Origin of the sequence: Halalkalicoccus tibetensis (assembly GCF_037996645.1) — an archaeon.
Taxonomy (GTDB): Archaea; Halobacteriota; Halobacteria; order Halobacteriales; family Halalkalicoccaceae; genus Halalkalicoccus; species Halalkalicoccus tibetensis.
In genome coordinates this window covers 54278-106322 of the sequence record NZ_JBBMXV010000001.1, presented here as the reverse complement: position 1 = coordinate 106322, position 52045 = coordinate 54278, and the positions used below count along the sequence as shown (strand labels likewise).

At 66.8% G+C, this 52045-nt stretch carries 64 protein-coding genes, 2 tRNA genes and 1 pseudogene (2 of these 67 cut by a window edge); 28 read left to right on the top strand and 39 right to left on the bottom strand.

Features of this window, described 5'->3' with window-relative positions:
- On the bottom strand, positions 1–322 hold the 5' portion of the coding sequence (gene trmY, locus WOA58_RS00625) for a tRNA (pseudouridine(54)-N(1))-methyltransferase TrmY (protein WP_340602189.1). The gene continues 275 nt to the left of window position 1, outside the view; the window shows 322 of its 597 coding nt (coding positions 1–322); its start codon is at positions 320–322; its stop codon lies beyond the left edge, outside the window.
- 171 nt (positions 323–493) lie between these two features.
- Between trmY and WOA58_RS00620 the strand changes: the two genes are divergently transcribed.
- Positions 494–1825, top strand: coding sequence for a tRNA pseudouridine(54/55) synthase Pus10 (locus WOA58_RS00620; RefSeq protein WP_340602188.1), 1332 nt, complete (start codon positions 494–496; stop codon positions 1823–1825).
- On the opposite strand, the gene WOA58_RS00615 is transcribed toward WOA58_RS00620, so the two are convergent.
- The gene (locus WOA58_RS00615; RefSeq protein ID WP_340602187.1) at positions 1806–2903 is read right to left on the bottom strand and encodes an NAD(P)/FAD-dependent oxidoreductase; all 1098 of its coding nucleotides are present in this window, start codon (positions 2901–2903) and stop codon (positions 1806–1808) included. The genes WOA58_RS00620 and WOA58_RS00615 overlap by 20 nt on opposite strands.
- Positions 2904–2954: 51 nt before the next feature.
- On the opposite strand from WOA58_RS00615, the gene rnhB reads away from it, so the two are divergent.
- Positions 2955–3593 (top strand): ribonuclease HII, encoded by a 639-nt coding sequence (gene rnhB, locus WOA58_RS00610; protein ID WP_340602186.1) that lies wholly within the window; start codon positions 2955–2957, stop codon positions 3591–3593.
- Between the two features lie 9 nt (positions 3594–3602).
- Here rnhB and WOA58_RS00605 read toward each other — a convergent pair whose 3' ends face one another.
- From WOA58_RS00605 to secF, 3 genes are read right to left on the bottom strand one after another with little or no spacing between them, the layout of a single operon-like run.
- Positions 3603–4595: an AI-2E family transporter gene (locus WOA58_RS00605; protein ID WP_340602185.1), complete on the bottom strand. Its 993-nt coding sequence runs from the start codon at positions 4593–4595 to the stop codon at positions 3603–3605.
- Positions 4592–6184 carry a preprotein translocase subunit SecD gene (locus WOA58_RS00600; protein ID WP_340602184.1) on the bottom strand — a complete coding sequence of 531 codons (1593 nt, stop codon included), beginning with the start codon at positions 6182–6184 and terminating at the stop codon, positions 4592–4594. The genes WOA58_RS00605 and WOA58_RS00600 overlap by 4 nt, the downstream gene beginning before the upstream one ends.
- A complete protein-coding gene (gene secF / locus WOA58_RS00595; RefSeq protein ID WP_340602183.1) occupies positions 6181–7041 on the bottom strand; it encodes a protein translocase subunit SecF in 861 nt (286 codons plus the stop codon). The genes WOA58_RS00600 and secF overlap by 4 nt, the downstream gene beginning before the upstream one ends.
- Positions 7042–7122: 81 nt before the next feature.
- Between secF and WOA58_RS00590 the strand changes: the two genes are divergently transcribed.
- Entirely contained in the window at positions 7123–7437 is a 315-nt protein-coding gene (locus WOA58_RS00590) for a hypothetical protein (protein WP_340602182.1), read from the top strand.
- 6 nt (positions 7438–7443) lie between these two features.
- On the opposite strand, the gene WOA58_RS00585 is transcribed toward WOA58_RS00590, so the two are convergent.
- From WOA58_RS00585 to WOA58_RS00575, 3 genes are read right to left on the bottom strand one after another with little or no spacing between them, the layout of a single operon-like run.
- Positions 7444–7656 (bottom strand): hypothetical protein, encoded by a 213-nt coding sequence (locus tag WOA58_RS00585; protein WP_340602181.1) that lies wholly within the window; start codon positions 7654–7656, stop codon positions 7444–7446.
- Between the two features lie 55 nt (positions 7657–7711).
- A complete protein-coding gene (locus WOA58_RS00580; RefSeq protein WP_340602180.1) occupies positions 7712–8176 on the bottom strand; it encodes a DUF5812 family protein in 465 nt (154 codons plus the stop codon).
- 37 nt (positions 8177–8213) lie between these two features.
- A complete protein-coding gene (locus tag WOA58_RS00575; protein WP_340602179.1) occupies positions 8214–8729 on the bottom strand; it encodes a hypothetical protein in 516 nt (171 codons plus the stop codon).
- Between the two features lie 90 nt (positions 8730–8819).
- Between WOA58_RS00575 and WOA58_RS00570 the strand changes: the two genes are divergently transcribed.
- Together WOA58_RS00570 and WOA58_RS00565 are read left to right on the top strand one after the other, a co-directional pair.
- A complete protein-coding gene (locus WOA58_RS00570) occupies positions 8820–10109 on the top strand; it encodes a glucose-6-phosphate isomerase (RefSeq protein ID WP_340602178.1) in 1290 nt (429 codons plus the stop codon).
- 84 nt (positions 10110–10193) lie between these two features.
- The gene (locus WOA58_RS00565) at positions 10194–10340 is read left to right on the top strand and encodes a CopG family transcriptional regulator (protein WP_340602177.1); all 147 of its coding nucleotides are present in this window, start codon (positions 10194–10196) and stop codon (positions 10338–10340) included.
- On the opposite strand, the gene WOA58_RS00560 is transcribed toward WOA58_RS00565, so the two are convergent.
- Together WOA58_RS00560 and WOA58_RS00555 are read right to left on the bottom strand one after the other, a co-directional pair.
- Positions 10337–10795, bottom strand: a complete 459-nt coding sequence (locus tag WOA58_RS00560; RefSeq protein WP_340602176.1) for an NOB1 family endonuclease — start codon at positions 10793–10795, stop codon at positions 10337–10339. The genes WOA58_RS00565 and WOA58_RS00560 overlap by 4 nt on opposite strands.
- Entirely contained in the window at positions 10796–11041 is a 246-nt protein-coding gene (locus WOA58_RS00555; protein ID WP_340602175.1) for a PRC-barrel domain-containing protein, read from the bottom strand.
- Between the two features lie 124 nt (positions 11042–11165).
- Here WOA58_RS00555 and infB point away from each other — a divergent pair, with 124 nt between their 5' ends.
- A complete protein-coding gene (gene infB, locus WOA58_RS00550; protein ID WP_340602174.1) occupies positions 11166–12971 on the top strand; it encodes a translation initiation factor IF-2 in 1806 nt (601 codons plus the stop codon).
- A 1-nt stretch (position 12972) separates the two neighbouring features.
- Here infB and WOA58_RS00545 read toward each other — a convergent pair whose 3' ends face one another.
- The 6 genes from WOA58_RS00545 to pepF all read right to left on the bottom strand — a co-directional run bounded on the left by WOA58_RS00545 (position 12973) and on the right by pepF (position 18196).
- Positions 12973–13371, bottom strand: a complete 399-nt coding sequence (locus WOA58_RS00545) for a desampylase (protein WP_340602173.1) — start codon at positions 13369–13371, stop codon at positions 12973–12975.
- 2 nt (positions 13372–13373) lie between these two features.
- On the bottom strand, positions 13374–13760 hold the full coding sequence (locus WOA58_RS00540) for a DUF5811 family protein (RefSeq protein ID WP_340602172.1): 387 nt from the start codon (positions 13758–13760) through the stop codon (positions 13374–13376).
- Positions 13761–13812: 52 nt separating this feature from the next.
- A complete protein-coding gene (locus WOA58_RS00535; RefSeq protein WP_340602171.1) occupies positions 13813–14562 on the bottom strand; it encodes a hypothetical protein in 750 nt (249 codons plus the stop codon).
- Positions 14563–14602: 40 nt separating this feature from the next.
- Positions 14603–15070: a pyruvoyl-dependent arginine decarboxylase gene (locus tag WOA58_RS00530; RefSeq protein ID WP_340602170.1), complete on the bottom strand. Its 468-nt coding sequence runs from the start codon at positions 15068–15070 to the stop codon at positions 14603–14605.
- 62 nt (positions 15071–15132) lie between these two features.
- The gene (gene pan2, locus WOA58_RS00525) at positions 15133–16350 is read right to left on the bottom strand and encodes a proteasome-activating nucleotidase Pan2 (protein WP_340602169.1); all 1218 of its coding nucleotides are present in this window, start codon (positions 16348–16350) and stop codon (positions 15133–15135) included.
- Between the two features lie 55 nt (positions 16351–16405).
- Positions 16406–18196 carry an oligoendopeptidase F gene (gene pepF, locus WOA58_RS00520; RefSeq protein ID WP_340602168.1) on the bottom strand — a complete coding sequence of 597 codons (1791 nt, stop codon included), beginning with the start codon at positions 18194–18196 and terminating at the stop codon, positions 16406–16408.
- Positions 18197–18287: 91 nt separating this feature from the next.
- On the opposite strand from pepF, the gene WOA58_RS00515 reads away from it, so the two are divergent.
- The gene (locus WOA58_RS00515) at positions 18288–19616 is read left to right on the top strand and encodes a M28 family metallopeptidase (RefSeq protein ID WP_340602167.1); all 1329 of its coding nucleotides are present in this window, start codon (positions 18288–18290) and stop codon (positions 19614–19616) included.
- On the opposite strand, the gene WOA58_RS00510 is transcribed toward WOA58_RS00515, so the two are convergent.
- The 9 genes from WOA58_RS00510 to WOA58_RS00470 form a co-directional block, all read right to left on the bottom strand.
- Positions 19617–19838, bottom strand: a complete 222-nt coding sequence (locus tag WOA58_RS00510; protein ID WP_340602166.1) for a hypothetical protein — start codon at positions 19836–19838, stop codon at positions 19617–19619. It lies immediately after the preceding gene.
- Between the two features lie 43 nt (positions 19839–19881).
- The gene (truA, locus tag WOA58_RS00505) at positions 19882–20685 is read right to left on the bottom strand and encodes a tRNA pseudouridine(38-40) synthase TruA (protein ID WP_340602165.1); all 804 of its coding nucleotides are present in this window, start codon (positions 20683–20685) and stop codon (positions 19882–19884) included.
- Positions 20686–20691: 6 nt separating this feature from the next.
- Entirely contained in the window at positions 20692–22029 is a 1338-nt protein-coding gene (locus tag WOA58_RS00500) for a sulfatase family protein (protein WP_340602164.1), read from the bottom strand.
- Between the two features lie 54 nt (positions 22030–22083).
- Positions 22084–23382 carry a histidine--tRNA ligase gene (gene hisS, locus WOA58_RS00495; protein WP_340602163.1) on the bottom strand — a complete coding sequence of 433 codons (1299 nt, stop codon included), beginning with the start codon at positions 23380–23382 and terminating at the stop codon, positions 22084–22086.
- Positions 23383–23448: 66 nt separating this feature from the next.
- On the bottom strand, positions 23449–23601 hold the full coding sequence (locus tag WOA58_RS00490; protein ID WP_340602162.1) for a hypothetical protein: 153 nt from the start codon (positions 23599–23601) through the stop codon (positions 23449–23451).
- 39 nt (positions 23602–23640) lie between these two features.
- On the bottom strand, positions 23641–24501 hold the full coding sequence (locus WOA58_RS00485) for a DMT family transporter (RefSeq protein WP_340602161.1): 861 nt from the start codon (positions 24499–24501) through the stop codon (positions 23641–23643).
- Positions 24502–24543: 42 nt separating this feature from the next.
- The gene (locus tag WOA58_RS00480) at positions 24544–25134 is read right to left on the bottom strand and encodes a DUF7411 family protein (protein ID WP_340602160.1); all 591 of its coding nucleotides are present in this window, start codon (positions 25132–25134) and stop codon (positions 24544–24546) included.
- A 7-nt stretch (positions 25135–25141) separates the two neighbouring features.
- On the bottom strand, positions 25142–25501 hold the full coding sequence (locus WOA58_RS00475) for a DNA-binding protein (protein WP_340602159.1): 360 nt from the start codon (positions 25499–25501) through the stop codon (positions 25142–25144).
- A gap of 43 nt (positions 25502–25544) precedes the next feature.
- Positions 25545–26006 carry a 30S ribosomal protein S19e gene (locus WOA58_RS00470; RefSeq protein ID WP_340602158.1) on the bottom strand — a complete coding sequence of 154 codons (462 nt, stop codon included), beginning with the start codon at positions 26004–26006 and terminating at the stop codon, positions 25545–25547.
- Between the two features lie 88 nt (positions 26007–26094).
- Here WOA58_RS00470 and thiL point away from each other — a divergent pair, with 88 nt between their 5' ends.
- Positions 26095–26967: a thiamine-phosphate kinase gene (gene thiL, locus WOA58_RS00465; RefSeq protein ID WP_340602157.1), complete on the top strand. Its 873-nt coding sequence runs from the start codon at positions 26095–26097 to the stop codon at positions 26965–26967.
- A gap of 2 nt (positions 26968–26969) precedes the next feature.
- Here the strand turns inward: thiL and WOA58_RS00460 are convergent, their stop codons facing one another.
- The 3 genes from WOA58_RS00460 to WOA58_RS00450 form a co-directional block, all read right to left on the bottom strand.
- Positions 26970–28076, bottom strand: coding sequence for a site-2 protease family protein (locus tag WOA58_RS00460; RefSeq protein ID WP_340602156.1), 1107 nt, complete (start codon positions 28074–28076; stop codon positions 26970–26972).
- A gap of 55 nt (positions 28077–28131) precedes the next feature.
- On the bottom strand, positions 28132–28377 hold the full coding sequence (locus tag WOA58_RS00455; protein ID WP_340602155.1) for a DUF7123 family protein: 246 nt from the start codon (positions 28375–28377) through the stop codon (positions 28132–28134).
- A gap of 242 nt (positions 28378–28619) precedes the next feature.
- Positions 28620–29447, bottom strand: coding sequence for a molybdopterin synthase (locus tag WOA58_RS00450; protein WP_340602154.1), 828 nt, complete (start codon positions 29445–29447; stop codon positions 28620–28622).
- A 90-nt stretch (positions 29448–29537) separates the two neighbouring features.
- Here WOA58_RS00450 and pyrH point away from each other — a divergent pair, with 90 nt between their 5' ends.
- Genes pyrH through WOA58_RS00430 form a run of 4 tightly spaced genes read left to right on the top strand, consistent with a single transcriptional unit; the run spans position 29538 to position 33971 of the window.
- Entirely contained in the window at positions 29538–30263 is a 726-nt protein-coding gene (gene pyrH / locus WOA58_RS00445; RefSeq protein ID WP_340602153.1) for a UMP kinase, read from the top strand.
- Complete coding sequence (gene lysS / locus WOA58_RS00440) at positions 30253–31950, top strand: lysine--tRNA ligase (RefSeq protein WP_340602152.1); 1698 nt, start codon at positions 30253–30255, stop codon at positions 31948–31950. Before pyrH ends, lysS begins: the two co-directional genes overlap by 11 nt.
- Before the next feature lie 41 nt (positions 31951–31991).
- A complete protein-coding gene (locus WOA58_RS00435; protein WP_340602151.1) occupies positions 31992–32171 on the top strand; it encodes a DUF7836 family putative zinc-binding protein in 180 nt (59 codons plus the stop codon).
- A 45-nt stretch (positions 32172–32216) separates the two neighbouring features.
- The gene (locus WOA58_RS00430) at positions 32217–33971 is read left to right on the top strand and encodes a site-2 protease family protein (RefSeq protein ID WP_340602150.1); all 1755 of its coding nucleotides are present in this window, start codon (positions 32217–32219) and stop codon (positions 33969–33971) included.
- On the opposite strand, the gene WOA58_RS00425 is transcribed toward WOA58_RS00430, so the two are convergent.
- Positions 33960–34475: a PadR family transcriptional regulator gene (locus WOA58_RS00425; RefSeq protein WP_340602149.1), complete on the bottom strand. Its 516-nt coding sequence runs from the start codon at positions 34473–34475 to the stop codon at positions 33960–33962. The genes WOA58_RS00430 and WOA58_RS00425 overlap by 12 nt on opposite strands.
- A gap of 78 nt (positions 34476–34553) precedes the next feature.
- Here WOA58_RS00425 and WOA58_RS00420 point away from each other — a divergent pair, with 78 nt between their 5' ends.
- The 3 genes from WOA58_RS00420 to WOA58_RS00410 are packed head-to-tail and all read left to right on the top strand — an operon-like array spanning position 34554 to position 36792.
- Positions 34554–34829 carry a hypothetical protein gene (locus tag WOA58_RS00420; RefSeq protein ID WP_340602148.1) on the top strand — a complete coding sequence of 92 codons (276 nt, stop codon included), beginning with the start codon at positions 34554–34556 and terminating at the stop codon, positions 34827–34829.
- A 35-nt stretch (positions 34830–34864) separates the two neighbouring features.
- The gene (locus tag WOA58_RS00415; protein ID WP_340602147.1) at positions 34865–36604 is read left to right on the top strand and encodes a heme-binding protein; all 1740 of its coding nucleotides are present in this window, start codon (positions 34865–34867) and stop codon (positions 36602–36604) included.
- The gene (locus WOA58_RS00410) at positions 36601–36792 is read left to right on the top strand and encodes a hypothetical protein (protein WP_340602146.1); all 192 of its coding nucleotides are present in this window, start codon (positions 36601–36603) and stop codon (positions 36790–36792) included. The genes WOA58_RS00415 and WOA58_RS00410 overlap by 4 nt, the downstream gene beginning before the upstream one ends.
- Before the next feature lie 6 nt (positions 36793–36798).
- Here WOA58_RS00410 and WOA58_RS00405 read toward each other — a convergent pair whose 3' ends face one another.
- The 5 genes from WOA58_RS00405 to WOA58_RS19040 all read right to left on the bottom strand — a co-directional run bounded on the left by WOA58_RS00405 (position 36799) and on the right by WOA58_RS19040 (position 39305).
- Positions 36799–36960 carry a hypothetical protein gene (locus WOA58_RS00405; RefSeq protein WP_340602145.1) on the bottom strand — a complete coding sequence of 54 codons (162 nt, stop codon included), beginning with the start codon at positions 36958–36960 and terminating at the stop codon, positions 36799–36801.
- Position 36961: 1 nt separating this feature from the next.
- Positions 36962–38017: an aldo/keto reductase gene (locus WOA58_RS00400; RefSeq protein WP_340602144.1), complete on the bottom strand. Its 1056-nt coding sequence runs from the start codon at positions 38015–38017 to the stop codon at positions 36962–36964.
- A gap of 73 nt (positions 38018–38090) precedes the next feature.
- Entirely contained in the window at positions 38091–38423 is a 333-nt protein-coding gene (locus WOA58_RS00395) for a hypothetical protein (protein ID WP_340602143.1), read from the bottom strand.
- Positions 38424–38460: 37 nt separating this feature from the next.
- Complete coding sequence (locus tag WOA58_RS00390; protein ID WP_340602142.1) at positions 38461–38826, bottom strand: hypothetical protein; 366 nt, start codon at positions 38824–38826, stop codon at positions 38461–38463.
- The gene (locus tag WOA58_RS19040; RefSeq protein WP_390220154.1) at positions 38823–39305 is read right to left on the bottom strand and encodes a winged helix-turn-helix domain-containing protein; all 483 of its coding nucleotides are present in this window, start codon (positions 39303–39305) and stop codon (positions 38823–38825) included. Before WOA58_RS19040 ends, WOA58_RS00390 begins: the two co-directional genes overlap by 4 nt.
- Before the next feature lie 179 nt (positions 39306–39484).
- On the opposite strand from WOA58_RS19040, the gene WOA58_RS00385 reads away from it, so the two are divergent.
- Both WOA58_RS00385 and WOA58_RS00380 read left to right on the top strand, forming a co-directional pair.
- Positions 39485–40393 (top strand): acyltransferase, encoded by a 909-nt coding sequence (locus tag WOA58_RS00385; protein ID WP_340602141.1) that lies wholly within the window; start codon positions 39485–39487, stop codon positions 40391–40393.
- 70 nt (positions 40394–40463) lie between these two features.
- On the top strand, positions 40464–41093 hold the full coding sequence (locus WOA58_RS00380) for a hypothetical protein (protein WP_340602140.1): 630 nt from the start codon (positions 40464–40466) through the stop codon (positions 41091–41093).
- Between the two features lie 217 nt (positions 41094–41310).
- Here WOA58_RS00380 and WOA58_RS00375 read toward each other — a convergent pair whose 3' ends face one another.
- Both WOA58_RS00375 and WOA58_RS00370 read right to left on the bottom strand, forming a co-directional pair.
- On the bottom strand, positions 41311–41622 hold the full coding sequence (locus WOA58_RS00375; protein WP_340602139.1) for a hypothetical protein: 312 nt from the start codon (positions 41620–41622) through the stop codon (positions 41311–41313).
- Positions 41623–41865: 243 nt separating this feature from the next.
- Positions 41866–41936, bottom strand: a tRNA-Gly gene (locus WOA58_RS00370).
- A 231-nt stretch (positions 41937–42167) separates the two neighbouring features.
- Between WOA58_RS00370 and WOA58_RS00365 the strand changes: the two genes are divergently transcribed.
- A complete protein-coding gene (locus WOA58_RS00365) occupies positions 42168–42956 on the top strand; it encodes an NAD+ synthase (RefSeq protein ID WP_340602138.1) in 789 nt (262 codons plus the stop codon).
- A 13-nt stretch (positions 42957–42969) separates the two neighbouring features.
- Here the strand turns inward: WOA58_RS00365 and WOA58_RS00360 are convergent, their stop codons facing one another.
- Both WOA58_RS00360 and WOA58_RS00355 read right to left on the bottom strand, forming a co-directional pair.
- Complete coding sequence (locus WOA58_RS00360) at positions 42970–43506, bottom strand: GNAT family N-acetyltransferase (RefSeq protein WP_340602137.1); 537 nt, start codon at positions 43504–43506, stop codon at positions 42970–42972.
- Positions 43507–43541: 35 nt separating this feature from the next.
- On the bottom strand, positions 43542–43805 hold the full coding sequence (locus WOA58_RS00355) for a Clp protease/crotonase-like domain-containing protein (RefSeq protein ID WP_340602136.1): 264 nt from the start codon (positions 43803–43805) through the stop codon (positions 43542–43544).
- A gap of 15 nt (positions 43806–43820) precedes the next feature.
- Between WOA58_RS00355 and WOA58_RS00350 the strand changes: the two genes are divergently transcribed.
- The 4 genes and pseudogenes from WOA58_RS00350 to WOA58_RS00335 all read left to right on the top strand — a co-directional run bounded on the left by WOA58_RS00350 (position 43821) and on the right by WOA58_RS00335 (position 47129).
- Positions 43821–44462, top strand: coding sequence for a DUF7114 family protein (locus WOA58_RS00350; protein WP_340602135.1), 642 nt, complete (start codon positions 43821–43823; stop codon positions 44460–44462).
- Between the two features lie 67 nt (positions 44463–44529).
- A tRNA-Thr gene (locus WOA58_RS00345) sits at positions 44530–44601 on the top strand.
- Positions 44602–44943: 342 nt separating this feature from the next.
- A pseudogene (locus WOA58_RS00340) lies at positions 44944–45723 on the top strand (KAP family P-loop NTPase fold protein).
- A gap of 275 nt (positions 45724–45998) precedes the next feature.
- A complete protein-coding gene (locus WOA58_RS00335; RefSeq protein WP_340602134.1) occupies positions 45999–47129 on the top strand; it encodes a hypothetical protein in 1131 nt (376 codons plus the stop codon).
- 250 nt (positions 47130–47379) lie between these two features.
- On the opposite strand, the gene WOA58_RS00330 is transcribed toward WOA58_RS00335, so the two are convergent.
- Positions 47380–47733 carry a 4a-hydroxytetrahydrobiopterin dehydratase gene (locus tag WOA58_RS00330; RefSeq protein WP_340602133.1) on the bottom strand — a complete coding sequence of 118 codons (354 nt, stop codon included), beginning with the start codon at positions 47731–47733 and terminating at the stop codon, positions 47380–47382.
- Positions 47734–47838: 105 nt separating this feature from the next.
- Here WOA58_RS00330 and WOA58_RS00325 point away from each other — a divergent pair, with 105 nt between their 5' ends.
- From WOA58_RS00325 to WOA58_RS00300, 6 genes are all read left to right on the top strand, one after another.
- Positions 47839–48117 carry a hypothetical protein gene (locus WOA58_RS00325; protein WP_340602132.1) on the top strand — a complete coding sequence of 93 codons (279 nt, stop codon included), beginning with the start codon at positions 47839–47841 and terminating at the stop codon, positions 48115–48117.
- Positions 48118–48175: 58 nt separating this feature from the next.
- A complete protein-coding gene (locus WOA58_RS00320) occupies positions 48176–49483 on the top strand; it encodes a M28 family metallopeptidase (RefSeq protein WP_340602131.1) in 1308 nt (435 codons plus the stop codon).
- Positions 49484–49533: 50 nt separating this feature from the next.
- A complete protein-coding gene (locus WOA58_RS00315; protein WP_340602130.1) occupies positions 49534–50583 on the top strand; it encodes a DNA-methyltransferase in 1050 nt (349 codons plus the stop codon).
- Between the two features lie 31 nt (positions 50584–50614).
- The gene (locus tag WOA58_RS00310) at positions 50615–51289 is read left to right on the top strand and encodes a potassium channel family protein (RefSeq protein WP_340602129.1); all 675 of its coding nucleotides are present in this window, start codon (positions 50615–50617) and stop codon (positions 51287–51289) included.
- Between the two features lie 167 nt (positions 51290–51456).
- Positions 51457–51927: a DUF7384 family protein gene (locus WOA58_RS00305; RefSeq protein WP_340602128.1), complete on the top strand. Its 471-nt coding sequence runs from the start codon at positions 51457–51459 to the stop codon at positions 51925–51927.
- Positions 51928–51968: 41 nt separating this feature from the next.
- Positions 51969–52045: the 5' end (the start) of a hypothetical protein gene (locus WOA58_RS00300; RefSeq protein ID WP_340602127.1), read on the top strand. The gene runs 115 nt beyond the window's last position; the window shows 77 of its 192 coding nt (coding positions 1–77); the start codon lies at positions 51969–51971; its stop codon lies off the right edge, out of view.

Below are 52045 nucleotides of genomic sequence, written 5' to 3'. Positions count from 1 at the left end.
AGAGGTACACTCCTGGGGAGGTCTCGACCTCCATGTGGCCGATGGCCTCCTCGCGCTCCTCGAGGGCCTTGCGGATCAGCGCCGCCGTGGAGCGCTCGTCGGGGTTCAATCGTCTGAGCTCGCTCCCCTCGAACCGGACCGTGAACTCGTCGCCGAGCACCAGGTGGGTCCGGACGTCCTCGCGGATCGCGTGCGAGAGGAAGAAGGCCGAGGAGACGCACCGACAGAGCACGTCCAGACGGCCCGCGCCGCCCGCGAGGTCGTCGAGCGAGAAGTCCGAGGTGAGAGGAACGTCGTGGCCCGAGACGATGAACTGGCGCATAGCCGCACTCGCCGCCCGCGGGCCATATACCCCCCGCTCTCGCGACGCCGGCGGGCGAAAACGTCAGGCCCTTACCCTCACGTCGCCAGAATTCGGTATGTTCGGAGCCGAGCAACGGCGACACCTCCACTCGAACGGTGTCGCGATACCGACGAGCGCGGAGGCGACGCGATGAACGTCCTCGAGAGCGCGCGGGAAGTCGTCGCACAGGACCCCGTCTGTAACGCCTGTCTCGGGCGGGTCTTCGCCGACCGGAGCTTCGGGTTGACCAACGACGAGCGCGGCACCGCCCTGCGCATGACGCTGGCCCTCGAGGACGACGAGCCCTACGAGGCGCCCGAAGTCGAGGACTGCTGGGTCTGTGAGGGCTACAGCGGTGCGTTCGACGAGCTGGCCGAACAGGTCGTCGGGAAGACCGAGGGCGTCGGCTTCGCGACCTACCAGGTCGGCACGCGCGTCCCGCCGCTGATCGAGGAGAACGAACGGCTCCTCCGGGAGTCGGCGGAGCTGCCCGTCGACGCGGGGGAGGCGTTCAAGTCCGAGTGCAACCGCGAGGTCGGAAAGCGCGTGGGGCGGGAGACGGGCACCGAGGTCGACTTCGAGCGCCCGGACGTGCTCGCGCTCTGTGCCCTCGGCGACGAGGGCCCCGAGTCGATCTCGGCGCACACGGTCGACCTCCAGATCAACCCCGCGTTCGTCTACGGCCGGTATCGGAAGCTCGAACGCGACATCCCCCAGACGGAGTGGCCCTGCCGGGAATGTGGCGGGTCGGGCAAGCAGCTCGCCTCCGACGGGGGCGAGGAGCCCTGCGATCACTGCGGGGGCTCGGGCTACCTCTACGACGACAGCGTCGAGGAGTTCACTGCCCCCGCCGTGGTCGAGGCGATGGACGGCGATGAGGGCGTCTTCCACGGTGCAGGGCGGGAGGACGTCGACGCGCTCATGCTCGAGTCGGGCCGCCCGTTCGTCCTCGAGGTCAAGCGCCCCCGCGAGCGCGAGCCGGATCTGGAGGCGCTCGAACGCGAGATCAACGAGGGCGCCGGGGACTCGATCGAGGTCGAGGGACTCAGGCTCGCGACCCACGAGATGGTCGAGCGGGTGAAGGGCCTCGAGGCGAGCAAAACGTACAGAATGGACGTCGAGTTCGCCGAGCCGGTCGATCCCGAGGCCTTCGGGAAGGCTCTCGAAGAGCTCGACGGCGCGACGATCGAGCAGGACACCCCCCAGCGGGTCTCCCATCGGCGGGCCGATCTCACCCGGGTCCGGGAGGTCTACTCGATCGAGGGCGAGCTCCACGATCCCGAGCACGCCGAACTGACGGTCCACGGCGCGGGCGGGCTCTACGTCAAGGAGCTGGTCAGCGGCGACGAGGGCCGGACGGACCCCAGCTTCGCCGGGCTCGTGGGGATCGACTGCGAGGTGACCGCGCTGGACGTGATCGACGTCCGGGGCGAGGAGGAGCCGTTCGCCGACCCCGACTACCTCAGAACCGATCGGGGGTGAACGGCTCGAGCTCCGCGGGCGTTTCACCCAGAACCGACTCCGCGATCAGCCGCCCGCTGTAGGGGCCCAGCTGGAGGCCCGTCGCGCCGTGACCGGTAGCGAGGACGACGCCGTCAGCGACGCGTCCGAGGACGGGCAGACCGTCGGGCGAGGTGGGGCGGAGCCCGACGCGGACCTCCGCGAGCGTGGCGTCGGCGAGCCCGGGGGCGACACGCAGCGCCTCCTCCAACACCTCGTTGACCCCGCCGGCGGTCGCCCGGGGGTCGAACCCCGAGCCCGACTCGCGGGTCGCCCCGACGGCGAGACGCCCGCCGGGCCACGGGACGATGTAGTGGCCACGGAACCCCTTCACGACCGGCCAATCGCCCGTCTCGTGGTCGGTTTCGAGGTGGACGATCTGGCCCCGCTGTGGCTCGACGGGCACCCCGACTCCCAGCTGGTCGGCGAACTCGCCGGACCACGCGCCCCCGGCGACGATCACCGCGTCGGCCTCGTAGCGCTCGCCCGCGGCCGTCTCGACGGAGACCGGTCTTCCGGACTCGATCCGCTCGGCGCTCGCGGCCTCGACGGTCAGGCCGTGATCCCGGCCGGTTTCGCGCATCGCGCGCGCGAGCTGCCGGCCGTCGACGCGCGCGCCGTCGGAATAGGCGAGCGCGCGGTGGGTCTCGGCGAGCGGCGGGAACCGCCGTCCGGCCTCCACGGGGTCGAGCCGCTCGATCGAGTCGGGAGCGGGGGCCCCGAGGCTCCCCTGGCGGTCCTCGATCTCGGCCGTGGCCTCGTCGAAGGGGTCGATCTCATCGGCCGAGACGGCGACACTGAGGGTGCCCGACCGGGCATAGCCCGTCTCGCCGTCGAGTTCGGCGACGAGTTCGGGGTAGTAGTCGACCGCGCGGGTCGCGAACTCGACCCAGCGCCCGTCGGTGCGGCTGCTCGTCGCCGGCGAGAGAATCCCCGCGCCGGCGTCGGTCGCCCGCCCCGGGTCCCCGCGATCGAGCAACAGCGTCTCCGCGCCCTCGCGCGCGAGGTGGTAAGCGGCCGAGGCGCCGACGATCCCGCCGCCGATCACGATGGCGTCCATGCGACCGATCGACGCGCCACGTATTTACGCCCAGCGCGCGAGCGATCGGCCGTGTTCGGGATCGACGAAGCGGGAAAGGGCCCCGCCCTGGGACCGATGATCGCCGCCTGCGTGAGCGTCCCCGACGGCTCGGTCCTCCCCGAGGGGATCGACGACTCGAAACGGCTCGCGCCCGCGAAACGCGAGGCGCTCGCCGAGGCCCTCCACGGTGACGACCGGATCGCCGTCGGCCTCGCCGCCATCGAACCGGCGCGGATCGACGACCCGGGAACCGACATGAACTCCCTGACGGTGGCGGCCCACGCCGAGGCCGCCCGGCAGGTGGTCGAGGCGGGGATGGAGGGGGTCTGTGACGCCGGCGACGTCGACGCCGCGCGGTTCGTCCGCCGGGTGAGCGAGGGGCTTCCCGAGGGCGTCTCGCTGTCGGGCGAGCACGGCGCCGACGAAACCCATCGAGTCGTCGGCGCGGCCAGCGTCGTCGCGAAGGTCGAGCGCGACCGACGGATCCGGGAGCTCGAAGCGGAGTACGGCGAGGTGGGAAGCGGCTATCCGAGCGATCCCCGTACCAGAGAGTTCCTCGAGGAGTACGTGGGCGAGTACGGCGAGCTGCCCGCCTGTGCGCGGTCGTCGTGGAAGACCTGTACGGACGCGCTCGCGGCCGCGGAACAGGGGACGCTCGCGGAGTTCTGAACCCCCGGCTCAGAGTCGGTCGTACTCCTCGGCGAAGGTGACCAGCGACGCCGCGAGCACGCCGAGCACGATCGGGCCGACGAACAGGCCGACGAAGCCCAGCGCGTAGACGCCGCCGAAGACGCCGACGAGGATCACGCCTGGGTTCAACTGGGCCTCGCGGTCGATGAGGATCGGCCGGACGTAGTTGTCGATCATGCTCACGACGAGCACGCCGTAGACGAGCAGGATCGTCCCCATCGTCGCCTCGCCGATCAGGAACAGGTAGCCCGCTGCGGGCGCCCAGATCATGAACGCGCCGATCAGCGGGAGCAGGGCGAGCACGAGCATCACGAACGTCCAGAAGACGTAGTTGGGGATGCCGACGAACCAGAGTCCGGCCCCGCCGACGATCGCCTGCAGCACCGCGACGAAGACGTGGCCGACGACGACCCCCCAGGTGGTCGCGTCGATCTGCGAGAAGAGGTTCTCGGTGACGTCCGCGGGAAGCGGCGTCGACTCCTTCATCCAGGCGACGAACCGGGGGCCGTCCTTGAGCAGGTAGTAGACCAGAAAGAGCACGAGCGCGACCCCGAGTGACCCTTTCAACGCGGTCGTGATGACGCTGGGAATCGATCCGAACAGCACGTCGATCAGGTCGCCGGTAAGCGCCGCGAGCTCGGCGTCGAGGTCGATCGCCATCCCGGTCGCCTCTTCGAACTCGTCCTCGATCTCGGCGGTGTCGAGGCCCGTCTGGCCGCGCGCGAGGTCGGTGACGTCCCGGAGGAAGACGACCCCGAGGTAGAACAGCGGGGCGATCACGACCACGAGCGCGGCGGGGATCAGCGCCAGGGCGGCGAGGCGCTCGCCGAGGTGAGGGGTGAGCCGACGGTGGAAGGGCAGCAGGATGTACGCGAGCACGAGCGCTCCAAGGACATAGGCGAGAAAGGGCCGGATGACGACGAAGGAGACGACCGTCGAGAGGGCAATGACCACCAGGAGAAAGCCGCGTTGGCGGTTCATCGCTCGATCGTCAGGAGGATCCTGAGGATGTCGCCGTAGGCGGGTCGGGTGACCAGCACCCCGATCAATACGCCGACGATGGTAAAGAGCGCGAAGCCGGTGAGGTCGCCGAGGCTCATGAACGCCAGCGGCGACATGGCGATGATCGTCGTCGCCGCCGCGGCACCGATCACCCAGAACGCCTTCCTGAACCGGGACTCGAACACCCTGTTCGTGGAGACGTCGCCCTCCTGGAGGATCTCGTCGGCGATGATGATCAGGTCGTCGACCCCCGTCCCGACCACGGCGATGAAGCCCGCGATCGCCGCCAGGTCCAGCGGATAGCCGACCATCGCGGCGAAGCCGAGCAGCAGGAAGACCTCGGCGCTCGCGGTGAGGATCATCGGGCCGGCGACCCGGGGGCGGCCGTAGCGGGCCGCGACCACGCCCGAGACGGCGAGCATCGAGATCAGGCCCGTCACCAACGAGTAGAGCTTGAAGTCCTCCGCGAGGCTGGGTTCGAGGTAGTACTGCGTGCCCGCCTCGACGTCCAGCGGCGCGGGCGTCTCGCCGGCCAGCAGGTTGACCCGGAGGTTGCGCACGTCCTCGATCGACTGGCCGGTCATGACGAACGAGCGGTCGTTGAGGTAGGCGCCCGACTCCATGCCCGCCGCGAGGTCCTCGCCGAGGCTCGCCGCGTAGACCACCTCGCCGTCGACGGTGGTCACCAGACAGTAGCCCGGATCGTCGGGCTCCTGTTCGGGGGCGCCGTCCTCGTCGCTCGGCCACTGACAGGTGCCGTAGCCCTCCTGGGTGAAGCCCGTCTCCTGCATCGTCTCGGTGAACGACTGTGCGCCCTCCTCGCTCAGCGCGATGCGCACATGCGGTCCGTGGGGCGGCTCGTCCTCGGGCTGGCCGACCGACTGGATGTCCTCGGGCTGGATCGCGGTGGCCGACTCGTAGCCGTCGTCGGTCGGATGGTGGGCGTTGACCTCGACGAACCCGCGGTCCTCGATCAGGTCGATCACCGTCTCTCGGTCCTGGCCGGGCACCTCGACGACGACGAAGTGCTCGCCGGTCGAGGAGGTCGACTTCTGGACGTCGCCCGTCGCGAACGGCGACTCCTGAAGCTTGTCCTCCAAGACCTCGACGGCGTCGTCGACGGTCTGCTCGGTCACGCCCTGGCTGATCCCGCCCTCGTCGGGCTCATGGCCGACGGCCCGCAGCGCCGCGAGGAACTCCTCCTCGCTCACGGTGTCGGTCGTGAGCTCGATGATCCCGTCGTCGTCGACGTCGGGCTCGCCCGGATAGGCGTTGACGTCGCGGGCGTTGATGTCGAGCTCCTCGGCGACCTGGGTCTCGATCTCGGCCTCCTGGCCGGCCTCGACGGCGAGGCCGTCGGCGGTCAGGCCGGCAAGCGGGGCGCGCACGCGCGTCCCGCCCGAGAGTTCGAGGCCGAACTGGAGGTTCGTCGCGCCCGTGTCGACGGCCGCCGCGTCGCCCTCGACGTCGTCGTCGGCGAACCCCGGAGCGAACAGGATCCCCGCGCTGATCACCACCAGCACCACCATCAGGGTGATCCGCCAGTGTTTGCGGGCCTTTCCGATCATCGCGCGACGCCCTCGTACTTGTACCAGCGAAGCAGGCTCACGTTGAGGAGATAGGTGTTCATCAGGTCCGCGAGCAGCCCGAAGACGAGCACGAGCCCGACCGCGGGCAACAGCGGGATCGCGAACAGCGTCGCGACGGCGGTCATCACGAGCATCGCGATGATCGCCGTGGTCGTCATCGTCACCCCCGTGCGCATCGCCCGGGCGGTGCTCTCGTAGAAGTCGCCGTGGCGGCGCAACACGTGGTTGTTCAACAGGAGATCCGAGTCGACGCTGTAGCCGATCAGCATCAGGAGGGCAGCGACGGTGCCAAGCGAGAGCTGGATGTCGAAGAGGTTCATCAGCGCGACGGGGATCGCGATGTCCGAAAAGGCCGAGAGCACGACCGCGACCGAGGGGACGAACGTCCGGAACATGAGCGCGACCAGGACGCTCATCCCGACGAAGGCGATCGCGACGCCGACCACCGCCTGGAGCTGGGTCTCGGCGCCGAAGGCGGCCGAGGTGCTGGAGATGGAGGTGACCGAGAAGCCGGCGTCGGTCGCCTGCTGTTCTATCGCGGCGGTGTCGGTCGACTGGAAGGTGACGATGTACTCGTTCTCCTGGGCGGCGATGGGCTGGATCGACTCGGGCTCGGTCTCGAAGGTCGCCTCGATCTCGGCCTCGGAGGCGTCGGTCTGGAGCTGGAGTTCGGTTCCGCCCGTGAAGTCGATCCCGGGGTTGACCGGCGTCCCCGTCGTGGCCCACATGCCAGCGATGACGAGAAGCGAGAGCGCGAGAACCGCGAGGGGAACCGCCGCGAGCTGGCGGTCCGAGTACCGGGAGTAGGAGATCTCCGGTACCATCGAATCGAGCATACGCCCGCTGGGGTATGGCTCAAAATAAACTTTCTTATCCTTCCGGTATGGGTTTTTGGCCCCTCGGCCCGTAGCGGGGGTATGACATCGCATGCAACGCGCGTCGTCGTCTCCTACCCGGCGGACCTGAGCGACTGGGGACGGTTCCAGGTCGAGAAACCCTCCTTCCGGGCGTACCTGACGAAGACCCTCGGCGAGGTCCGGGAGGGCGACGAACGCGAGGAGTTCGTCGGCGTCGGCTGCTGTGGGGACTCCCTCGACGTCCCGCTGCGGATCGAGGCGGTCGAGGGCGGTCCCGAGGTGACCCGCGACACCGAGGTCGAGTACAGCGTTCGAGAAGCATGCGGGATCGAAGGGGGCTGGCGCGTCCAGAGCGCGGGCGGCCCAACGGCGTAAGCGGGGCTACTCGTCGATCCGGACCCGGGCCTCGCGGTCGTCCGTCCCGTCCCGGTCGACGGCGGCGACGATCCGACGTCGCTTGTGCTCCTGAACGAGGAGCCCGATCAGCTCGTCGTAGCTCCGGTTCTCTCCCTTCAGCTCCCGGAGCTGTCGTCGCCGCTCCTCTGTCACCGGAATCCGCTCCGCCGCCTCGACCCTGCTCTCGTTCCCCCTCATGTCGTGGTCGTACGTTCTCGCCCCGGGAAAAATAGTTACCGATAGTTCGTGACGTTTAGGGCAGGTATCGGACGCTGACGATCCCCTCCTCCGCGCGGATCTCGACGCGGTTCACCCCGTAGCGGGCCGCCCGCGCGAGGGTCTCCTCGTCGTCGAGCACGTCCGCGACCGCCTCGTCGGTCCGTTCGGGCGGGACGGTGAGCACGTGGATCTCGCCGATCCCCGCCCGCTCTTCCCGCGTGACCTCGCCGACGCCCTGGGCGACGGCGATCTCGCGCTCCTGGCTGGTGGGCGGCTCCTCGCTCTCCTCGACGGGGATCGCCCGGCGCTCGTCGATCCCCTCGAGCGACCAGGTCGCCTCGACGGGCGGCTCGGGCGCGATCGTCCCCTCGACGGCCTCGCCGGATTCCAGCTCGGGGTGCCCCGAGAGCGTGTGGACCTGGCCGGTATCGACGTCACGGAGGACGGCCGATCCCTCGTCGGCGTGCGTCACCAGGAACGTCCCGCGTTTCTCGTCCATATCTGAGGGTGGCGGCCGAGCCCTTTTCCGATTTCGCCTACCGGAAACGGCGATGGAGGACGACGATCAGCACGACCGCGAGCAGCGGCGGGACGATCCCCAGCGCCGAAGGAAGGGCGTACAGCGCGTCGACGAGGACGGCCGAGAGGCCGGTCGTCGGTTCCTGAAGGTCCGGCGGAACCGAGATCACGAGCCCGGCGTAGAGCGCGCCGACGAAGAGGTAGCCCCCGACGGCGAGGGCGGTGTCGTACGTGGTGCCAGTCCCGAGCTCCTTGCGGTGGCGCCGGGCGACGAGCAACACGGGCGCGAGGATCGGCGCGATCACGAGCAGCCCGACGAGGACGAAGAACGAGCGCACGAGGGTGATCGACTCGGAGGCCCCCAGGGTGGTGGCGATGACGCCGATCAGCGCGAAGGTAAAGAGCAGCGCCAGGAGCACCGAGACGAGGGCGCTGACCAGCACGTACAGCTTATAGACGCGCGAATCGCTCGCCCCGTAGGAGTAGCGAAATGACCCGAGCAGCCCCTTGTAGCTCTCCTCTCCGTCGGCCATTGCCCGAGGTTGGGCGGGACGCCGAATAAGCGACCCGATCACGTCGGCGGAGGGCACAACCCTTTTGCGCCGCGCCCGCGCGCACCCGATATGGAAGTCGACATCGGCAACGCGCTCGGCTCGGTCGCCACGCCCGGCGTTTCGCGCGGCTCGCTCGAACGGCTCGACGAGCGGGTCGCCGACGCCCACGAGCGGATCGAGGCGGGCATCGGCGACCGGGAACACGGTTACGCCGCCCTCGCGCTGCCCGAGACCGCGGATCCCGACGCGATCCGCGCGGCGGTCGACCCGATCGACTGCGACACCCTTCTCGTGGTCGGGATCGGCGGCAGCGCGCTCGGCGCGGCGACGATCGCCGACGCGCTGGATCTCGATATCGACGTCCACACGCTCGACAACGTCGACCCCGACCACACCCGAACGTTGCTCGACTCGCTCGACCTCTCGCGGACCGCGCTGCACGTCGTCTCGCGGTCGGGCACGACGGCAGAAACGCTCGCGAACTTCCTGGTCGCCCGCGAAGCGATGGAGTCGGCGGGGGTCGATTGGACCGAGCGCACCCTCGTCACCACGGGCGAGGAGGGCAACCTCCGGGGGCTCGCAGAACGCCACGACTTGCCCGCCCTCGACGTTCCCGCGGGGGTTCCGGGCCGGTTCTCGGCGCTCTCGACGGTCGCGCTGCCGGTCGCGGCGCTGGGCGGCGGCGACGTCGAGGGGCTGCTCGCAGGTGCCGGGGCGGAGGCCGAAGGGCTGACGGGCTCGCTGTTCGAGTCTCCGGCCTACGCCTACGGCGCGACGACCTACGCGCTGGCCCAGCGGGGCTGGCGGGTCAACGCCATGATGCCCTACGCCGAGTCCCTCGAGACGTTCGCCGAGTGGTTCGCCCAGCTGTGGGCCGAGAGCCTCGGCAAGGAGGGAGTCGGCCAGCTCCCGGCCCGCGCGCTCGGCGCGACCGACCAGCACTCCCAGCTCCAGCTCTACCGGGCGGGCCCACGGGACGCGATGGTGTCGCTCGTGCGCCCGCGCGAGCGAGGGGACGTATCGATCCCGGAGACCGACCTGGAGGGGTTGTCGTATCTCGGCGGCTCGTCGCTCGGCGAGCTATTGGACGCAGAGTTCGAGGCGACGGAGGCGAGCCTCGCGGCGGCGGGCCGCCCGAACGTCCGGGTCGAGATCGACCGGGTCGACGCCCACGAGCTCGGCGGGCTGCTCTACGGGATGGAGGCGGCCTGCGTCCTCGCGGGCGAGCTCTACTTGGTCCCCACCTTCACGCAGCCGGCCGTCGAGTGGGGCAAACGGGCGGCCCGCGGCCTGCTCGGCGGCGGGGAGTTCGAGGAGGCCGCCGCCGTCGAGGAGAAAGAGCGGCTGGTCGTCGACTGATCGGCGGTCGACGGGTATGTCCCTATCGAGGAACTACCGCATCGTTGACATAGATTTATATTCCCTGGGAACATAGAAAGAAACATGCCCCAGCGGTACAGCCTCGTGTGTGACGACCAGCTCGCATCGCAGGTCGACGCCCTCGCACGGGAGTACGAACTCACCGAATCGGAAGTCCTCCACCAGCTCGTCGCCATCGGACTCGAACAGCGCGAGATCGCGGCCCGTTAGGTCGGGTTCTTGCGCGCGAGCCGGCTTCCGCAGACCTCACAGCGGTCGTGCTGTTCGTCGAACTCCCGGCCACAGCCCTGACACTGGAACGTCCAGCGGCGCTGTTCGGAGATCCCCTCTCGGGCGATCACCTCGACGTCGACGTTCAGCTTCTCGGCGACGTTCTGCATCGCGTAGTCGTCGGTGACGAGGGTGCCGTCGAGCTCGAAGGTCGTCGCGACGAGGCGGATGTCCGTCCCCGAGAGCTCCTCGAGGTCGCCCAGCTCCGCGGCCGCCCGGCGGACGGTGTCGATCGTCTCGTCGGTGGGGATATGGATATGCATCCCCGAACCCTCTATCGCGTCGTAGCGGTAGGCGCTCTCGTCTTCGAGCTCCTCGCGAACGAGCGGGATGCTCGCGGTCTGCTCCGTGGTGTGGTACTCGTGGATGAACGCCGAGGAATCGAGAACGTGCATTTAACGCTGGACGACGATGTAGTCTTTGACGGCCTGCACGCGGTTGACGGGCATTCGGAGCCGCTCCTCCTCGTCGAGTTCGAGGCCGAGGTCCGCCGGAGTGATCTCGTCGTTCGGGGTGATTACCAGGTCGTGAAGCTCGCCGCTCTTGATGTCCATCGTGATGTTGTACAGCATCCCGAGCTCGGCGCCGTCGGCGCCCATGACCGCCTTCCCGGAGAGGTTCTCCGCCAGTATTTCGGACATACCCCACAGAAGAGAGCCGATACTTATAAACGCCACGGGGCCCGTTTCCGGCGCTCGAGCGGGCTACGATGGACTTAACTACCGCGCCCCGTTCGGGTAGGACACGAACTTCTCGGGTGGTAGGATGTCGGACACAGATACAACACGGACCTCGTCGTCGGGGCTCAGAACGCCGATCGTCGCCGTCCTCGGACACGTCGATCACGGAAAGACTAGCTTGCTCGATAAGATCCGCGGCTCGGCGGTGATCGAGGGCGAAGCCGGCGCGATCACCCAGCACATCGGGGCGACCGCGGTGCCTCTCGACACCGTCTCGCGGGTCGCGGGGAGCCTCGTCGACCCCGACGACTTCGATCTCCCGGGCTTGCTCTTCATCGACACGCCGGGCCACCACTCGTTTACCACGCTTCGATCCAGGGGCGGCGCGCTCGCGGACATCGCGATCCTCGTCGTCGACGTCACCGACGGCTTCCAGCCCCAAACCATCGAAGCGATCAACATCCTGCAGGACTCCTCGACGCCGTTCGTGGTCGCCGCGAACAAGATCGACACGGTCGCGGGCTGGAACCCCCGCGAGGACAGTCCCGTCCAGCAGACCTACGACGCCCAGAGCGACCGGGCGCGATCGCGGCTCGACGAACGGCTCTACGAGCTCATCGGCGAGCTCTCGGATCACGGCTTCTCGGCCGATCTCTACTGGCGGGTCCAGGACTTCCAGAAGAACGTCGGGGTCGTCCCCGTCAGCGCGATGACCGGCGAAGGGGTGCCCGACCTCCTGACCGTGCTCATGGGCCTCTCCCAGCGCTACATGAAGGACGCCATGGAGATCGACGTCGCGGGACCCGGTGCGGGAACGGTCCTCGAGGTGAAGGACGAGAAGGGGTTCGGCGCGACCGTCGACGTCGTGCTGTACGACGGCACCGTCAGGGAGGACGAAACGATCGTCGTCGGGGGGACCCAGGAGCCGATCGTCACGGACGTTCGCGCGCTGCTCCAGCCCCGACCCCTGGCGGAGATCCGCGCCGAGAGCCGGTTCGACCGGGTCGACGAGGTCGGGGCCGCGGCCGGGCTGAAGATCGCCGCCCCCGACCTCGAGGAGGCGATGGCCGGCGCGCCGGTCCGCGTGGTGCGCGACCGCGACATCGACGACGTCGTCGGCGAGGTCGAGGCCGAACTCGCGGAGGTCGAGGTGAGCACCGAGGAAGAGGGTGTCGTCGTCAAGGCCGACACCCTCGGCAGCCTCGAGGCGATGGCGAACGCGCTCAAGGAGGCGGAGATCCCGGTCATGCGCGCGGAGGTCGGCGATATCGCGCCGCGGGACATCTCGATCGCGAGCACCGCCGACGAGCCGATCCACCGGACGATACTGGGGTTCAACGTCGAGGTGCTCGGCGACGCGAACCGCAGCGCCGAGGAGAGCGAGGTGAAGGTCTTCCGCGACGACGTCATTTACCAGCTCGTCGAGGAGTACGACGAGTTCGTCGAGGATTCTCGCAGAGCGCAGCAGGAGACGATCCTCGAGAACATCACCCGACCGGGCCGGTTCCAGCTGCTGATGGACCACACGTTCCGCCAGAACGACCCCGCCGTGGTGGGCGTCGAAATCCTCGGGGGAACGGTGCGGAACAACGCTCAGGTCGCGAAGTTCGAGGGCAACGAGCCCAAACGGGTGGGCCAGGTCAAGGGGATCCAGGAACAGGGCGATGACGTCGACGAGGCACGCCAGGGCAAACGCGTCAGCGTCGCCATCGACGGCCCCACGGTCGGCAGGCAGATCGAGGAGGGCGACGAGCTCTGGGTCGAGATCCCCGAGAAACACGCGAAGATCCTCGAACAGGAGCTCACCGAGGACATCCCGGCCGACGAACGCGAGGTACTCCAGATGTACCTCGACAAGCAGCGCCGCCGCGATCCCTTCTGGGGCAAGTAGCTCACTCGACGCGGACGTCCGTAGCGACGAACTCCTCGCCGGTCCAGTACCACGCCGTCACCGACTCCTCCGGCAGCGAAACGATGACGTAGTAGGCGTCGGCCCACGTCGCCCGTGCGCGGTCCGTCGCGCTCGGCTCCGGGGGACCTGCGGGATGGGAGTGGTAGAAGCCGAGGAGCTCGCCGTCGGATTCGACGGCCTCGATCGCCGTCAACTGTTCTTCGGGGTCGAGCTCGTAGCGCGTTCTCGGGATATCGGCGACGTTCGGCACGCGATGGGTCGAGCGGACGACCCCATCGCTCCCGCCGAGGACGCCACAGATCTCCTCGGGCGCGCCCTCGCGCGCGTGGGCGAGAAGCGAGTCGTACGCGTCGCGCGAGAACGAGAGGGGCGGCGCCACGCCTACCGCGCGGTCGGCGAGACGTCGTCGTTGATGGCGTGTTTGACCTGGAGGGCGGCGCTCGCGGCGAGCCCGCGGGCGACCTCCTCGCGGTCGTTCTCGGTGATGTACTCCTCGCTCTCGAGGTCGGGCTGAAAGCCGGCACTGATCGGGTGGCCGATCGGCGGCTGGACGGCGACCATCGCCTCGGGGCCGCTCTGACCCTGGCTGACCTCGGCGCCGACGGCGTACTCGTCGGGCAGGTACTCCCGGACGCGGCGGGTGATCGCCGAGAGGTCCGCACGAAGCGTCCGGCGTTGATCCGCCGTGAGGTCGGGCACCTCCTCCGGCATGCGCTGTCCGGCGTTCGTCGTCCCCGGCGACCCAGCGTACGGCGTGTTTCCGTTCATGAACAGCAACCACCCGCGCTACGGGCCTTCACGGCAAAAGTCCGTCGCCCCGTCATCCGGTCGCCTCGATCAGCGCGACGATCTCCGCGCGGAACTCGGCGGGGTCGACCTCCAGTCCGAGGGCGCTCGCGACGTCGAACCCCCCCGTGTCGGGGACGAACGACTCGAGGGCGCCCTCGGCGGGGTACATCCCGCCGGCGACGTAGGCGGTGTCGTCCTCGGGCTTCCAGACCGCGAACACGCCCTCAGTGTCGAGCGATCCCTCGTCGAATCCGATCGTCGTCGAGAGGCTGTAGGCACTGATCTCCCGGGAGAACGACGGGACGGCGGTCTCGCCGCGGTACTCGACGATCTCGCCGTCGACCTCCGGGAGCGGCTCGACCGGATCGACGCGTTCGACCGACTCGATCCCGCGGCTCTCGAACCGCGATTCGACCCCGCGCATGGCGTCGTCGACGAGCCGCTCGGGGGTGGCCAACCGGCGTCCGATCCCCTCGAGCGTCAGGCGCGAGACCCCGAACCGCGCGAGACTGCGATCGATCTCCTCGTCCGTGAGATCTGCCACCGACTCGCGGAGCTCGACGTAGTCGTAGGTATGGCCCCGCTCGTGTACCGAGAGCGCGTCGATCCCCCGATAGGAGACGTCGTACTCGTCCGTTCGCTCGCTCAGGCGCTCCCATCCGTCGAGCGACTCCTCCTCGACCACCGGCCACGGGTACTCCTCGCGTGCGCTCCCGAGACAGCCGCCCATCGAGAGGGCGACGGCCCCGGCGACGCCGCCGAGTACCTGCCTGCGCTTCATACCGGAACTATATGACGGGCAAGCGATAGTTATGGAGCGCCTATCTGATCGGGCGCCCCTCGCCGTAGACCGCGAGGACCACGGCCGTCGCGAACCCCCCGTCGGGGGCCGCGTGGGCGGCGGCCGAATCGGTGTCGGGGAACGACCAGTCCCGGAGCTCCCGGCCGGCTTCGAGCCCGCGCTCGACGCGCTCGCGGGTCCGATCGGCGGGTTCCTCGCCACCGGCCTCATAGAACAGCCCCGGCCCATCCTCCTCACGGCCCCAGGCGAGGGCGGCGCTGACCGGGCGGGCGGCGCTGGTCGCGCGGGCCTCGACGACGGTGAGCCCCTCGCCGATCGCGCCGAGGTCGGGGGCCGTATCGACGAACTCGACGGTCGCGTCGGCGGGAACGACCGAAGAGACGTGCGTGAGGTTGTAGTTGTGGACCCCGGCCTCGGCGAGGGCGGCGTCGTACGAGGCCATCTCCGTGGGGGCGGTGGCGCTCCCCCTGACGATGCGGATCTCCATGTCCGATCCTCGGGACGAGCGGGAAAAGGGGGTTCGATCCGTCGGCAGCGGCCCGTCGCCGCTCAGTAGACGTAGTAGCGCGTGTCGTTCTCGGCGTCGGTCGAGACCTTCGCGAGCGCCTCCTCGAAGTCCGCGGTGGTGACCTCGGTGCGGTCGTCGCGGATGGCGAACATCCCCGCCTCCGTACAGAGGCTCGCGAGCTCCGCGCCGCTGAAGCCGGCGGTCTCCTCGGCCAGCTCCTCGAAGTCGACCGTGTCGGCGACGTTCATCCCGTCGGTGTGGATCTCGATGATCCGTTCGCGACCCTCGACGTCGGGCTCGGGCACCTCGATGAGGCGGTCGAACCGACCCGGACGGAGGATCGCGCGATCGAGCATGTCGAAGCGGTTCGTGGCGGCGATGATGCGTACCTCGCCGCGCTCGTCGAACCCGTCCATCTCCGAGAGGAGCTGCATCATCGTCCGCTGGACCTCGGCGTCACCGGAAGTCTTCGACTCCGTCCGCGTGGCGGCGATCGCGTCGATCTCGTCGATGAAGACGATCGCCGGCTCGTGTTCGCGCGCGAGCTCGAAGAGGTCGCGAACGAGCCGCGCGCCCTCGCCGATGAACTTCTGGACGAGCTCGGAGCCGGCCATCTTGATGAAGGTGGCGTCGGTCTCGTTGGCGACGGCCTTCGCGAGCATCGTCTTCCCGGTACCTGGCGGCCCGTGCAGCAGGACGCCGCCCGGCGGCTCGATCCCGACCTCCTCGAACTGCGTGGGGTTCGTGAGCGGGTCCTCGACGGCCTCGCGGACCTCGCGGATCTGCTCGTCGATCCCCCCGATGTCGGCGTACTCGACCTCGGGGCTGCGGTCGACGGTCATCGCCTGGGCGCGGGCGTCGGTCTCGACGTCGAGGGCCGTCTCGACGCCGAAGGAGTCGTTGACCGCGACGCGGTCGCCGGCCTCGAGATCCTCGGCGAGCGAGGCGTCCATCTCGGTCAGCACCTCCTGGTTCGTGCCGTGCTGTTTGACGATCGCGCCGTCGTCGGTGAACTCCTCGACGGTCGCGACGTACAGCGAGGCGGTCTTGAGCGCGCTGTTCTCGCGCTCGAGCTCGTCGACCCGGTCGTGAAGCGTCTCGCGGCGGTCGTCGGCGTCCTCGATGCGCTCCTCGAGCTGGTCGTTGATACGCACGAGGTCGACGTAGTGCTCGCGCAGGGCGTCGAGCTGCTCTCCCTCGGGCATCTCGGGGTCGAGGTCGAGATGCGGGCGCTCAGGGACAGAGGGGCTGTGGGCCATTGCTATCCCCACTAGGTAACCGCGTTAAAAGTGCCTTTGGGTGGCGGCCGATCTCTCAGAGTAGCGACGCCATCTCCTCGACGTACTCGTCGTAGACCCCGAGGGCGTCCTCGATGGGCTCGGGCGAGCGCATGTCGACGCCCGCGACCTCGAGCAGCTCGAGGGGATACTCCGTCGAGCCCGAGCGCAGGAACTCGCGGTAATCGGCGGCGGCGGACTCGCCCTCCTCGAGGATCTTCCGCGAGAGCGCGACCGCTGCGCTGATCCCCGTCGCGTACTGGTAGACGTAGTACGCCCGGTAGAAGTGGGGGATGCGCATCCACTCGCGGGCGATCCGGTCGTCGACCGCCGCGGGCTCGTAGAACTCGCCTTTGAGCTCGCCGTAGAGCTCGTCGAGCCGGTCGGGCGTGAGCGCCTCGCCCTCCTCGTCGATCTCGTGGGCACGGTGCTCGAACTCCGCGAACATCGTCTGGCGATAGAGCGTCGACCGGAACCGTTCGAGGTACTCGTTGAGCACGTGCAGCCGGAACCGTTCGTCCTCGACGGTGTCGAGCAGGTGGCGGGTCAGCAGCGCCTCGTTCACCGTCGAGGCCACCTCGGCGACGAAGATCTCGTAGCCGCTGTAGACGTACGGCTGGTTCTCGCTGGTGAGCTGCGAGTGAAGCGAGTGGCCCAGTTCGTGGGCCAGCGTGTACATCGAGGGGATGTCGTCCTGGTAGTTCATCAGGATGAACGGCTGGGTGTCGTACGTCCCCCCGGAGTAGGCGCCCGACTGCTTGCCGGCGTTCTCGTAGACGTCGACCCACCGCGAGTCCAGCCCCTCGCTGACCCGTGACTGGTACTCCTCGCCCAGCGGCGCGAGCGCCTCGACGACGTGGTCTGCGGCCGTGTCGTACTCCAGGTCGGGGCTTTCCCCTTCGGCGACCGGCATGTAGAGGTCCCACATCCGCAGTTCGTCGACCCCGAGCGCCTCGCGCTTGAGGTCGGCGTGGCGGTGCAGGACGTCGAGGTTGTCGTGAACCGTGTCGACGAGGTTGTCGTAGACCTCCACGGGGATGTTGGGCCCGTCGAGCGCCGCCTCGCGGGCCGTCTCGTAGTCCCGCGCCCGCGCGAGCTTCACGTCGGCCTTCACGCTGTTCTTATACGAGCTGCCGACGGTGTTGCGGACGTCCTCCCAGGTGTCGTAGAAGCCCTCGTAGACCTCGCGGCGGAACTCCCTGTCCTGATGTTTCTGGAGCTTCGTGAAGTTCGCCTGCGTGACCTCGACGGCCTCGCCGTCGGGGTCCTCGATCGTGGGAAACTCCAGGTCCGCGTTCGAGAGCATGTTGTAGATCTCGCCCGAGGCGCCCGTCACCTCGCCCAGCTCCGCGAGCAGCGCCTCGACTTCCGCCGAGCGGGTGTGGGGTTTCATCCGCAGCACGTCGTCGAAGTAGTGCTCGTACTCCTCGAGGGCGGGCTCCTCCTCGATCAGCGCCGCGAGCTCGTCCTCCGAGAGTTGCTGTAGCTCGGGCTCGACGAAGCTCGCGGCGCTCGAGGCCTCGGAGGCCAGCGACTGCGAGCGGGCGGTCAGCGCCTGATACTGCTGGTCGCGGGTGTCCTCGTCGCGGCGCATCCGCGCGTAGGCCGCGAGCTGCGAGAGCTCGCGCATGAGCTCCTCGCGGAGCGAGAGCAGCTCGTGGAGGGTCTCGCCGCTCTCGGTCGTTCGCCCCTCGTAGGCCTCGATCTCCTCGATCCGTTCCTCGATCTCCTCGTAGGCGGCCTCCCAGTCGTCGTCGCTCGCGTAGATGCTCTCTAAGTCCCAGGTGTACTCCTCGGAGAGCTCCTCGCGCTCGGGAACCGAACTCATGGCACACAGTAGGCGTCAGTACGGACTAAACAGTAGCGGTTCGCCGACACGGCAACACAACGACCATGTGGCGGGCGTGCGAGCCCCCGATATGACGGAGATCGACACGCTGCTGGGAGGCGCGTGGCACGACGACACCGGCTGGGAGCTTCTGACCCGGCTGACCGAGCTCGACGAGCGAATGGGCGGCCATCCCGGCGAGCGCCGCGCCGCCGAGTACGTCGCCGAGAGCTTCGAGGAGAGCGGCGTCGAGGGGGTGGGGATCGAGGAGTTCGACATGAACCGCTGGGACCGCGGGCGCACCGAGTTCGCGGTCACCGAGCCCGTCGAGCGCTCCTTCGAGGCGCTCGCGCTGCCGTACTCGGCGGCGGGCGAGGTCTCGGGGGAGCTCGTCGACGTCGGCTACGGCACGCCCGACGAGATCGAAGCCGCCGACGTCGCGGGGAAGGTCATCGTCGCAAGCACGACCACGCCCCCCGAGAAGGGGCGGTTCGTCCACCGCATGGAGAAGTTCGGCCACGCGATCGCCGCGGGCGCAGAAGCGTTCGTCTTCGCGAACCACGTCCCCGGCCAGCTCCCGCCGACGGGCGCGCTGCGCTTCGACGCCGAGGCCGCCGCGCCCGGCATCGGCGTCTCGAAGGAGACTGGCGAGTGGCTGAGCGACTACGCCGAGCGCGGTGCACGTGTAAAGCTCTCGGTCGCGGCCGACACGGAGCCGGGATCGAGCCAGAACGTCCACGGAACCCTCGGTGAGAGCGGGGAGAACGAGGAGATCGTCCTGTTGGGGCACTACGACGCCCACGACATCGCGGAGGGCGCGCTCGACAACGGCTGTGGGATCTCCGTCGTCGCGGGCGCGGCCCGACTTCTCTCGGAGATGGAGCTCGACTGTCGGATCCGGGTCGCGGGCGTCGGCTGCGAGGAGGTCGGGCTGATCGGCGCCGACGCGCTCGCCGACTCGCTCGACCTCGATTCGGTCCGCGCGATCGTCAACGTCGACGGCGCGGGCCGCTTCCGGAACCTGCAGGCGTACACCCACGGCTCCGAGCGGGTCGAGGGACTGGTCGAGGAAGTCTGCGAACAGTGGGGCCAGCCGGTCGCCTTCTCGCGCGATCCCCACCCCTACAGCGACCACTGGCCGTTCCTCCAGCGCGGCGTTCCCGCCCTCCAGCTCCACAGCCAGGCCCCGAGCGGCGCACAGCGCGGGCGGGGCTGGGGCCACACCCATGCCGACACTCGCGATAAGGCCGATCCGCGGAACCTCCGCGAGCACGCGATCCTGACCGCGCTGCTGGTCCGCGAGCTCGCCGGGACCGAACCACCGCGAGTCGACGAGGACGAGCTACGCGAACGGCTCCGGGAGAACGACGCCGAGGCCGGCATGCGCGCGGCGGAGGTCTGGCCCGATCACTGGGCATAGCTACTCCGAGGTCGCGACCCGCACGACGAGGACGAGTCTGTCGACCGCGAGCGCCCAGCCGATATACAGGATCGCGACGGCGACCGCCCAAGCGAGCAGGGTCACGAGGGGCGCGTAAGAGAACGCGGAGACGCCGTAGGCGAACCCGGCGGTCGCGAGGAGGACGCAGATCGTCCCGCCGGTGAGGAACCACTCGGCCTCGGTCCGTTCCGATCTCGCCATGAACGAAGCGACCCGCCGGCCGACATAGCCCTTGTGGCCGCCGCTAGCCGTCGAGCCCGCCCGCGATCCGCCCCGCGACCCGCGATCGCGTCTCGCGTTCGACGCGCTTCTCCTCGAAGACCGCCCGGGCGCTCTTTGCGGCCCGTCCGTCGAGCGCAAAGTCGAGGTCGTAGGCCACGTCCGTCAGCACGAGCGGCTCCGGGGGAGCGGGCGCGATCCCCTCGGGACCGGAGAGTCGCTCCTCCGAGAGGACCCGATCGAGGAAGGCGAACTCGCGCTCGCCCCGTCCCACCGCGGAAACGAGCGAAACGAGCCGGCGGACGAGCTGGCGGAGGAAGCCGCCCGCACGGACCGTGATCACGGCGAACTCGCCGTCCCGTTCGAGGGTCGCCACCCGGATCGTCCGCTCCGTGTCGCCCGAATCGGGCGTGAGGTTGTGGAAGTCGTGGGTGCCGGCGAGCCGGTCGAGCGCGGCCCGAAGCCGGTCGTCGTCGGCGTCGGGCGCGTGGAGCTGGTAAGCGTACTCCCGTGAGCGGGCGTCGTACTGGGCGTGGAACTTCTCGTCCTCGACGTCCGCGCTCGCCCAGGCGCGGACGTCGGCGGGCAGTTCGCCGTTGAGCGCGGCCGGCGTGAGCCAGTCTGGACAGTCGAACGCGACCGTCTGGGCGAGCGCGGAGACACCCCTGTCGGTCCGTCCGGCGGCCGCGTAGCCCGTCGGCTTCTCCCCCTCGAGGACGCCGTGGCGCTCGAGCGCGCGAAACAGCGTCCCCTCGACGGTCGCGACGTCGGGCTGGCGCTGGAAGCCGTGATAGGGCGTGCCGTCGTAGGCGACCCGGAACGCGCGCATGCTCGCTCACTCGGGCGGCCACGCCATGATCTCCTCGAAGTCGCCCGGCGGGACCGGGCCCTCGAGCAGCGGATCGTCGGTGTCCTCCATCCACCCGCACAGCTGCTCGCGGAGGTCCGCCGCCTCTTCCTCGTAGTCCGCCGATTCGACGACGTTCTCCTGCTCGTGGGGGTCGGCCTCGAGGTCGTAGAGCTCCTCGTAGGACCGAATGGGGCTGTCGAACTCCGTCCGCACCTCCTCGCCGGCGGGGCTGTGGCTGACGTCGTTCGTGAGGTAGACCTCGGGCAGATGCCAGAAGTTGCGGACGTACTTGTATCGGCGGGTGCGGATCGCCCGCATCGGGTTGTAGACGTCGTGCCAGGTCATCTCCGCGAACAGCCGTTCGCGGGCGTCGTACTCCCCGCCCGTGAGCAACGGGAGGAAGCTCCGTCCCGAGACGCGGTCGGGCACGGGCTCGCCGGCGAGCTCGAGCAGCGTCGGCAGCACGTCGACGTTGCTGATCAGCTCGGAGTGGCGCCCCGGATTGATCGATCCCGGCTGGCGCATCAGGAGCACCCCCTCGATCCCCGGGTCGTAGACCGTCCCCTTGGCCCGGGGCATCGCCAGCCCGTGTTCGGTCGTGAAGATCACTAGGGTGTCCTCGGCGATTCCGGCCTCGTCGAGGGCGTCGAGCACCGTTCCGACCCCGTCGTCGATCGCGCGAAGCATGCCCTGGGCGTCGGCGAGGTCCCGGCGGATCCCGGGCGCGTCCGGCAGATAGGGGAGGGGATCGACCTCCTCGGGGTCGGCCGACTCGTACCGATCGTCCTTGAAGACGTGGACCCCCTCGTCGTTTTTGATCCGATGGAGCTCGAAGAAGCCGATCGAGGCGAAGAAGGGGTCATCGTCGTCGAGGTCGTCGACGCAGTCGGCGAACGTCCCGCTCACCTCGCGGGCGCGGTCGACCTCGTGGATCGCGGGCGAGGCCTCGGGCGAGAGCACGCCCTCCGAGTGGATCTCGTCGTAGCCCAGCCGGTCGGGGTACTCGGTGACGTGCTGGAGGCCGAACAGATGGGTGTCGTAGCCCGCCTCCGAGAGGTAGTCGGGCAGATACCGCTCGTCGTCGTGAAGCTCCCAGGTGGCGTGTGCGAGCCCCATCAGCCCGTTCTCGTGGGGGTGGCGGCCGGTCATCAGGCTCGCGCGACTCGGCGAACACTGCGGGGCGGTCGTGAAGTGGTTCTCGAACAGCGCGCCCTCGCTGGCGAGCCGATCGATTCGGGGGGTGTCGACGGCTGCGCCGTAGCAGCCGAGGTACTGCCCGAGGTCGTGGCAGTGGATCAGACAGACGTTGGGGCGGTTCGTCATCTAGGCGGTTGCTACACGAGCAGGCACTAAAATCCCTTAACCCGGCAGGCGCACTTATGCGAGGTCGTCGTAGGTCGGGCGCTCGTGGTCGCCGGGGAACGACTCGACCGGCGTCGTCGTCTGCTCGCCGCTCTCCATGTCCTTGACCGTGATCTCGCCCGATTCGAGGTCGCGCTCGCCGACGATTACGACCGTCTCGGCGCCGATCGAGTCGGCGTAGTTCATCTGGGCGCCGAAGCTCCGGTCCGAGACGTCGGTCTCGACGGCGTGGCCCCGCCCGCGCAGCTCGCGGGCGATCCGCGCGGCGACCGGGCGGGTGTCGCCGACCGTGAGGACGTAGTAGTCGGTGCGAAGCGAGCCCTCGGGGCAGGCGTTGGCGCGATCGAGCAGCAGCGAGAGCGTCTCGTGGCCCGGGGCGACCCCCACCGCGGGCGTGGGCTGGCCGCCGAAGCCCTCGATCAGGTCGTCGTACCGTCCGCCGCCGAACACTGACCTGCTGACTTCGCCCGCCGAGTCGAAGCACTCGAAGACCACACCGGTATAGTAGTCGAGACCGCGGGCGGTCTCGAGCGAGACGGTGCAGTACTCACGGGCGCCGAAGTCCTCGGCAGCCGCGAGGACGTCCTCGAGGTTCTCGACGGCGGCCTCGACCCGGTCGGTGCCCGCGAACTCGACGAGTTCGGAGAGGTCGTCCGTCGAGAGCAGCGCGTCGAACTGTTCCGCGTCCGCCGTCTCGAGGCCCGCGTCGGTCAGCAGGCCGTAGTACTCGGCGTCCTCGATCTTCTCGCGCTTGTCGACCGCGCGGATCGCTTCCCCGGTGTCGACCTCGCCGTCGAAGGCCTCGAGCAGCCCCCCGAGGATGTCGCGATGCGAGACGCGGAACTCGAAGTCGTCGTTTTCGAGTCCCAGCCCCGTCAGCGCGTCCGCACAGTACGCGAGGATCTCGGCGTCGGCCTCCGGCTCGCTCGAACCGAAGATGTCGACGTTGGTCTGGTAGAACTCCCGGAAGCGGCCCTGCTGGACCTGCTCGTAGCGCCAGAACGGTCGCGTGGAGAACCACTTGATCGGCTTCGAGAGCTCCTGCTGTTTGGCGACGACCATCCGCGCGACCGTCGGGGTGAGCTCGGGCGTCATCGCCACGTCGCGGCCGCCCTGGTCGGTGAAGTTGTAGAGCTCGTCGGTGATCTCCTCGCCGCTCTTGTCGACGTACAGCTGGGTGCGTTCCAGCGCGGGCGTCCCGACCTCCCGGAAGCCGTAGCGCCGGGCGACGTCCTCGAGCTGGTCGGTCACGTCCCGCCGCGCGCGCATCTCCTCGGGGTAGAAGTCACGAAAGCCCTTGATCCGCTCGTACATGCGCGGGGGTTCGCGTGAGGGGCGCTTCAACCTGTTCCTCTCGCCTCCGGGCCCGCGTTCCCTCCGTCAGTTCAGCAAGGGCCGGTCGACCGGCTCGAAGCGGGCGCTACAGGCGGGACACTCGAGGCGACGGCCCTCCTCCGTCTCGACCGCGGAGAACCGGGGGCCGAACCCGAGGTGGCCACAGTCGGGACAGCGGCGGACGAGCGGCGGGATCACGGCGGGTGTAGACCCCCGATCCACAAGGCCCCGTCGCCTTCACAGCGCGATCAGCGTCACGCCGATCACCGCGAGGACCGCCGCGACCAGGCGGGTGCGGAAGGCCGCCTCGCGGAGGAGCACGCCACCGAGGACGACCGCGACGATCGCCTGGGTGTTGATGATCGGCGAGGCGATGCTCGCGGGCACCAGCGAGAACGCGAGCGCGGTGAGGTGCTCGGCGACCGCGACCAGCAGCCCCGCCGCGAGGAACTTCGGGAGGTCCCCCCGGATGGGCGTCCAGCTCCGGGCGGCGTGTGGCGAGAGGACGACGACCATCCCCCCGAGCAGACCGACGACGAAGAGCTCGGTAGGCAGCGCGAGCTCCTGGAGCGTCACCCGCCGGCCCACGTCCCCGACCGCGTAGAGCGCCGCGCTGAGCAGCGCGAAACCCGCCGCGGGCGAGCGAAGCGCCTGTCTGATCGGATCCAGCAGCGAGCCGCCGGTGAAGTTCGCGACGTAGACCGCGAGCGTCGCCAGTACGACCCCCGAGATCTGGACGGGGGTGAGGTACTCGCCCAGCAGGACGATCTCGAGGGGGAGGACGAAGACGGGGACGATCTTGCTGATCGGGGCGACGTAGGAGATCTCGCCGGCCTCGATCGCCCGGATGAACGCCACGAACGCCAGCGCGTTCGCGACGACGATGGTCGCGAGGCCGGGCCCGCCGGCCGCGAGCGTCCCCAGGGCGTCGGGCGGCACCGACGCGATCGCGACCGGCGCGTAGAGGGCGATCGCGATGGTGTGGACGACGACGGTGATCACGCTCGCGGAGTAGCCCGAGAAGTAGCGCTTGAGCGCGAAGAGATAGCTCCCCCAGAGCAGGGCAGCCAGAACGCTGGCGAGGAGACCGGGATCCATACCGGAGGGTTGCCGCTGCGTGCAATGAACGGTTCGCTATCGTTACCGGAACCCGGTGACGGAGGTCTGATCGTGGTCGGGGAAGACCTCCCCGACCGCGTCGGGACCCTCGCGCTCGACGAGCAGCGCGCGGAGCTCGGCCTCGTAGTCCGCCCGGGAGATCGTCTCGCTGGGGCCGGACTCGACGTCGAGGCGGGCCTCGACGAGCCGGTCGACCGCCCCGCGGCCGAACCCCGAGAGGGGGGCGATGTAGTCGACGCCGTGGCGGTCCTCGAGGCTCTGGGCCTGGGCCCGCGAGACCGAGGGCACCCGATCGTCCCGGCGGGTGCCGTCGGCGATCGCCGAAAAGCCCTCGCCAGCGAGCTCCTCGAGGGCGTGGGTGTGGACCGCCTGGATCGCGTTTCTGGGGTAGCCGTCCTCGAGGAGGCTGTCGACGGCCGCCTCGGCGACGTCGGGATCGAGTTCGAGCGTTCGGAACTCGAAGCCCGTCGCCTCGGCCGAGCGCCGGGCGTGGGTCCAGTCGTCGGTGATCCCGAAGGTGGCGGTGACGAGGGTCACGTCGTAGAACGAGTCGAGCAACAGCGCCGCGAGCGAGGAGTCCTTGCCGCCGCTGTACAGCAGCCCGAGCTCCATCGCGGGCTCAGCGCCGCTTGATGTCGAAGCTCTGCTGGTCGGGCTGGAGCTCCTTGAGCAGGGCCTTCATCTTCTCCTCGTCGATCTTGCCCTGGATGCGCCCGCTCTGGGCGAGCGCGAGCACCTGGCGCTCGACCTGGTCGGCGAAGTCGGGCTTGCTCATGCGCACGGAGTTGAGCCGCTTTCGCGCGCCGTCGGTGAGGTGCTGGCGGAGCATCGCCTTCTTCTGGGCGTCGGCCTGCTGCTGTTGGCGCTGCTGGGCCTCCTCGGCCCCGCCGGCGCCGCCGCCCTCCTGTTGGTCCTGAAGCTGTTCGAGCTTCTTCTGTCGGAGCTCCTCGAGTCGGTCGTCGTCGGGGCGTTCACTCATGGCTAGGTGTTCTTAGGCGGGCGACAAAACGATTACGGAGACCTCAGGCGTAGCGTTCGAGCTCGGGTCGGTCCTCGCTGATCTCGGCGAGCACGTCGCCGGCCGTCTCATCGATCAGGCTGCGGCCCTCGGCGGTCAGCACGCGGCCGGCCTCGCCCTGCTGGGAGACGAGACCCTCCTCCTCGAACTGCTGGAGGATCGTCCGGATGACGTTGTCGCTGCCGTCGGCCTGTTTCGGCGGGGCGACCTGGTAGCGGTTCGAGCCGCGCTTCGCGCTCCCGTAGTGGGTCGCGAGGCGCTCGACGCCGACGGGACCGTCGATGGCGACCTTCCGGAGCAGGCTGGCCGCACGGACCGACCAGAAGTCCTCGCGTTCGGGCGGGAGATCGCGGCTGGGGCCGGTCTTGGCGTAGGCGGCCCAGTCGGGCCGCTTGAGTCGGTCCGCGAGCCGGTCCGAGAGCTCCTCGATAAGCTCGTCCGCTGGCACGTCATAGAGCGTCGTCATTGGCGAGGATTCGGCGCTGACGTGTTTAAAAGCGTCGTTGTTCATCGCCGATCGGGTCGTTTTTGCTCCCGTCGGCGGATGGGGTGGTATGGACGAACGGGCGACGCTTCGACTGCTCGCGGGGGAGCTCTCGCACGCGGGCGACGATGCTGCCGTGGTCGAGGGGCTCGCGATCACCACCGATATGCTCCACGAGACGACCGACTTCCCCGCGGGGACGACCCGGTACACGGCCGGCTGGCGGGCCGTCGGCGCGTCGCTGTCAGATCTGGCGGCGATGGGAGGGGAGGCCACCGCCGCGGTCGCGGTCTACGCCGCCCCCGAGTTCGACGGGGAGGTAGTTCGGGAGTTCGTCACGGGGGCGAGCGACGTCTGCGAGGCCGTCGGGGGCGCCTACGTCGGGGGGGACCTCGACACCCACGAGGAGTTCACGGTCGCGACGACGGCCGTCGGCACCTGTGAGGAGCCCGTCTACCGCTCGGGGGCCCGACCCGGCGAGCTGGTCTGTGTCACCGGCACGCTCGGGCGCAGCGCCGCAGCCCTCCGACTGTTCGAGTGCGGGGAGCACGGGCGGGCCAACGACCTCTTTCGGTTCGAGCCGCGGGTCGAGGCCGGGCGCGTGCTCGCGCCCCACGCGGGCGCAATGATGGATTCGAGCGACGGGCTCGCCCGCTCGCTCCACCAGCTCGCGGAGGCGAGCGACTGTGGGTTCTCGATCGAGAGCACGAGGGTTCCGATCGACGAAGCGGTCAGGGAGCTCGCCGAAAGCGAGGAGGAGGCCCTCGAGATGGGCGCGTTCTTCGGCGAGGACTTCGAGCTCGTCTGTACGCTGTCGGACGAGGAGCTAGAGACGGTACGGAACGCCTTGGCGACACCCGTTACGGCGATCGGCGAGGTCACCGAGGCGGGCGTCGCGATGGACGGCGAGCCCCTTTCGGATCGGGGGTTCACCCACGGGTAGCCTCAGCCGACGATCCGGATCGGGACCGGCGTGAAACAGAGCAGCCCGAGGACGATAGTGAGCGCCCCGACGGCAATTCGGCCAGTCCCGAGCTCGCGGTCGTCGATCGGCGTCGCGGAGCCGACGAAGGAGAACAGCAGCGCGAGGAGGCCCCAGAACGCCCAGAGGAACGCGGCGTTTCCGGGGACGTCCCGAACGTAGTAGAGGTAGGCCGACAGCGCGAACAGGACCGCGGGGACGAACGCCGCGATCCGCTCGTGGCTCTCGCCGAGGATCGCCCGGAGGATATGCCCGCCGTCGAGCTGGCCGACCGGGAGCATGTTGAGGAACGTGACGAACATCCCGACCCAACCGCCGATCACGACGGGGTTGACCGATGTGGCAGGGTCCTCGTAGCGAAGCGGCTGGTCGACCAGCCACGCGAGCCCCTCCAGAAGCGGCGGATAGCCCAGTTCGATCCCGACGGCGTCGGGGTCCCCGATCAGGCTCTCGGGGGCCGTCACCGGCGGGAGATGCAGCCCGATGACGGTGACGACGATCGTCGCGACCAGCCCCGCGAGCGGGCCGGCGACCCCGATGTCGAACAGCGCCTTCCGGCTCGGGATCTGGCCCTTCATCTTGATCACCGCACCCATCGTGCCGATGTAGGAGGGGATCGGGATGAAGTAGGGCAACGAGGCGTCGACCCGGTGATACCGGCTCAGCGCGTAGTGGCCCAGCTCGTGGATCCCGAGCACCCCCATGATCGCGGCCGTGAAGGGCCACGCGTGGACGATCTCGGGCGAGAAGGGGTCGAGGTGGTACCAGATCGAGCCGGCGAACAGCGTCGAGACGACGGTGAGGACGAACAGGACGACGTTGGTCCAAGGGATCCCGTCGATCCCCATCTCGATCGGTTCGGCGATCAGGACCCACTCGCCGTACTCGCGGGTCAGCCGCACTTCGTAGCCCCGCTCGCGGAAGACGGGCCAGAGCTCCTGCATCACGGCCCGACCGGACGATCGGGGCGTCCCGTAGTATCGGAGGGCGTCGCCGTCGGTCTCGACCTCGTAGACCGAAAAAGCGTCCTCGACGTCGTCGATCGGGGGACCCGTCCGGGGCTCGCTCATCACCCGGGGTAGGGCCCCCTCGTATAAGGGCTCGGCGGGACGGCTCGCGAGGGGTTCAGACCGGGTTCACGCGCCACGTCGTCGCGCTCGTGTAGGACCACTTCTCGATCTCCAGGTCCTCGGCGGAGTCGCTGAGCTTGACCATCAGCGCGCCGATCTCCTTCGCCGAGAGGCCCACGTCGTCGGCGATGAACTTGCTTTTGAAGTAGAGCTCGCCGTCCGATGCACGATCATTAAGGTATTGTTTAAGACGAGCTTCCTTCGATTCCTGGCTTATGGAGGGCTGTGTGGTGGTGCTCATGTGGCTTCCTCACTGTCCCTTATTCCGGTGATAATGATATAAGCACAGGATATTTAGGTAGTATTAATCCGAGTTCGGGTGGTTTCAAACCCTACAGGAGGATTCGAGACGTTTCACAGCGGCGTTAAACGGTTTATACTCGTCTGTGAATACGTATCTCGTATTACGGGCTCCGACCATACGTATCTGTTGGTTTCACGCTCGAACCGACGGTCGCCCGGTTTGGATCGGTGTTCGGCGGGTCAGACGCGGGTGTGGACCCAGAACTGTTCGTCTTCGGTCACTTCCTTCTTGAAGATCGGGACCTCGTCCTTGAGGCGATCGATCCCGTCCTCGACGGTCCTGAAGGCCTCCCCGCGGTGGCCCGCGAGGACGACGACGAAGACGATGTCCGCGCCCGACTCGATCACGCCCGTCCGGTGGTGCATCAGCACCTCGTAGACCCCTTCGCGGGCCTCGAGCTCCTCGCGGATCGTCGCGAAGCGCTGTTCTGCGACCCCTTCGTAGGTCTCGAACTCGAGGAACTCGGTGGGCGCGTCGTCGGCGGAGTCCTTCGCGCGGACCCGGCCGGTGAACGTCGCGATCGCGCCCGCGCGGTCCGCTCTGGGCGAGTCCTTCGCCTCCCGGACCAACGACTCGAGGGTCACGTAGGGCTCGGTCGCCTCGAGGGCCTCGATCACCGCGCTACCGTCGACGTCGTCGACGTCCTCGCCGGTCGCGAGGGCCTCGCCGGCGTGGTCGTGTCCACCCAGGACGACCTGGGGGACGGCGGCGTCGTGAAACCCCTCGAGGAGGGCGTAGTCGTAGGCGGGCGCGAGCTCGTCGAGCGTTTCGGCGAGCGTCCGGTCGTCGCCGGTAGCGAACCAGCCCTCGTCGCTCAGCCCGTAGCTGGTCGCCGCGCCGGCCCCTCGATGGCGGTCGGTATCGGTGCCGGCGGTGTCGACGTCCGGGGCGTGGGTGCAGTGTTTGACCGTGGCGACCCGGCCGCGCTCGGCGAGGCGGGTCGCAAGGCGTTCGACCGATCGCGTCTTCCCGGCGTCGGAGGGGCCGACGATCCCGAGTACGTACATACCCCCGATGAGGACCGGTTCGGCCTTGTACGTGTCGCCACCGGGAGTTGACAATCCTTAAGCCTGGGACGGGGTTACCGGGTTGCAAGCATGAACGTGGTGGTTTCTATCGGCGGCAGCGTCCTCGCGCCCGATCTGGGTGCGAACCGCGTCGCCGAGCACGCCGGCGTCATCCGGGAGCTCGCCGACGAGGGCTGTTCGATCGGCGCGGTCGTCGGCGGCGGCGGGGTCGCACGCGAGTACATCGGCACCGCCCGCGACCTCGGCGCCAACGAGATCGAGCTCGACACGATCGGGATCGACGTCACCCGGCTCAACGCCCGCCTGCTGATCGCCGCGCTGGGCGAGGCCGTGGTGCCGGCCCCCGTGAAGACCTACGAGGAGGCCGGCGAAGTCCTGCGGGACGGCGACGTCTGCGTGATGGGTGGGGTCGCGCCGGCCCAGACCACCGACGCGGTCAGCGCCGCCCTCGCGGAGTACACCAACGCCGACCTGCTCGTCTACGCGACGAGCGTCCCCGGAGTCTTCAGCGCCGATCCCAACGAGGACCCCGACGCCGAGCGCTACGACGAGATCACCGCCACCGAGCTGGTCGACACCATCGCGGACATCGAGATGACCGCGGGTTCCTCGGCGCCGGTCGACCTGCTCGCGGCGAAGATCATCGAGCGTTCGGGAATGCGAACCATCGTCCTCGACGGCACCGAACCCGAACGGATCGCCTCCGCAGTCAGGTACGGCGACCACGAGGGTACCGACGTCGTCCCGGAGGGCGTGGGCGACGAACCCACCTACTGGGCCGAGGATGAGCGATAGCACCGATAGGGGTTCGAGCGCGGGCGCGGAAACGGACGCGAACCCCTACACGCTCCACGACGACGGCGAGGACGGTGGGGAACGCGGGTTCGTCTTCTGGGCCGACGAGATGGCCGACGAGGTCGAACGCAGGGACCCGGACGAGCCAGTCGTCATCAAGGGCGGGATCTCCCCCTCCGGGGTGCCCCACATCGGCAACGTCAACGAGATCATGCGGGGCTACTTCGTCGCCGAAGTCCTCCGCGAGCGGGGCCACGAGATCCGGCAGGTGTTCACCGCCGACGACAAGGACCGGCTCAGGGGACTGCCCCGAAAGCTGGCGGATCTGGACGGCAACATCGTGGATCTCGGCGACGTGAACGCCGGCGCGCTCGGGCGCAACCTCGGCAAGCCCTACACCGCGATCCCCGATCCCTTCGGCTGCTGTGACTCGTATGGCGACCACTTCTCGACGCTGATCGGGCGCAGCGCCGATCTCCTGGAGGTACCGATCGAGATCGAATCGAACACCGCGATGTACGCCGACGGCGAGTTCGAGGAGAGCACGCGATACCTGCTCGAGAACCGTGAGCGCGCCCGAGAGGTCCTCGCGGAGTACCAGGACGGCGTCGACGAGGAGTACGTCCCCTTCCTCGCCGAGTGTTCCGAGTGTGGACATCTGACCGACCGGATCACGGGCGTGGACCTCGAATCGAACACGGTCGAGTACGAATGTGTCGACGTCGAGGCCGGCGAACAGGTCATCGACGGCTGCGGACACGAGGGAAGCGCCGGGTTGGGGGAGGGCAAGCTCCCCTGGCGCTTCGAGTGGGTCGCCCAGTGGAAGGCCCTCGGGGTGGATTTCGAGCCCTTCGGCAAGGACCACGCGGAGGGCTCCTGGCCCAGCGGCCAGGACATCGCCCGCAACGTCTTCGGGTTCGAACCGCCGGTCCCGATGGTCTACGAGTGGTTCACCCTCGACGGCGAGGCCTTCTCCTCCTCGGCGGGCAACGTGATGCTCGTCTCGGAGGTATTGGAGCTGATCGAACCCGAGGTCCTCCGATATTTCTTCGCGAAGGATCCCAGTCGAGCACGCGACTTCGACGTCGAGCGGATCGATCTCTTGGTGGACGAGTTCGACCGGCTCGAACGGATCTACTTCGGCGAGGAGGAGGCCGACGAGCGCGAACGGGCACGCGCCGAGCGGGTCTACCCGCTCTGTGTCGGGGAGGTCCCCGAGGAGCGGATCCGGCTTCCCTACACCTTCGCCGCGGTGTTGGGCATGACCGACGATCCCGACCTGCGCGAGGAGATCGCCCGCCGCGAGGGCCACATCCCCGAGGACGCTTCGCGGGAAACCGTCGAAGACGCCCTCGCGCGCGTGGAGCTCGCGCGCAACTGGGCCCGCGAAACCGGAAACGAGTACGACTACGACCTCAAGCGGACGGAGCTGCCCGAGGTCGAGGTCGACGAGGACACCGAGCGGGCCCTCGCAGAACTGGCGGAGTTCGTCGAGGCGGGCCACACTCCCGAGGAGATCCAGGGCGAGATCTACGAGGCCGCCAAGCGAAACGACGTCCCCGTCGGCGACTTCTTCACGACGGGCTATCGCCTCTTCTTCGACCAGGAGCAGGGCCCGAAGCTCGGGAGCTTCCTGGGCAAGCTCGATCGGGAGTTCGTCCTCGCGCGGCTTCGCCGCGAGCGCTGAGCCGGGGCAACACTTTTGTTTCATGCCAGAGTGTAGCATGCATGGACGAGACGTTCGTGCGGCTGTTCTGTCCCGACTGCCGGAAGACCTGGGAGCGAAAGCCGGCCGATCTGCCCGCCCACAGCGCGGAGTTCGAGTGTGACGGCTGTGCGGCCGAGGGACGGACCGCGGAGTTCACCCGCACCGATCACGACCTCGCGGTGCTGAAGCAGTTCCGGTAGCGCTCGAACCAAACCCATTTGAGCGGGCACCGCCGAAGAGGGGTAATGAGTACGCTCACGTGGGTCCTCGTGGGTCTCGCGCTCTACTGGGCGGCCCTCCTCTCGCTTCGCAACCGGGGGCTGTTGCCCGGCTACGTCGGCACCCAGGGCCCGATCATCACCCTCCACACGAAACGCGGCCGCGACCTCCTCGATCGGCTCTCGAAGCCAAAGCGGTTCTGGCGCGCCTTCAGCAACGTCGGCGTCGGGATCGCGCTCGTCGTGATGACGCTGTCGTTCGCCTTCGTCCTCTTTACGGCCATCTCGGCGCTCTACACACCGGAGACGACCGCGAGCGCGGTCACCGAACCCCGGAACGTCGTCATCGTCCCCGGCGTCAACGACTTCCTGCCCCTTTCGGTGGCTCCCGAGATCGTCTTCGGACTCCTGGTCGCCCTGGTCGTCCACGAGGGCGCTCATGGACTCCTTTGCCGGGTCGAGGACATCGACATCGAGTCGATGGGCGTCGCGCTGCTCGCGATCGTCCCGATGGGCGCGTTCGTCGAGCCCGACTACGAGAGCCAGGAGCGGGCCGACCGCGGCGGGAAGACGCGGATGTTCGCCGCGGGCGTCACCGCGAACTTCATCGTGACGATCGTCGCCTTCGCGCTGCTGTTCGGCCCGGTCGTCGGCGCGATCGGGGTCGCGCCCGGCGCCGCGGTCGGCGGGTCGTTCCCCGGCTCGCCGGCCGACGAGGCCGGTATCGCCGAGGGCGACAGGATCACCGCCGTCGAGGGCGAGGCGATCGCCGACGAGGACGAGCTCGAGGCGGCGCTGGCCGACGCCGAGGGCGAGGTGGCCCTGACGGTCGCGAGCGGGGACGAGGAACGCGAGGTGACCGTCGACCGCGAGGTGAGCGTCATCGAGGCCGTCGAGGACGGCCCGAGCGGGCTCGACACCGGCGATTCGATCGCCGCGGTGAACGACGAGGCAGTGACGGCCGACGACGAGTTCCGCGAGGCCATCGCCGCGGAACCGATCGCGACCGTCGAAACCGGCGACGGCGAGGAACACACCTTCGCCGCGGGCGCGCTCTCGGCCGTCGGAGACGGTCCCGGCGCCGAGGCCGGCATGCTCGAGGGCGAGCAGGTCGTGATCACGGCGATCGACGGCGAGCGCGTGCTCGACGACGAGGAGCTGACGACCGTCCTCCAGGGGACCGAGCCCGGTCAGGAGGTCGAGATCGAGGCGTACGTCGACGGCGAGCCCGAGAGCTACGCCGTCGAGCTCGGCGAGCATCCCGAAGGCTACGGGCAGGTCGGGATCGAGGTCCAGCCCGGCGTGACCGGGCTGGTCGTCGACGATCTCGGCATCCAGCCGTATCCCGCCGAGACCTATCTCGGGCTGATCGGCGGCGAGGGAAGCGACACCTTCGTCGGCGCGATCGTCGTCGCGCTCCTGCTGCCGCTCGCCGGCATCGGCGGGTTCGGCCTGCCCTTCAACTTCGCGGGCTTCACCGGCTTCGCCACGAACTTCTACGTCGTCGAGGGGGCGCTCGCGCCGCTGGGCGGCGGCGTCTTCCTGCTCGCGAACCTGCTGTTCTGGACCGGCTGGATCAACCTCAACCTCGGCTTCTTCAACTGCATCCCCGCCTTCCCGCTCGACGGCGGGCATATCCTGCGGTCGAGCACCGAGGCGATCGTCTCCCGATTACCCATCGAAGGCAGCTACGAGCTGACGAAGACGGTGACGATCTCGGTGGGCGTGACGATGCTGATGGGGCTGGTGCTCATGATCTTCGGGCAGGGACTACTCGCCTAGATCGTAGCGCTCGCGGAACTCCTCTGGGGTGATCTCGATCCGCTCGAACTCGCCGAAGTCCCGCTCATAGTGGCGCACGACCTGTTCTGCGATCCACGCGCTGAACTCGTCGTCGAAGCGCCATTCCCCTTCCTCGTCGGGTACCGAGAACCGCTCGTCGGTCGCGAGCGCGACGTAGACGTGGTAGAACCCCAAAATGACGTCCGCGAACTCCCGGCCCGTCGTCGCGATCTCCTCGCGTTTGTCCCCCAGCTCCCCGTGGCCCGCGTCGGTGAGCGCGAAGTACTTGCGGTCGGGTTCGTCCTCGCGCTCGACCCGCTCGGCCCAGCCCTCCTCCTCGAACTTGTAAAGGATGGGGTAGACCGAGCCGTAGGAGGGCTCCCAGTGGCCGCCGCTGATCTCGGTGATCTCCTTCAGGATCTCGTAGCCGTACCGGGGGCGCTCGGCGAGGAGCTCGAGGACGAGATACGAGATGAGTCCCTTGGGCGGCCCACTCTTTCGCATTGAGTTCCGTTCAGACGGGCGAGGTGAAAGCGTTTCGTTTCCGACACCCACACCCGTCGTGGTGGTGTATCCCCCACTATGAGCGACCCCGTCCGGGTGTGGCTCGTCGAGCGCACCTACTCCGACGACGAACAGAACGTCATCGTCCTCACCTACGCGACCCCCGACGGGCGCCGCGACTTCCGCAAGGAGCGCGCCCTGCCGAGCTTCTCCGGGCCCGGCCGCGAGACGAGAGCCTCGCTCGAGGTCGACCCCGGCAACCTCGGGTACGTCGATGACCCCGAAACGCGCGAGATCTACGCGAGCGAGGTCGAGCGCGTTCGCGAACGCCACGATCCCGACGACCCCGTGTAGAAAGGTCCTTCCCGCAGCCCTCCCAACGCACGCCCATGTCACGACGCGAGCCACCACGCACCGAGGAGGGGTTGTACGTGCTTCACGACCTCCGGAGCGTCGACTGGGACGCCTGGCGCGGGGCCGGGGAACGCGACCAGGAAGCCGCCATCGAGGAGGGGATCGCGTACCTCCAGGACCACGCCGACGTCGAGGAGGGCGACACCGCCGTGTTCAGCGTGCTCGGCCACAAAGCCGACCTCCTGATCCTCCATCTCCGGCCCACGCTCGCCGAACTCGACGCCGCCGAGCGCGAGTTCGAGAAGTGCGCGCTCGCGGAGTTCACCGACCGGGCGAGCTCCTATCTCTCGGTCACGGAGGCCTCGGGCTATACGGAGGCCGCAGCGGACTACTTCGATCCCGACGCCGAGGCCGATCCCGGGCTGCAGCGCTACATGGACTCGCGGATCCACCCCGAGCTCCCCGAGACGGAGTTCGTCAGCTTCTACCCGATGTCGAAACGCCGCGACCCCGAGTACAACTGGTACGATCTGCCATTCGAGGAGCGCCGCGAGCTGATGGAGGCCCACGGCGACATCGGGCGCGACTACGCGGGAAAGGTCACCCAGATCATCTCCGGCAGCGTCGGGATGGACGACCACGAGTGGGGCGTCACCCTCTTCGCCGACGAGATGACCGACATCAAGCACCTGCTCTACGAGATGCGCTTCGACCCCTCCTCCTCGAAGTACGCGGAGTTCGGCCGGTTCTACACGGGCCGACGGTTCGCGCCGAGCGATCTGGACGCCTTCCTCGCGGGCGAGGCGGTCGAGTACGAAGCCGAGGGCGAGAGCGAGGCGGACGCGGACGTCGAGGGCGAACTGGCCGAGGAGTTCGGCCGCCTCGGCCTCGCTTTCGACGCCCCCGAGGGCGCCCATGGGCTCGTCCTCCGTTCGGAGGTGGACGTCGAGGACGTCCGCGAGGAGGTCGACGGGCTGCGCGGGAACTTCGAACACTACGACAGCCACGTGCTGACGGAGGTCCACGACGACGACGGCGAAGCGGTGGTCGTCAGCGTCTGGGAGACCGAGCGCGCCGCCGGCACCGCCCGCGGGTTCCTCGAGGAGCTCCCCGGGGTACGCGAGGTGACGGCGGGCGCGCTCGCCGACGAGGACGTCGAGCCCGCGGAAACCGGCGAAGCCGAGGGCGCGGACGACGACATCCGCGGCGAGCTCGCGGATCTGGACATCTACGCGGGCAAACCCCACGGCGAGGACGTCTACGCGATGGTCCTGTACTCCGAGGCCGACCCCGACGAGCTGGCTCCCGAAGTAGAGGACCTCTCCGATGGGTTCGACCGCTACGACACTCACGTCAAGACCGCGACCTATCAGGCGGAGGGTGGCGGACGCTCGGCCGTCGTCAGCATCTGGCAGACGGCCGACGCCGCCGACACCGCAGGCGGCTTCCTGGCCGACCTGCCCGGAATAGTAGCCAGAGCGGGCGAGGAATCGGGCTTCGGGACGATGGGGATGTTCTACACCGTCAAGCCCGAACACAGGGACGACTTCGTCGAGAAGTTCGAGGTCGTGGGCGGGCTGCTCGAGGAGATGGAGGGCCACCACGACACCGACCTGATGGTGAACGTCGACGACGAGAACGACATGTTCATCGCCAGCCAGTGGCGCTCGAAGGAGGACGCGATGGGCTTCTTCCGTTCCGAGGAGTTCCGCGACACGGTCCAGTGGGGCCGTGACGTGCTCGCCGACCGGCCCCGCCACGTCTTCCTCGCATGAGCGAGGGCCCGGCGGAGGGGCGCTCCGCCGAGGGACTCAGGATCGCGATTCTGGCGGGCTTTCCCGTCGTCGTCGCGCTGGCGATCGGGCTGCTCTCGGGCAACCCCCGCTCGGGGCTGGTGATCGGCGCCGGAATGGGGCTGGGGCTGGCGCTCGCGGTCGTCGTCTACGGGCGGCTCGCGGGCTGAACGCGGTCAGTCCGCGAGCAGGTAGCCCGCGACGCCGCCGAGCCCGAAGGCGAGCGTGAGCGCGATCCACTTCCCGGCCGGGCGGCCCTGCCGCCGGGCGTGAAGCAGGACGCCGGCCGCGAGCAGCGTGTGAAACGCCGCGGTCAGCAGGAGGAACGAGGCGAGCACCTCAGTCGGCGGGCTGCTTGTCGATCCCGGCCTCGCGGAGGTCCTCGCCGTCGACGGAGGAGCGAAGCGAGTCCATCCCGTCGTCGCGCTCGATCCCGAAGTTCGTCGCGTAGAGCTCCGCGACGCGGTCGAGTTCCTCCTCGGAGAGCTCCGGCACGTCGCTCGCGCCGGCCCACTCGTCGATGTCGTCGGTCGTGCGGAAGGTGGGTGTCACGGTGGCGACGGCGTCGTGGGCGAGCAGCCACTTGATCGACGCCTGGCCCATCGTTCTCGCACCTTCCCGTTCGAGGAACCGGATCGCCTCCAACTTCTCCCATCCCGTCTCGTACCACGCGTCGGGCCGGAAGCCCCGGTGATCGCCCTCGCCGAGCTCGGTCTCCGGGGTGACCTGCTCGTTGAGCAGCCCCGAGGAGTGGGGCACGCGGGGGATGAGGCTCGTTTCTGCGTCGAGCTCGTCGATGGTCTCGAGGAAGTGGTTGCCGACCTCCTGTTCGAAGAGGTTCCAGACCAGTTGGACGGCGTCGAACCCCTCGGCGATCGCCGTGTCGCCCTCGGCGAGCCAGCCGATCGAGGGGCCCAGCGCGAGCCCGCGGGCGCGGATGCGGCCCTCGCTCTCGAGTTCGTCGAGCACGTCGAGCACCTCGGGGGTGAGCTCCTCGACGTCGGCGTTGTGCAGCTGGAGCACGTCGACGTAGTCGGTGTCGAGCCGGTCGAGGCTCCTCTCGACGGCGTCGCGGAGGTACTCGGGGTCCATCTCCTTCGGGAGCTCGCCGTGGCCGGCCTGCGGGTTGTTGTAGAAGTCGTAGCCGACCTTGGTGGCGATGGTGACCTCCTCGCGCCGATCGGCGAAGGCCTCGCCGACCAGCTCCTCCGAGCGGCCGTGGCCGTAGACGTCGCCCGTGTCGAAGTAGGTGATCCCCCGGTCGAACGCGTGGTCAAGCATCCCGATCGCGTCCTCGTCGGTTCGGTCGCCCCACCAGTCGGTGCCGACGGTCCAGGCGCCGAAGCCGACCTCGCTGACCTCGACGTCCGAGTCGCCGAGCGTGCGGTAGTGCATACTCGGGGTATGGGACGGGGGATACTTAGCGGATGCGGACCTTCGCTGACTATTATACAGTTGCAGTAGAACGCTATTCTGTAGGATCTGTTTCTCGAATCATCACCTCGTCGTCATCAGTGAGACTGATATGATACCCGCGAGTCTTCTCGTCAACTGCGGGTGTTTCATTTCCTTCCTCGTTAGCTGTGGCAGTCCCACTGGCCTTATGAACGATGTGATCTTCGTGAATTTCGACCGAGGCGCTATCGAGTCCGTCATACTCCTCGGTCGAAGCGTGAATGATCGTCGGATCATCGCTTCCTCCGCGTGCATTACTTGAAATCGCGAGCATCCCGCCGATAGCTGCACCGATTCCGATAAGTACGTTCCGTCGTCCGAATTTATCTTGGTGATCTTTCAGCATGAGCAGTTCCTCAGTAATATATTACTTTCCATATATGTTAATGTTCCTGATTAGATAGACCGATGTAGAACGCGACAGAGATACGGTAGCTGTTAACCAAAAACACTGCTATAACGTAATAGATTATCAAAAGAAGAACCGTTGCAAGTGCAGTACCAAGCGGCTCACTGTTCGGTGGATCAATGCCGAGTAGTTCCGTGCCGACGAGGCCAACGGTAACGAGTGGTAGATATACAAACAGAATGAAAAAAAGGTCGACCGCTGGAGCAATCACATTTCCGATTGCAGTATCTCTGATCAAACCACCAATATATGTACATACTGCAATCCCTGTTAAAACACAAAAAATAAGCACTATAGACCGTTCGAATCCACTTAACTCAACGCCGTCGGTTTGGGTCATGTAGTTGGGCCGAACTCCGTTCCCAATAAACGCCGGGCTTGGCTTCCGGAGTAGTCTGCACTGCCTTCCCATCGGTACGTTCCATCGCTACGACCTCGAACGAACAGTTCGTGATCCACATAGGTACGTTCGAATGAAAGCCGGAAATCGTCGTTGTAGTAACTCGCTTTCATTGTTATCGTAGCAGTGGTTAATGTGCTCAACGGGAGATTGGAGCCACAGTTCCCGAGTTGAGCCAAGAATGTATCCCACCTACTCGTGATCTTTATTGTTTTATATAATTCCTCGTAACTATCTAGAATCTGTTCACCAGCGGATGTGATTCGGTATCGGTTCTGCTCTTTTCGGATCCAGTATAGCTTAGAAAGGTCGGCAAGAATTCTTTGGACAGTCGGTCGTGATATCGAATATTGAGAAACAAGCTCACAGGGTCGTGCTGGCTGATTCCTGAGAGATTTGAGAATGTAAAACCGATTCATCGAACCAGTTAAGATTTAATTTTATTGTGTTGCTCTATTATTCGAAAAGTATTTAGCATATACTTAGCTATTTTGATTTGTAAGGATGACAGTGTATACGCTGATTCTGTCTCTAGAATGATTGAATGGCCGTGACGCACAACCGAACCCCATTTGAACGCGCCCGCCGAACGGGGGCCATGACGAAACGCCACGTCTCGCTCCCCGCGGAGGCCGAGGAAGGGGTCGAGGCGTTCATCACGGAGGTCGACGACCGGCTCGCCGGCGAGGAGGACACCTGCGAGGTCGTTCGCGACACCCTCGTGGACCTCTACGGGGACCGGGAGGCCTACGAGCGCTGGCAAGCGGGCGGGGACGTTTCGCCGGCCGAGCGGGTCAGGCTCCAGGGCTACGACCCCTGTAACTCCACCCTCGAAAGCGAGTACTACGCCGAGAAGGACGAGGCGAAGTTCAGGCGGTCGAAACACCTCCAGTGGCTCTGGCGGCAGTTCGACGCCACGCCGATGGCCGACAACGTCGAGTTCGCGATCCGGTTCCGGCGGATGCTCGCCGACCACCTCTTCGAGGAGTGTGGCGAGGGCTGTCGGTTCTTCAAGGGGATCTCCTTTACGTACGGCCACAACATCACCGTCGGCGACAACACGGTGGTCCACGACGACGTCCACCTCGACGACCGCGGCCGGTTGGAGATCGGAAACAGGGTATCGATCTCCGACGGCGCCCACCTCTACAGCCACGACCACGACATCGTCGACCAGACGCAGGTGACGAACTTCGAGACGCGCGTCGAGGACGACGCCCGCGTCACCTACGACGCGATGGTCCGGGCGGGCTGCGTGGTGGGCGAGAACAGCATCGTCGGGGCGCGCGCGATCGTCCAGGGCGACGTGCCCGCCCACCACGTCGTCGTCGGAACCCCCGCGAAGAGCGTGCGGGTCAAGCCGGGGTTCGAGGACCGCGCCGAGCCGGTCGAGGGGCGACTGGTGAACCGCCAGGACGAACGCGAGATCCCCTCCGAGCTGCCGCCGGACCTGGAGCCGTTCGACGAGTTCGGGCGGACGCTCGAGCCCGAGGACGGGACACGGTAGGCCGGAACGTGTTTCACGAGCGCGCGTGCCGGTCGTACTTTTAAGCGGCTGGGCGGAGTAGCCCGAACCGATGCGACCACAACAGTACGTGCCGCTCGCGGTTTCGACGGATAGCGAGGATCAACTGCCGGCGGGCGTACGCTCGGTGATCGAGACGCTCCGGCCGATCGTCGTCAAACACGGCCGAATGGGCACCCTCTCGCTGCTCGCCGGCGGGTTCACGGTCCTGAAGGGGCTTGCGGCGCTCCGTTCGAGCAAGGGGAAGGCACTGCGCCAGATCGCCGTCGGCGCGGGCTGGATCGCCATCGGGCGCGCCCAGCGACAGGCCTCCGAGGGCGACGTCGAGGTCAGCGAGCCGTGGACGAGCGACGACGATGACGACGATACCGGGAGCGGGGACGGCCCCGAGAAGGAGGAGCCCGGCGTGATCGCCGAGGAGAACACCGAATCACCGCGTGACTTCGGCGACCCGGAGACCGGCGAGACGCCCGAGGACGAGGCCCAGGGCGCCGGCGAGGAGGCCGAGATCACCGGCCCGACGGAGGGCGACGCGGTCCCCGAGAACACCAAGGAGGGCGGCTCCGAGGGCCATCCCGCCGACGACGTCCAGATGGTCAACGACGACGAGGACGAGCTCAACGAGGGAAGCCTCCAGACCGACGAGGAAGAGGAGGACGCCGCCGGCGAGGACGAGGAGTAGACGGCTTCGAACCCGCCGTTCTGGAGCGAGAGACTCGGCGTTTTTGTCAGAATCGTTCTCCTGGGGACCCGTGGCGTGCCCGGAATCGGCCGGTGGGCCGTTCGGGCCGTCAGCGGTCGAATACGACGTTTCGGCGGAACGACGGGTGCGGTGATCGTTGCCGATCCGGTTCTACGGACGTGATCGGTGCGCACGCCGATCGATGGCGAGGGGAGCGTTATTCATCCCCGTCCGACTCCTCGTCTTCCCCGCTTTCGTCCTCCTCGCCGTCGGCATCGTCATCGTCGTCGCTGTCGTCGTCACCTTCCTCGGATCCCCCGCCGTCCTCGCGCAGCTCCTCGACCTCCTCGTAGTCCTTCGCGAGCAGGTGGAGCTGCTTGACTGGGGTGTAGTCGGTGCTGTCGTCCTTCTCGAACTCGACCAGCCGGTAGTTCGGCGGGTAGTCGCTGCCGGTGCGTCCGTCCCACCGGATCTCCCAGCCGGCCTCGAGCAGTTCCTTCACGTCGTCGAGCGAGTCTGGTGCGGTCATTGGACACACCCACCGCGAACGTATCGGAGGGCGATTATAGTTGTTGGTGTCACGACGCCGTAACGGCGTCACCTCGCGCGGCAGCGCTCGCGACATACTATCACGGTCGCTCGCGGAGAGTGATTCAGAGAAGTGCGCCGGCCGGGAGACGAACTCGGTCGTTTCGCTCGCTGGCGCTCGCTACACTCCCTGCTCAACGCCCGTATAACGATATGTCTGCTCGCGTGAGTGCTCGTAGAAACATGCGCCGGCCGGGAGTTGAACCCGGGCTATGAGCTTGGGAAGCTCATGTCCTACCACTAGACCACCGGCGCGTTCGTCGCTTTGCTCCTCACGCGCCGAGGATCGCGATTCCTTCGGAATCGCTCACCACCGGCGCTCAGTTCGTTCGCGTCCGTTGTCCGTATGACTGCCATCGGACACCGGCGCTTACCCCCGAATAGCCGACCGCGTCACTTGAACGTAGCGCTTCGAGTCGGTGGACATCCGTCCGGTTTCGGGTCCCGGTAGGTGGGTATTAGGCGCTGTAGTCACTACCCCTCCCCATGATCGACCTGCGGTTCTCCGAGGAGGAGCTCGACACCGTCCACGACCGGATCACCGGGTTCGTCACCGACACCGTCGCCGAGGCCGGCGCCGACGGCGCGATACTGGGGCTCTCGGGCGGGATCGACAGCACGCTCACCGCGTATCTGGCCGTCGACGCCCTCGGTGCGGAGAACCTCCGCGGGCTCGTCCTCCCCGGGAAGGTGAGCAGCGAGGAGAACATGAGCGACGCCGAGCGGGTCGCCCAGGAGCTCGGCATCACCTACGACGTCATCGAGATCGACCCCATCGTCGAGACGTTCGTCTCGACGGTGCCCGAGGTCGAGGGCGACCACGTCGCGGTCGGCAACGCACGCGCGCGGACCCGTGCGGTGCTCAACTACCTGCTCGCGAACCACGAGAACCGGGTCGTGCTGGGGACGGGCAACCGCGCGGAGGCCGCGGTGGGCTACTTCACGAAGTACGGCGACGGCGCGGTCGACTGCCACCCCATCGGCAACCTCTACAAACAGCAGGTCCGCCAGCTCGCCCACCACGTCGGCGTGCCCGAGGACCTCGCCGAGAAGACCCCCACCGCCGAGCTCTGGGAGGACCAGACCGACGAGGGCGAGCTCGGGATCGACTACGACACCCTCGACGGGGTTCTCGCGCTGCATATCGACGGGCCGCTGTCGGTTTCGGCCACGAGCGAGGCCGTCGGCTGTGAGGAGAGCGTCGTGGAGGACGTCCGGGCGCTCTACGAGCGAAGCGCACACAAGCGCGCGGTACCCCCGGCACCCGAGCGCTAACGACGCCGGTCGATCAGCTCCGCGAACGCCACTCGTCCTCGAGGTAGCCGTACCAGTGGACGTCGTGCCACTCGCCGTCGACGAACTCGCCGTCGCGGTGGACGCCCTCCTGCGTGAAGCCGATCGACTCGAGGAGTCCTCTCGAGGCCTCGTTGAACGCGAAGACGCGCGCGGCGATACGATGGAGGCCCAACTGGTCGAAGCCGTAGCCGACGACTCGTCGAGCCGCCTCGCCTCCGTACCCCTTCCGGTGGTGCTCGGGCGCGATCCAGTAGCCGAGTTCGGCGTACCGGGACGGCCAGTCGAACGAGTTCAGCCCGATCGTCCCCACGGGCGTCCCATCGGCGACGACCATGAGGTTCACCGTCTCGTCGCCACAGACGACGTTCTCGAAGAACTCGCGCTCCTGGGCGGCGTTGACCGGCTGCTGGCGGCCGATCGCCCGCCATACACGCGGATCATTGATCTGGCGCTGGAGGAACTCGAGGTCGTCCTCCTCGATCGGCCGGAGATCGACGTGATCACCCGAGAGGAACACCGTATCAGGCATGCCGACTCGTTTCTCCGGGCTGCTGAAAAAGATGCCTAGGGAGTGGTGAAGGGCCTATTGCTACTCGTACAGCACGTCGATATCGTCGGCACGAGGCCACCGGAGGCTCGTGCCTCACGTCGTTCCTGCGTTTCGCGGTCACGATCATCCCGAACCGTCCAGGTGAGCTCGTCGAGACCCGCGGGCGTGAGGGCGTTGCGCCGTTCGGGACGGTCGATCGTGACGCGGCGGATCCCGTCCGCGGACTCGGTGCTGATCACGGGACCGTGGCGGTTTCCAAAGGTCTTTGCCCCTTCCATCCTTACCGACGTCAAATGGAACAGGCCGAGTTGGCACGCCGGGGCGCGCGCGAGGCCCTCGCCGACATCGAACCACCGCGGCTGGCCGACCGGATCAACGCGGTGCTCGCGGCGGGCTCGATGGCCCCCGGGGCGCTGGTCCCTCTGGTCGCCCGGAGCGCCGACCCGGCGGTCGACCCCGGGAGCCTGGAGGAGCGCGCCGCGGGCGTCCAGCTCATCTACGAGGGCCTGCGCCTGACCCGCCGGCTCGCCCACGAGGAGCCCTGGGCCGACTCGGCGGACCACACCGACGCGAACCTCGACGTGCTGGCCGCGGACATCCTCGTCTCGCGGGGCTTCTACCTGCTCGCGATGACCGACGCCGCCGCGAAGGCCGTCGAGACCATCCGCGCCTTTGGCCGGGACCAGACCCACCGACGGGAGCCCGACGCGGATCGCGAGGCGCTCGACGCCAACCTCGAACGCGACGTCTTCGAACTGGCGGGCGTCGCGGGCGCGAGCGCCGTCGAGCCGGCGGTGCCGAGCGAGGCCGAGGCCGCCCTCGCGGGGATCGCCCGGGAGGTCGGCGAGCCGCTCGCCGACGCCGGGAGCCTGTTTCGCGGGACGGCGTTGTGGCCCGACGCCGACGAGCAAGTCCCGCCCCCGACCGATCCCTAACCGTGCGAGGGGAGGCCGGTCGGGATGGAAACCCTTAAAGTCGCTCCGCGGAAAGGAAGCGATGCCTGCCTGGGTAGCTTAGCGGTAAAGCGCGTCCTTGGTAAGGACGAGACCCCGGGTTCAAATCCCGGCCTAGGCTTCGCACCTTTTGCGCTGCGCTCCTTCGCTTCGCTCAGTCGCTCGGCAAAAGCTGCACCAAAAGCGCAGAAGCCTCCCGATGGTCGGCTTCTGCTACCGCTCGTTTCCTTCGGTCACTCGCGGTGAAGTCCCTAGCAGCCGGGCACGAAAAGCCGGTTACGAGACAAGGAAATCCGCTCAAACAGCACAAAATAGTGATAATGGATCGAATAGATTATTAGAGTGTATTCAAATCTGTTCACACCTATATAGAAATTTAGTTTATGATGGTAATCAGGTATATTACTGATCGGTATTCATTTCCTACCGTCACGTTTAACGTAATTGTCGTAGATGGGAGATTATGACCAGAGACACTAATCAACAAGATCTGTTATCAGATTCTGCTTTAACTGATCCACAGTTCGACACCCTAGGATACAGCAGCTACGCTCAGAGCCTAGCAGAGACTGTTCATGATAGGTCGCCGCCAGAATCAGTAGTAGTTGGTCTGTATGGACCCTGGGGATCTGGGAAAAGCTCGGTACTCAATTTCATAGAATATTATCTGAATAAGATTGAAGAAGACCCCATGATTATTTGGTTCAATCCATGGTGGTTTTCTGGTCAAGCCGACTTGATTAACAAGTTCTTCTCACAGATCGGTGCTGGCTTGGATGGAAGAGACGGATTAAGCGAAATACGCAACAAACTTTCGAAATATGCTTCTGCCGCTTCAAATATCCCATTTACTCCAACTACAGGTGTACCTGCTGGCCCATTCTTAGAGATTCTTTCGTAGGCTTTGGAAGTAGATGATCCAAATATGGAAGAAGTCAAACGATCTATTTCAGAAGATCTTGAAGACTTAGATCAAAGGATATACATATTTATTGACGATATGGACCGCCTCACCCAGAATGAGATTAAACAAATGTTTCGACTTATCAATAGTGTTGCCGATTTCTCAAATACTACCTATGTTCTCGCCTTTGATTACGAAATTGTGTCTACCGCATTGGAAGGAGAAAGAGGAGTCAGCAATGGAGAAGAATACCTAGATAAGATTATCCAACTACCCAAAACAATTCCAGTTCCCAAGAATAACTCAATTAAGGTTTCTTTACTAGACGACTCAATATAACACTTGAACGTGAAGATCCAATTTTTAATGTGGATCATTGGCAACGAATATTCGGAAAAGGGATCTCACCGGCACTTAATACGCCACGAGATGCAGTAAGGTTGTCTAACGCTGTTGATTCTGCATCAATGGCTTACTCTAGGGATATCAACTTCGTAGATCTAGTTTGTCTAGAAACCTTACGGCTATTTCACAGAGATGCCTATCTACTTATCCGAGACAATCCAGAAAAATTCGTTGGTAAGAAATCTCAGAACCGTTTGTCTTCGAGAACTGTGGATTATGAAGAACTGTTTCAGACACTTCCGAGTGATGAGAAAGATGAGGAAAGCATAGAAAACGCGAAAACGATTGTATCATATTTATTTCCAAGAGCAAGGAGCAGGAGCTTTTCCAACCTTCAGATACGGGAGAACAATCAAACATATAATAAACGACGTAGAATATGTGATCCAGAAGTCATAGATCACTATCTCCGTCAAGTTGTCCCTGATGACAAACTCCGTATTGATGAGTTTGATTCATTTCATTCACACGACAATAAGGAGGACTACGCCTCAGCATTCGAAGATTTAGTCGAACAGGGCGGAGAGCACGGTAGGACGAAAGCAAACCAACTTCTTGATCAGACCAGTCTCAATGATATTGAGAACGTCAAGCCCTTCTTTTATAGTCTATTCATTGTAGGCGACGATCTCATACGAGCAGACCCCTCATACAGTGCCTTAGATAGAGGCAGCAATTGGGTTATTCTCGAATTTATAGATGACATACTAGAGTCAATGGTTCGAGATGTACGAGGTGGTTTACTAGATGAAGCTATTTCAGAGGGCGACAGTGTATATTTGCCCGTATTCTACATAGAGTCCACACTCAGAGAGCACGGAGTTGGTGGTGGCGATCCAGAGCCCCTTGAGAAAACACAGCGAATGCTAACCCAGTCTCAGATTGATAGTCTGAAAAACGTAGTAGTTTCAAAAATTGAGCAAGCAGCTGACGAGAACCAATTGGAGAGTGTACCCAATTTAGACAGGGTGCTTTTGAAATGGGAGGAGTGGTCTACATCTAATCAAGCGAAAGAATGGGTTAGCGATGTATCAACGGATACCGATTCTTTGCTAGTTGTCCTCAATTCATTTATCTCACAATCAAGGTATGCTTCAGCGTATGAATCTGGAACGCAATCATTTGTTGATATAGAATACGTACTGAAAATAATAGACTTGTCAGATCTCAAAGAATGGGTTAGTAGTATAGACAAGGAAGATCTTGAAAAAGATGAGGCAGATCTAATCCGAATATACGAGAAAGGGTTCGAACTTTATGAAGCAGGAGCGGCTACTGATGACCCATCTACATGGCGTACTTCAGAACGGATACTCGATTCGGGAAGTGAAGAAAGTTAAAATACATACCATACAATAATATTTCTGTCTTAGACTCAGAGCCACTAAGTCATTATCACGATAATCATTATCTAGATAATGACCTTCTACGACCTCGACGATTTCCTCTCCCCCATACGATAGGATCGAACAGTAGCGAACCTACCGCGATTCCCCCACGTCCTGATGCTCCTCCAACCCATGCGTCACTAACGAATCCCGCTTCTCGAAACGCTCGCCACACAATTGACAGACGAACTGCCGGTCCATCCTACTCCGGCGCGTAGTCGTCGTGGATCCGGTCCATCCGCGCGGCCATCACGAAGTCGCTCTTGTGCAGGCCATCGATCTTGTGGGTCCACATCTCGACCACTACCTCCCCCCACTGGAGATGCAGGTCCGGGTGGTGCCACTCCTCTTCTGCGAGCTCGCCGACCTCGTAGGTGAACTCCAGGGCGTCCCGGAAGTCCTCGAACTCGTAGGTCCCCTCCAGGTGGTGCTCGTCGATCACCTCCCAGACCTCGCTATCGAGTTCCTCGAAGTACTCCGCGTACTCGTCCTCGAAGAGCGGGTCGTCCTCGGAACGACACGCCTCGCACTCCAGGTCCGCGAGCTGCTGTACCATGTCCTCCCCTACCCCCTCCCAGGGCTTGTATCTTCGTTCCCGGCGCGGGTTGCGTTCCCGGGCTGCAACCCCAAAAACTAACGTCGGCTGTCGCCCAGAGAGGGTGTGAACCGACGGACCTTCGTCGGCGCGCTGGCGGGTTCGGCCGCCATCGCGCTGGCCGGCTGCAGCGACGACGAGGAAGAGGAGCCCGAGGAAGAGGGGATCGACGACCCCGAGGACCACGACGAGGCCGAGGGCGACGACCCCGACACCACCGACCGCGACGACGAGATCGACGACGACGGCACCGATGAGGACCTCACCGACGAGTCCGAGGAGGGAACCGACGACGCCGTCACCGACGAGGCCGAGGACCCGCCCGAGGACGGGGACGACGACTGAGCGCCGGGGGCCTGCCCCGACCCGCAGTTTCTTCTCGCCGCCCCCGTATGGATCGGTAATGAGACTGCCCGACGAACTGGTCGGCGACGCCTACACGAGCGACTTCGGCTGGGAGCTGCTCGAGGAGCTCGTCGCCGTGGGCAACCGCATGGCGGGCCAGGCGGGCGAGGCGGAGGGCGCGCGGGCGGTCGCGTCGGCCTTCGAGGAGGCTAGCCTCGCGGACGTGCAGATCGAGGAGTTCGAGGTCCCGGGCTGGTGGCGCGGCGAGGCCTCGCTCACGGCCGACCGGGTCTACGACGGCGACCACGAGGTCATCGGGCTCCCCGGAACCCCCACGGGGCGCGTCGAGGCTCCGATCGTCGACGTGGGCCACGGCTCGCTCGACGAGTTCCAGGCGACGGACGTCGAGGGCGCGATCGCGATGGCCGCGAGCGACTCGCCGCCCGGCTCGGACAGGTGGCTCCACCGCATGGAGAAGTACGCGGCGGCCGCCGACGCGGGCGCCGAGGCGTTCGTCTTCCGCAACCACGTCGAGGGCTGTCTGCCCGCGACGGGCGAGATCGGCTACCACAACCGTCCGGGGCCGATCCCCGCGGTTGGGATCTCGAAGGAGCTCGGCGCGCGCCTGCGCCGTCTCGACGAACCTGAGGGAGCGCTCGACGTGGCGGCGCGAAACGAGCCGACGGAGTCGCGAAACGTCGAGGCGACGATCGGCCCCGACACCGACGAGGAGGTGCTGCTCACCGCGCACGTCGATGCCCACGACATCGCCGAAGGGGCGAACGACAACGGCGCGGGCTGTGCGGTCGTCGCGGAGGTCGGGCGGCTCCTGAACCGGGTCGACCTCGAGACCGGCGTGCGCCTGATCACGTTCGGCAGCGAGGAGATCGGCCTCTACGGGGCGTACCACTGGGCCGAGACGAACGACCTCGACCGGGTGAAATGCGTCATCAACGTCGACGGCGCGGGCACTTCGAGGAATCTCAGGGTAGGGACGAACGGCTCGACGGAGCTCCATGATCTCTTCGAGGAGGTGGGCGAGGAGTTCGACGCGCCGGTCGAGGCCAGCGACACGATCAGCCCCCACGGCGACCAGTGGGCGTTCGTCCAGGAGGGCGTTCCCGGCGTGATCGCCGGCTCGGTCTCGGAGGGCAGCGGGCGGGGCTGGGGCCACACCCACGCCGACACCCTCGACAAGCTCGACGTCCGCGACCTGCGGGCGATCGCGATCCAGGTCGCGGCCGCCGTGCAGGAGGCCGCGAGCGCCGACCGCACCTTCACCCGTCGCTCGCGAGAGGAGATCCGCGACGGGCTCACGTCGGGCTACGAACAGGAGCTGAAACGCGGCGGCCGCTGGCCGTATTGATTCAGCGGATCGATAGTAGCATATAACCCGCTGGCGGCGAACGGGGGTGTATGCGGACCGACCACGCCCTCCACGTCGGCGACGCGCGCGGGCTCGAGCTGGCCGACGGCTCCGTCGATCTCGTCGTCACCTCGCCGCCGTACCCGATGATCGAGATGTGGGACGGAGCGTTCGAGCGCCTCGAGAGCGAGGTCGGCGAGGCGCTCGAGGCGGGCGAGGACGACCGCGCGTTCGAGCTGATGCACGGCGTGCTCGACGAGGTGTGGGACGAGCTCGAGCGCGTCCTCCGTGAGGGCGGGATCGCCTGCATCAACGTCGGCGACGCCACCCGGACGGTCACGAACACCTTCCAGACCTACCCGAACCACGTCCGGGTCACCGAGGCGTTTCGCGACCGGGGGTTCGTCTCGCTGCCGGGGATCCTCTGGCGCAAGCCGACCAACAGCGCCGCGAAGTTCATGGGCTCGGGGATGGTCCCCACGAACGCCTACCCGACGCTCGAACACGAACACGTCCTGATCTTTCGCAAGGGCGGGCCCCGGAGCTTCGAACCGCGCTCGGAGGCGCGCTACGAGAGCGCGTACTTCTGGGAGGAGCGAAATCGCTGGTTCTCGGACCTCTGGACCCAGATTCAGGGCGTCGACCAGCGCCTCGACAGCGAGGTCCGCGAGCGCTCGGGGGCCTTCCCCTTCGAGCTTCCCTACCGGCTGATCAACATGTTCTCGGTCTACGGCGACACGGTCTGTGACCCCTTCTGGGGGACGGGCACGACGACGCTCGCGGCGATGGTCGCCGGCCGGGACTCGGTGGGTTACGAGCTCAACGGCGACCTGATCGAGCGCTTTCCCGAGCGACTCGGGGACCTGCCCCGGTTCTCCCGGGAGGTGCTCGGGACGCGCCTCGCGGACCACGAGGCGTTCGTCGAGCGGGTCGGCGCCGACGAACTGGGCTACGAGGCGACCCACTACGACTTCCCCGTGCGCACGAAACAGGAGCGCGACATCCGACTGTACGCCGTCGAGGGCGTCGAGCGCGAGGGCTCCGACTACCGGATCGACTACCGGCCGTTCGAGCCCGACGAGAGCTCCGCCGGGGGCTAACGTTTTTCTAGGGCCTGATCGTAGGGGAGGCATGAAGTTCGTTATCGTTGGGTACGGGCGCGTCGGGATCCGGACTGCGCGCATCCTCGACGAGGAAGGCCACGAGGTTTCCGTCGTCGACACCGACCACAACAAGGCCGAGCGCGCCCGGGAGTCGGGATTTACCGTCGTCGAGGGCGACGGCGGCGACGAGGGCGTCCTCGAGGAGGCCGGCGTCGGGAACGCCGACGCGCTCGCGGGGCTGACCGGCGACCTGAACGTCAACTTCGCGGCGTGCATGGTCGGCAAACACTACGACTGTCGGACGGTCATGCGTATCGATAACGACTATCGCGAGGAGATCTACCAGAAGTACGCGGGCGACGTCGACGAGATCGTCTATCCCGAGCGCCTGGGCGCGGCCGGGGCGAAGACGGCGCTGCTGGGCGGCGATTTCAACCTCGTCGCCGACCTCACCGAACGGCTCCAGCTCATCACGATCACCGTCCGCGAGGGATCGGAGGCGCTCGGAAAGCGCGTGAGCGAGATCGAGCTCCCCGAGGGGGCGCGGATCTACGCCCACGGCTCGGGGAGCGAGGCGATGACGATCCCGCTGCCGCGGACCACGGTCGAGTCCGGCGACCGGGTCGCCGTCATCGTCGAGCAGGAGAGCGTCGAGGGAGTCAGGGCGGCGCTCCTCGGCGCGGAGGAGCGGGCGGGCGCGTGACGTGTGGGTGGAACGGGGAGAGCCCGCGCCCTCCCAGTCGATCGACCCATCGGGGCTTAAGATTATGTCAGACGATCGCACGACACATATCAGCTGGCACGAGCTGTTCGAGCGAGTAGAGCCCGTCGAACGGGACCAGGTCGAGCGATGCCTAGCGGCCCTCCGCGATGAGCGAGCCTGACCCGACCCGCGTCGTCGCGGACGCGGACGTGCTCGCCGCGGACCTCCTCTCGGGCGGCTCGGCCCGCGAGGCGATGGACGTCCTCCGGGGCCACTCCTGGCTCACGCTGGTCTGCACCCCACGGTTGCTCGCGGACGCCGAGGCGGTCATCGCCGAGTTCGCCGACGAGGACGTCGCGCTGGCCTGGCGCGCGCGGACCGAGGAGCTCGCGACCGTCGTCGACCAGGAGCCGGGCGACCACCCCGCGCTCGCGGCCGCCCACCGCGGGGACGCCGCACAGCTCCTCTCGTTCGACGAGGGGCTCGCGAGCGCTCACACCGGCGCGACGCTCCGCCCGCACGTCGCGACGAGCGTTCGCACCCCCGACGCCTTCCTCGCGGTCTTCGACCCCGAGCGCCTCTACCCGGTCGTCGAGGGGGGAGAGTATCCCGGCCCCGACCGAGACCCCCGCAGGTAGCCACAAAACATATATCATACCTGTTTAATAACAGAATTAGTATGAAAGTAAACCTAGTAGAACGGAGAGATCGGACGCCGGTGCTGGTCGGACCGACGGCGGTCGGGCTGTTGGGCGT

What these genes read in the sequence shown, in the direction of transcription:
- WOA58_RS00475 (WP_340602159.1), bottom strand. Translation starts at nt 25,501, where the DNA reads ATGAGTGAACGCCCCGACGACGACCGACTCGAGGAGCTCCGACAGAAG.
- WOA58_RS00435 (WP_340602151.1), top strand. Translation starts at nt 31,992, where the DNA reads ATGGACGAGACGTTCGTGCGGCTGTTCTGTCCCGACTGCCGGAAGACC.
- WOA58_RS00425 (WP_340602149.1), bottom strand. Translation starts at nt 34,475, where the DNA reads ATGCGAAAGAGTGGGCCGCCCAAGGGACTCATCTCGTATCTCGTCCTC.
- lysS (WP_340602152.1), top strand. Translation starts at nt 30,253, where the DNA reads ATGAGCGATAGCACCGATAGGGGTTCGAGCGCGGGCGCGGAAACGGAC.
- WOA58_RS00455 (WP_340602155.1), bottom strand. Translation starts at nt 28,377, where the DNA reads ATGAGCACCACCACACAGCCCTCCATAAGCCAGGAATCGAAGGAAGCT.
- WOA58_RS00390 (WP_340602142.1), bottom strand. Translation starts at nt 38,826, where the DNA reads ATGACCCAAACCGACGGCGTTGAGTTAAGTGGATTCGAACGGTCTATA.
- WOA58_RS00355 (WP_340602136.1), bottom strand. Translation starts at nt 43,805, where the DNA reads ATGGAAGGGGCAAAGACCTTTGGAAACCGCCACGGTCCCGTGATCAGC.
- WOA58_RS00555 (WP_340602175.1), bottom strand. Translation starts at nt 11,041, where the DNA reads ATGTCCGAAATACTGGCGGAGAACCTCTCCGGGAAGGCGGTCATGGGC.
- WOA58_RS00515 (WP_340602167.1), top strand. Translation starts at nt 18,288, where the DNA reads ATGACGGAGATCGACACGCTGCTGGGAGGCGCGTGGCACGACGACACC.
- WOA58_RS00320 (WP_340602131.1), top strand. Translation starts at nt 48,176, where the DNA reads ATGAGACTGCCCGACGAACTGGTCGGCGACGCCTACACGAGCGACTTC.
- WOA58_RS00530 (WP_340602170.1), bottom strand. Translation starts at nt 15,070, where the DNA reads ATGGAGATCCGCATCGTCAGGGGGAGCGCCACCGCCCCCACGGAGATG.
- WOA58_RS00350 (WP_340602135.1), top strand. Translation starts at nt 43,821, where the DNA reads ATGGAACAGGCCGAGTTGGCACGCCGGGGCGCGCGCGAGGCCCTCGCC.
- WOA58_RS00570 (WP_340602178.1), top strand. Translation starts at nt 8,820, where the DNA reads ATGGAAGTCGACATCGGCAACGCGCTCGGCTCGGTCGCCACGCCCGGC.
- WOA58_RS00380 (WP_340602140.1), top strand. Translation starts at nt 40,464, where the DNA reads ATGCGACCACAACAGTACGTGCCGCTCGCGGTTTCGACGGATAGCGAG.
- WOA58_RS00305 (WP_340602128.1), top strand. Translation starts at nt 51,457, where the DNA reads ATGAGCGAGCCTGACCCGACCCGCGTCGTCGCGGACGCGGACGTGCTC.
- hisS (WP_340602163.1), bottom strand. Translation starts at nt 23,382, where the DNA reads ATGTACGAGCGGATCAAGGGCTTTCGTGACTTCTACCCCGAGGAGATG.
- WOA58_RS19040 (WP_390220154.1), bottom strand. Translation starts at nt 39,305, where the DNA reads ATGAATCGGTTTTACATTCTCAAATCTCTCAGGAATCAGCCAGCACGA.
- WOA58_RS00480 (WP_340602160.1), bottom strand. Translation starts at nt 25,134, where the DNA reads ATGGAGCTCGGGCTGCTGTACAGCGGCGGCAAGGACTCCTCGCTCGCG.
- WOA58_RS00415 (WP_340602147.1), top strand. Translation starts at nt 34,865, where the DNA reads ATGTCACGACGCGAGCCACCACGCACCGAGGAGGGGTTGTACGTGCTT.
- WOA58_RS00565 (WP_340602177.1), top strand. Translation starts at nt 10,194, where the DNA reads ATGCCCCAGCGGTACAGCCTCGTGTGTGACGACCAGCTCGCATCGCAG.
- WOA58_RS00585 (WP_340602181.1), bottom strand. Translation starts at nt 7,656, where the DNA reads ATGAGGGGGAACGAGAGCAGGGTCGAGGCGGCGGAGCGGATTCCGGTG.
- WOA58_RS00360 (WP_340602137.1), bottom strand. Translation starts at nt 43,506, where the DNA reads ATGCCTGATACGGTGTTCCTCTCGGGTGATCACGTCGATCTCCGGCCG.
- WOA58_RS00470 (WP_340602158.1), bottom strand. Translation starts at nt 26,006, where the DNA reads ATGACGACGCTCTATGACGTGCCAGCGGACGAGCTTATCGAGGAGCTC.
- WOA58_RS00620 (WP_340602188.1), top strand. Translation starts at nt 494, where the DNA reads ATGAACGTCCTCGAGAGCGCGCGGGAAGTCGTCGCACAGGACCCCGTC.
- WOA58_RS00500 (WP_340602164.1), bottom strand. Translation starts at nt 22,029, where the DNA reads ATGACGAACCGCCCCAACGTCTGTCTGATCCACTGCCACGACCTCGGG.
- WOA58_RS00395 (WP_340602143.1), bottom strand. Translation starts at nt 38,423, where the DNA reads ATGCTGAAAGATCACCAAGATAAATTCGGACGACGGAACGTACTTATC.
- WOA58_RS00365 (WP_340602138.1), top strand. Translation starts at nt 42,168, where the DNA reads ATGATCGACCTGCGGTTCTCCGAGGAGGAGCTCGACACCGTCCACGAC.
- WOA58_RS00450 (WP_340602154.1), bottom strand. Translation starts at nt 29,447, where the DNA reads ATGTACGTACTCGGGATCGTCGGCCCCTCCGACGCCGGGAAGACGCGA.
- WOA58_RS00430 (WP_340602150.1), top strand. Translation starts at nt 32,217, where the DNA reads ATGAGTACGCTCACGTGGGTCCTCGTGGGTCTCGCGCTCTACTGGGCG.
- pan2 (WP_340602169.1), bottom strand. Translation starts at nt 16,350, where the DNA reads ATGGCCCACAGCCCCTCTGTCCCTGAGCGCCCGCATCTCGACCTCGAC.
- WOA58_RS00510 (WP_340602166.1), bottom strand. Translation starts at nt 19,838, where the DNA reads ATGGCGAGATCGGAACGGACCGAGGCCGAGTGGTTCCTCACCGGCGGG.
- WOA58_RS00310 (WP_340602129.1), top strand. Translation starts at nt 50,615, where the DNA reads ATGAAGTTCGTTATCGTTGGGTACGGGCGCGTCGGGATCCGGACTGCG.
- WOA58_RS00410 (WP_340602146.1), top strand. Translation starts at nt 36,601, where the DNA reads ATGAGCGAGGGCCCGGCGGAGGGGCGCTCCGCCGAGGGACTCAGGATC.
- WOA58_RS00460 (WP_340602156.1), bottom strand. Translation starts at nt 28,076, where the DNA reads ATGAGCGAGCCCCGGACGGGTCCCCCGATCGACGACGTCGAGGACGCT.
- truA (WP_340602165.1), bottom strand. Translation starts at nt 20,685, where the DNA reads ATGCGCGCGTTCCGGGTCGCCTACGACGGCACGCCCTATCACGGCTTC.
- WOA58_RS00605 (WP_340602185.1), bottom strand. Translation starts at nt 4,595, where the DNA reads ATGAACCGCCAACGCGGCTTTCTCCTGGTGGTCATTGCCCTCTCGACG.
- WOA58_RS00385 (WP_340602141.1), top strand. Translation starts at nt 39,485, where the DNA reads ATGACGAAACGCCACGTCTCGCTCCCCGCGGAGGCCGAGGAAGGGGTC.
- WOA58_RS00575 (WP_340602179.1), bottom strand. Translation starts at nt 8,729, where the DNA reads ATGGCCGACGGAGAGGAGAGCTACAAGGGGCTGCTCGGGTCATTTCGC.
- secF (WP_340602183.1), bottom strand. Translation starts at nt 7,041, where the DNA reads ATGCTCGATTCGATGGTACCGGAGATCTCCTACTCCCGGTACTCGGAC.
- infB (WP_340602174.1), top strand. Translation starts at nt 11,166, where the DNA reads ATGTCGGACACAGATACAACACGGACCTCGTCGTCGGGGCTCAGAACG.
- WOA58_RS00315 (WP_340602130.1), top strand. Translation starts at nt 49,534, where the DNA reads ATGCGGACCGACCACGCCCTCCACGTCGGCGACGCGCGCGGGCTCGAG.
- WOA58_RS00560 (WP_340602176.1), bottom strand. Translation starts at nt 10,795, where the DNA reads ATGCACGTTCTCGATTCCTCGGCGTTCATCCACGAGTACCACACCACG.
- WOA58_RS00540 (WP_340602172.1), bottom strand. Translation starts at nt 13,760, where the DNA reads ATGAACGGAAACACGCCGTACGCTGGGTCGCCGGGGACGACGAACGCC.
- WOA58_RS00600 (WP_340602184.1), bottom strand. Translation starts at nt 6,184, where the DNA reads ATGATCGGAAAGGCCCGCAAACACTGGCGGATCACCCTGATGGTGGTG.
- thiL (WP_340602157.1), top strand. Translation starts at nt 26,095, where the DNA reads ATGGACGAACGGGCGACGCTTCGACTGCTCGCGGGGGAGCTCTCGCAC.
- WOA58_RS00400 (WP_340602144.1), bottom strand. Translation starts at nt 38,017, where the DNA reads ATGCACTACCGCACGCTCGGCGACTCGGACGTCGAGGTCAGCGAGGTC.
- WOA58_RS00420 (WP_340602148.1), top strand. Translation starts at nt 34,554, where the DNA reads ATGAGCGACCCCGTCCGGGTGTGGCTCGTCGAGCGCACCTACTCCGAC.
- WOA58_RS00485 (WP_340602161.1), bottom strand. Translation starts at nt 24,501, where the DNA reads ATGGATCCCGGTCTCCTCGCCAGCGTTCTGGCTGCCCTGCTCTGGGGG.
- WOA58_RS00375 (WP_340602139.1), bottom strand. Translation starts at nt 41,622, where the DNA reads ATGACCGCACCAGACTCGCTCGACGACGTGAAGGAACTGCTCGAGGCC.
- WOA58_RS00330 (WP_340602133.1), bottom strand. Translation starts at nt 47,733, where the DNA reads ATGGTACAGCAGCTCGCGGACCTGGAGTGCGAGGCGTGTCGTTCCGAG.
- WOA58_RS00615 (WP_340602187.1), bottom strand. Translation starts at nt 2,903, where the DNA reads ATGGACGCCATCGTGATCGGCGGCGGGATCGTCGGCGCCTCGGCCGCT.
- pyrH (WP_340602153.1), top strand. Translation starts at nt 29,538, where the DNA reads ATGAACGTGGTGGTTTCTATCGGCGGCAGCGTCCTCGCGCCCGATCTG.
- WOA58_RS00590 (WP_340602182.1), top strand. Translation starts at nt 7,123, where the DNA reads ATGACATCGCATGCAACGCGCGTCGTCGTCTCCTACCCGGCGGACCTG.
- WOA58_RS00580 (WP_340602180.1), bottom strand. Translation starts at nt 8,176, where the DNA reads ATGGACGAGAAACGCGGGACGTTCCTGGTGACGCACGCCGACGAGGGA.
- pepF (WP_340602168.1), bottom strand. Translation starts at nt 18,196, where the DNA reads ATGAGTTCGGTTCCCGAGCGCGAGGAGCTCTCCGAGGAGTACACCTGG.
- WOA58_RS00535 (WP_340602171.1), bottom strand. Translation starts at nt 14,562, where the DNA reads ATGAAGCGCAGGCAGGTACTCGGCGGCGTCGCCGGGGCCGTCGCCCTC.